The 57,671-nt window shown below is 42.0% G+C and carries 42 protein-coding genes and 1 pseudogene (2 of these 43 cut by a window edge); 28 read left to right on the plus strand and 15 right to left on the minus strand.

Translation table 11 applies throughout. The features are described from left to right. Positions 1-501, plus strand: partial view of an HD domain-containing phosphohydrolase gene (locus EXT48_RS20365; protein WP_130165569.1) — the 3' portion only. Its footprint begins 822 nt before the window's first position; 501 of the gene's 1,323 nt are visible here — the last part of the coding sequence; its start codon lies off the left edge, out of view; it ends in the stop codon at positions 499-501. 251 nt (positions 502-752) lie between these two features. On the opposite strand, the gene EXT48_RS20370 is transcribed toward EXT48_RS20365, so the two are convergent. After that, positions 753-3,791 carry an FAD-binding and (Fe-S)-binding domain-containing protein gene (locus tag EXT48_RS20370; protein WP_130165570.1) on the minus strand — a complete coding sequence of 1,013 codons (3,039 nt, stop codon included), beginning with the start codon at positions 3,789-3,791 and terminating at the stop codon, positions 753-755. A 139-nt stretch (positions 3,792-3,930) separates the two neighbouring features. Here EXT48_RS20370 and EXT48_RS20375 point away from each other — a divergent pair, with 139 nt between their 5' ends. Further along, complete coding sequence (locus EXT48_RS20375; RefSeq protein WP_130165571.1) at positions 3,931-4,137, plus strand: PGPGW domain-containing protein; 207 nt, start codon at positions 3,931-3,933, stop codon at positions 4,135-4,137. A gap of 39 nt (positions 4,138-4,176) precedes the next feature. Here EXT48_RS20375 and ppsA read toward each other — a convergent pair whose 3' ends face one another. Then, on the minus strand, positions 4,177-6,552 hold the full coding sequence (gene ppsA, locus EXT48_RS20380; RefSeq protein ID WP_130165572.1) for a phosphoenolpyruvate synthase: 2,376 nt from the start codon (positions 6,550-6,552) through the stop codon (positions 4,177-4,179). A gap of 143 nt (positions 6,553-6,695) precedes the next feature. Here ppsA and EXT48_RS20385 point away from each other — a divergent pair, with 143 nt between their 5' ends. Continuing rightward, positions 6,696-7,505, plus strand: a complete 810-nt coding sequence (locus EXT48_RS20385; RefSeq protein ID WP_010378654.1) for a pyruvate, water dikinase regulatory protein — start codon at positions 6,696-6,698, stop codon at positions 7,503-7,505. Between the two features lie 31 nt (positions 7,506-7,536). Here EXT48_RS20385 and EXT48_RS20390 read toward each other — a convergent pair whose 3' ends face one another. Beyond that, a complete protein-coding gene (locus EXT48_RS20390; RefSeq protein WP_130165573.1) occupies positions 7,537-8,892 on the minus strand; it encodes a class II 3-deoxy-7-phosphoheptulonate synthase in 1,356 nt (451 codons plus the stop codon). Positions 8,893-11,384: 2,492 nt separating this feature from the next. Here EXT48_RS20390 and EXT48_RS20395 point away from each other — a divergent pair. Beyond that, positions 11,385-12,251: a DNA replication terminus site-binding protein gene (locus tag EXT48_RS20395; RefSeq protein ID WP_130165574.1), complete on the plus strand. Its 867-nt coding sequence runs from the start codon at positions 11,385-11,387 to the stop codon at positions 12,249-12,251. Between the two features lie 801 nt (positions 12,252-13,052). Here the strand turns inward: EXT48_RS20395 and EXT48_RS20400 are convergent. Then, complete coding sequence (locus EXT48_RS20400) at positions 13,053-14,267, minus strand: hypothetical protein (protein WP_017216875.1); 1,215 nt, start codon at positions 14,265-14,267, stop codon at positions 13,053-13,055. Between the two features lie 702 nt (positions 14,268-14,969). On the opposite strand from EXT48_RS20400, the gene EXT48_RS20405 reads away from it, so the two are divergent. The 7 genes from EXT48_RS20405 (at position 14,970) to rmuC (ending at position 23,435) form a co-directional block, all read left to right on the plus strand. Continuing rightward, entirely contained in the window at positions 14,970-16,202 is a 1,233-nt protein-coding gene (locus tag EXT48_RS20405) for an AAA family ATPase (RefSeq protein WP_017216876.1), read from the plus strand. A gap of 13 nt (positions 16,203-16,215) precedes the next feature. Then, positions 16,216-17,178 (plus strand): ParB N-terminal domain-containing protein, encoded by a 963-nt coding sequence (locus EXT48_RS20410; protein ID WP_130165575.1) that lies wholly within the window; start codon positions 16,216-16,218, stop codon positions 17,176-17,178. A 170-nt stretch (positions 17,179-17,348) separates the two neighbouring features. After that, a complete protein-coding gene (locus tag EXT48_RS20415; RefSeq protein ID WP_130165576.1) occupies positions 17,349-20,441 on the plus strand; it encodes a DEAD/DEAH box helicase in 3,093 nt (1,030 codons plus the stop codon). A gap of 314 nt (positions 20,442-20,755) precedes the next feature. After that, complete coding sequence (locus tag EXT48_RS24055) at positions 20,756-20,977, plus strand: hypothetical protein (protein WP_130165577.1); 222 nt, start codon at positions 20,756-20,758, stop codon at positions 20,975-20,977. A gap of 18 nt (positions 20,978-20,995) precedes the next feature. Further along, complete coding sequence (locus EXT48_RS20430; protein ID WP_010376203.1) at positions 20,996-21,199, plus strand: hypothetical protein; 204 nt, start codon at positions 20,996-20,998, stop codon at positions 21,197-21,199. A gap of 5 nt (positions 21,200-21,204) precedes the next feature. Next, positions 21,205-21,891, plus strand: coding sequence for a response regulator (locus EXT48_RS20435; RefSeq protein WP_039495341.1), 687 nt, complete (start codon positions 21,205-21,207; stop codon positions 21,889-21,891). 62 nt (positions 21,892-21,953) lie between these two features. Then, the gene (rmuC, locus tag EXT48_RS20440) at positions 21,954-23,435 is read left to right on the plus strand and encodes a DNA recombination protein RmuC (protein WP_130165578.1); all 1,482 of its coding nucleotides are present in this window, start codon (positions 21,954-21,956) and stop codon (positions 23,433-23,435) included. Positions 23,436-23,508: 73 nt separating this feature from the next. Here rmuC and EXT48_RS20445 read toward each other — a convergent pair whose 3' ends face one another. After that, positions 23,509-23,994 (minus strand): hypothetical protein, encoded by a 486-nt coding sequence (locus EXT48_RS20445; protein WP_130165579.1) that lies wholly within the window; start codon positions 23,992-23,994, stop codon positions 23,509-23,511. A 358-nt stretch (positions 23,995-24,352) separates the two neighbouring features. Here EXT48_RS20445 and EXT48_RS20450 point away from each other — a divergent pair, with 358 nt between their 5' ends. Beyond that, complete coding sequence (locus EXT48_RS20450) at positions 24,353-26,896, plus strand: TonB-dependent siderophore receptor (protein WP_130165580.1); 2,544 nt, start codon at positions 24,353-24,355, stop codon at positions 26,894-26,896. An 88-nt stretch (positions 26,897-26,984) separates the two neighbouring features. On the opposite strand, the gene EXT48_RS20455 is transcribed toward EXT48_RS20450, so the two are convergent. Next, a complete protein-coding gene (locus EXT48_RS20455) occupies positions 26,985-29,033 on the minus strand; it encodes an ATP-binding protein (RefSeq protein WP_130165581.1) in 2,049 nt (682 codons plus the stop codon). A 488-nt stretch (positions 29,034-29,521) separates the two neighbouring features. After that, positions 29,522-31,126 (minus strand): isocitrate lyase, encoded by a 1,605-nt coding sequence (locus EXT48_RS20460; protein ID WP_130165582.1) that lies wholly within the window; start codon positions 31,124-31,126, stop codon positions 29,522-29,524. Positions 31,127-31,373: 247 nt separating this feature from the next. Here EXT48_RS20460 and EXT48_RS20465 point away from each other — a divergent pair, with 247 nt between their 5' ends. Next, positions 31,374-33,551, plus strand: coding sequence for a malate synthase G (locus tag EXT48_RS20465; protein WP_130165583.1), 2,178 nt, complete (start codon positions 31,374-31,376; stop codon positions 33,549-33,551). Positions 33,552-33,681: 130 nt separating this feature from the next. On the opposite strand, the gene EXT48_RS20470 is transcribed toward EXT48_RS20465, so the two are convergent. After that, positions 33,682-34,197 (minus strand): cysteine hydrolase family protein, encoded by a 516-nt coding sequence (locus EXT48_RS20470; RefSeq protein WP_130165584.1) that lies wholly within the window; start codon positions 34,195-34,197, stop codon positions 33,682-33,684. Between the two features lie 102 nt (positions 34,198-34,299). Between EXT48_RS20470 and EXT48_RS20475 the strand changes: the two genes are divergently transcribed. From EXT48_RS20475 to EXT48_RS20515, 9 genes are all read left to right on the plus strand, one after another. After that, complete coding sequence (locus tag EXT48_RS20475; RefSeq protein WP_039495349.1) at positions 34,300-35,211, plus strand: GlxA family transcriptional regulator; 912 nt, start codon at positions 34,300-34,302, stop codon at positions 35,209-35,211. Between the two features lie 304 nt (positions 35,212-35,515). Beyond that, positions 35,516-36,016: a hypothetical protein gene (locus tag EXT48_RS20480; RefSeq protein ID WP_039495350.1), complete on the plus strand. Its 501-nt coding sequence runs from the start codon at positions 35,516-35,518 to the stop codon at positions 36,014-36,016. Next, complete coding sequence (locus EXT48_RS20485; RefSeq protein WP_045988593.1) at positions 36,009-36,221, plus strand: helix-turn-helix transcriptional regulator; 213 nt, start codon at positions 36,009-36,011, stop codon at positions 36,219-36,221. The genes EXT48_RS20480 and EXT48_RS20485 overlap by 8 nt, the downstream gene beginning before the upstream one ends. Before the next feature lie 214 nt (positions 36,222-36,435). Further along, positions 36,436-37,287, plus strand: coding sequence for an ABC transporter substrate-binding protein (locus EXT48_RS20490; RefSeq protein ID WP_039495352.1), 852 nt, complete (start codon positions 36,436-36,438; stop codon positions 37,285-37,287). Between the two features lie 299 nt (positions 37,288-37,586). Next, positions 37,587-38,177 (plus strand): transcriptional regulator BetI, encoded by a 591-nt coding sequence (betI, locus tag EXT48_RS20495; protein WP_039495355.1) that lies wholly within the window; start codon positions 37,587-37,589, stop codon positions 38,175-38,177. A 1-nt stretch (position 38,178) separates the two neighbouring features. Continuing rightward, on the plus strand, positions 38,179-39,642 hold the full coding sequence (betB, locus tag EXT48_RS20500; RefSeq protein ID WP_039495358.1) for a betaine-aldehyde dehydrogenase: 1,464 nt from the start codon (positions 38,179-38,181) through the stop codon (positions 39,640-39,642). A gap of 9 nt (positions 39,643-39,651) precedes the next feature. Next, complete coding sequence (betA, locus tag EXT48_RS20505; RefSeq protein WP_205992127.1) at positions 39,652-41,319, plus strand: choline dehydrogenase; 1,668 nt, start codon at positions 39,652-39,654, stop codon at positions 41,317-41,319. Between the two features lie 151 nt (positions 41,320-41,470). Next, positions 41,471-42,688, plus strand: a complete 1,218-nt coding sequence (locus tag EXT48_RS20510) for a BCCT family transporter (protein ID WP_130165586.1) — start codon at positions 41,471-41,473, stop codon at positions 42,686-42,688. 12 nt (positions 42,689-42,700) lie between these two features. Further along, the gene (locus EXT48_RS20515; RefSeq protein WP_130165587.1) at positions 42,701-43,402 is read left to right on the plus strand and encodes a TorF family putative porin; all 702 of its coding nucleotides are present in this window, start codon (positions 42,701-42,703) and stop codon (positions 43,400-43,402) included. 216 nt (positions 43,403-43,618) lie between these two features. Here the strand turns inward: EXT48_RS20515 and EXT48_RS24105 are convergent. Continuing rightward, a pseudogene (locus EXT48_RS24105) lies at positions 43,619-44,542 on the minus strand (ISAs1 family transposase); the annotation flags it as partial. A 337-nt stretch (positions 44,543-44,879) separates the two neighbouring features. Here EXT48_RS24105 and EXT48_RS20535 point away from each other — a divergent pair. The 3 genes from EXT48_RS20535 (at position 44,880) to EXT48_RS20545 (ending at position 47,112) form a co-directional block, all read left to right on the plus strand. Continuing rightward, on the plus strand, positions 44,880-45,782 hold the full coding sequence (locus EXT48_RS20535; protein WP_130165591.1) for a hypothetical protein: 903 nt from the start codon (positions 44,880-44,882) through the stop codon (positions 45,780-45,782). A gap of 340 nt (positions 45,783-46,122) precedes the next feature. Continuing rightward, a complete protein-coding gene (locus EXT48_RS20540) occupies positions 46,123-46,506 on the plus strand; it encodes a VOC family protein (RefSeq protein WP_130165592.1) in 384 nt (127 codons plus the stop codon). Between the two features lie 297 nt (positions 46,507-46,803). Continuing rightward, positions 46,804-47,112 (plus strand): cupin domain-containing protein, encoded by a 309-nt coding sequence (locus EXT48_RS20545; protein WP_039495367.1) that lies wholly within the window; start codon positions 46,804-46,806, stop codon positions 47,110-47,112. Between the two features lie 272 nt (positions 47,113-47,384). Here EXT48_RS20545 and EXT48_RS20550 read toward each other — a convergent pair whose 3' ends face one another. Then, positions 47,385-48,320 carry a LysR family transcriptional regulator gene (locus EXT48_RS20550; protein WP_130165593.1) on the minus strand — a complete coding sequence of 312 codons (936 nt, stop codon included), beginning with the start codon at positions 48,318-48,320 and terminating at the stop codon, positions 47,385-47,387. Positions 48,321-48,442: 122 nt separating this feature from the next. Here EXT48_RS20550 and EXT48_RS20555 point away from each other — a divergent pair, with 122 nt between their 5' ends. The 3 genes from EXT48_RS20555 to EXT48_RS20565 are packed head-to-tail and all read left to right on the plus strand — an operon-like array spanning position 48,443 to position 52,358. Next, the gene (locus EXT48_RS20555; RefSeq protein WP_130165594.1) at positions 48,443-50,437 is read left to right on the plus strand and encodes a ligand-gated channel protein; all 1,995 of its coding nucleotides are present in this window, start codon (positions 48,443-48,445) and stop codon (positions 50,435-50,437) included. Then, positions 50,437-51,528, plus strand: a complete 1,092-nt coding sequence (locus EXT48_RS20560; RefSeq protein ID WP_130165595.1) for a PepSY-associated TM helix domain-containing protein — start codon at positions 50,437-50,439, stop codon at positions 51,526-51,528. The genes EXT48_RS20555 and EXT48_RS20560 overlap by 1 nt, the downstream gene beginning before the upstream one ends. Before the next feature lie 2 nt (positions 51,529-51,530). Then, positions 51,531-52,358, plus strand: a complete 828-nt coding sequence (locus tag EXT48_RS20565; RefSeq protein ID WP_130165596.1) for a DUF4198 domain-containing protein — start codon at positions 51,531-51,533, stop codon at positions 52,356-52,358. Between the two features lie 132 nt (positions 52,359-52,490). Here EXT48_RS20565 and EXT48_RS20570 read toward each other — a convergent pair whose 3' ends face one another. From EXT48_RS20570 to EXT48_RS20595, 5 genes are all read right to left on the minus strand, one after another. Beyond that, positions 52,491-54,020: an ATP-binding cassette domain-containing protein gene (locus tag EXT48_RS20570; RefSeq protein ID WP_130165597.1), complete on the minus strand. Its 1,530-nt coding sequence runs from the start codon at positions 54,018-54,020 to the stop codon at positions 52,491-52,493. Positions 54,021-54,600: 580 nt separating this feature from the next. Next, the gene (locus tag EXT48_RS20580; RefSeq protein WP_130165598.1) at positions 54,601-55,356 is read right to left on the minus strand and encodes a DUF3307 domain-containing protein; all 756 of its coding nucleotides are present in this window, start codon (positions 55,354-55,356) and stop codon (positions 54,601-54,603) included. Positions 55,357-55,394: 38 nt separating this feature from the next. Next, complete coding sequence (locus EXT48_RS20585; RefSeq protein WP_130165599.1) at positions 55,395-56,003, minus strand: hypothetical protein; 609 nt, start codon at positions 56,001-56,003, stop codon at positions 55,395-55,397. A 245-nt stretch (positions 56,004-56,248) separates the two neighbouring features. Next, entirely contained in the window at positions 56,249-57,127 is an 879-nt protein-coding gene (locus tag EXT48_RS20590) for a PD40 domain-containing protein (RefSeq protein ID WP_130165600.1), read from the minus strand. Then, positions 57,124-57,671 carry the 3' portion of an alpha/beta hydrolase gene (locus EXT48_RS20595; protein WP_130165601.1) on the minus strand. Its footprint extends 289 nt past the window's final position, so 548 of the gene's 837 nt are visible here — the last part of the coding sequence; its start codon lies beyond the right edge, outside the window; the stop codon is at positions 57,124-57,126. The genes EXT48_RS20590 and EXT48_RS20595 overlap by 4 nt, the downstream gene beginning before the upstream one ends.

Genomic DNA, 57,671 nt, shown 5'->3' on the forward strand with positions numbered 1-57,671 from the left:
ATTGCACAGCTTATGTTGATGCCAGCGCAGCACCTATCTGACGTATCCGAGGCGATTTATCATCAGTTTGAAAAATTTAATGGTCAAGGGATCCCTAAAGGTCTTAAAGGCAAAGAAATTCCTTTGGGCTCACAGATACTTGCGGTCGCCCGAGATTATTATGACAACTTATACAGCGCTAACGGTTCTGATAAAGAGAAAGCCGATTTAGCGCTAGATCTTATCCGAACCTATAGAGGAAATTTCTACTCCCCAGAAGTCGTTGATATTTTAGAGAAAGCTGTGAGTAACAACGAGCTAGGCCAAGAGCAAGTCGGTTCGGTTGATATATTGACAACTGAAAAACTCAAACCTGGCATGATATTAGGTTTAGCGCTTCACAGTAATCAAGGAATTTTATTGCTACCAAAAGGCCATATCTTTACTGATAAGTCGATAGATAAACTTAAGCAGCTGGAAACACAACGCCCAATCCCCTTTCGAATTATGGTCAAGCGATAATAATAACTTATCGACTTATCGAATACTCGTTTGCTGGTGTTGTGTAGATAATGGTAAATATAGCTTTTGAGTCTTAAATTGGATCAATGTTATTGAGCCGTCAAATTTTAGTGGCTCGAGAATAACGGACTTGTGTTCGCGCAGCACGAACGAAGAACACATCATACTAAAAAGTGAATTCACTCAGTTTGTCTTCAGCTAAAACTATTAATAAAAAAAGCCCAGTAAACTGGGCTCGTTTAACTACTATACTAATCTAGTAGATTATTAAGTGCTTGAAGCGGGTGTTTAGGTTTTTGTCCACTAAAGCGTTTAACCTGACACCGACAAGAGAAGCCAGTCACTAATATTTCATCTTGAGCTGCGTTATCAATATGATGCTGCCATGAGGATTCGTAGAGCGCTCTTGAGTTTTCTTGATTTTGGGCTTCGTGGCCATAAGTTCCCGCCATGCCACAACATCCCGTATTAACCGCTTCTATATTGGAGTTCAACTTATTAAAAATATCTTGCCAGACATTTTTAGATTCAGGCATCGCTGTTGTTTCTGTACAGTGACTTATTAATGTAAATTTTGATGGACTGATTGTCGCAGCCGTTGGGATATCGATTGTTGCAAGCCATTCATGCGCTAATTGTACCTTAAAGTCTCCCCTGCTTTCTTTGAGAATATCATTATATTCATCGCGATAGCACATCACCAAAGAGGCATCGAGCCCAACTAAAGGCCTGTTATATTCACTGATTGTATTTAAAAACTGTGCGGCAGTCTTCGCAGTCGATTTAAATTCCTTTAAAAAGCCTTTAACGTGTTGTGGCTTACCGTTTGGTTTGAATGGTAATACGAGTGGATAAAACCCAAGTTTTGATATAACTTGCACAAAGTCCGATACTAATTCTGCTTCATAGAAACTAGTAAAAGGATCTTGAACAACAAATACCACGCTTTTTTGTTCTTCATCGCTTAACTTTTCAAAACTGCGCTCTGAATAGAAATATTTGTTCGGGACTAACTTGCTAAGCTGCACCTTACTTAGCGCTGGCGAGTCAATATAGCCGATCAGCCGTTCAACGAAAAAGTTTGATATGCGATTACTTTGTAGAGCGTTAACTAAATTTGGAAACTTAGCCATGGTAGGCAGTGCTCGCTCTATATTCGCAACTAAGTAGTCTTTAAGTGGACGATTATAACGGCTGTAGTAAAAGTTTAAAAACTTAGCTCGAAACGTAGGAACATCCACTTTTATTGGGCATGCCGTTGTGCACGCTTTACAGGCTAAACATTCATCCATTGATGCTTTAACTTCATGGGAAAAGTCATATTCGTTTTTCTTTCGGGTATTGAGAAAGCGCTCCCACCAAGTAGTATCATTTTCATGATTGATTAATTGCTTTTCTGTAGCAATCAAATCGACCCCTTTATTGCTTTGAAGTCGTAACCACTCTTTAAATAATCCAGCGCGTCCTTTTGGAGAGTTTCTACGATCTTTGGTTACCTTATACGATGGGCACATTGGTGAGTTGTCATCATAGTTAAAGCAAAGTCCGTTACCATTACAATTGATTGGCGCTTCGTAGTTTACTTTTACTTCAGTTGGGATTGTACGATCAAACCAAGCTCTCTTCTGTGCATCGACCGACACTAATTGGTCACTTGAATCCAGTGGTGTACAAATTTTTCCAGGGTTTAAGCGGTTGTTTTTATCAAACAAACTTTTAATTTTACGAAGTTCATTAAATAGTTGCTCACCGAAAAACTCGGGTCCATATTCACTTCGGTAACCTTTTCCGTGCTCTCCCCACATTAGTCCGCGGTATTTTGCAGTTAACGCTACTACTTTATCGGAGATCACACGTAGTAATTTTTCCTGTTCGGGGTCGCACATATCAAGTGCTGGACGGACGTGTAAAACACCGGCGTCAACATGACCAAACATGCCATAATCTAATTGGTAACTATCAAGTAACGCTCTAAATTCAATGATAAAATCAGCAAGGTTTTCAGGTGGAACGGCTGTATCTTCAGCAAAAGCAAGTGGCTTTTTATTACCTTTTGCGTTACCCAATAAGCCAACTGATTTTTTACGCATTGCATAGATCTTAAGGATATCTGCTTTATCATTGGTAAGCTGATAACCAATTACACCCGCTTCTTTATTTGCAATAAGCTGATCTAATCGTTGACATAAACTATCGACTTTAGACGAAATTTCATCTTCGGATTCACCATTAAACTCAACCATGTTAAGACCTTGCATCTCAACACCTGGTACATCTTGAATTAAGTCCGATACTGAATGCCAAATGATGTCTTCTTTGGCAAGACCTAGAACTTTACTATCTACAGTTTCGACCGATGTAGCATTAGCGGACACCAAGAAAGGGCTGTTTCTAAGCGCTGATTCAAATGAGTCATATTTGATATTGATTAGGGTTTTATATGGCTGAATTGGCGTTAAATTAAGTTTTGCTTCGGTTACAACACCAAGCGAACCTTCAGAACCCGTAATAATTCGAGACAAATCAAAAGTAGTTAGTGAATCGTCGAATACATTTTCGAGGTCATAACCGGTTAAAAAGCGGTTTAGTCTTGGAAATTTTTCAAGTATAAGTGCTCGATTGCTTCGACAGATCTCGATGACATTTGCATAAATGTGAGAAGTCTTTGAGTTTTGCTCAGCTAGTAGCTCGGCTTTATCAATTGCTAACTTCGAGGTATTTAACTCTGTTCCATCCACTAAAAAGGTTTTAAGCCCAAGAACATGATCGCTTGTTTTGCCATAAACGAGTGAACCTTGGCCCGACGCATCAGTATTTACCATACCACCTATTGTTGCTCGGTTACTGGTGGAAAGATCTGGAGAAAAGAAATAGCCGTAAGGTCTTAGAAAGTCATTAAGCTGATCTTTGATCACACCCGCCTGAACTCGAACCCAGCCTTCTTGTTCATTGATCTCAAGAATTTCTCTCATGTGTCTCGATAGATCAATCACAATACCGGGTGTAAGTGATTGACCATTCGTACCAGTTCCCCCGCCTCTAGGGCCAAAAGTGAGAGACAAAAATGGGTCTTGTTGGGCGATTTCAAGTGCAAGTTGTACGTCTCGATTTGTTCTAGGAAATAATACTGCTTGAGGGATTTCCTGATAGATACTATTGTCGGTTGACGTAACAAGACGAGTAGCATAACTCGTATCAATGTCCCCACTAAAACCTGCATCAGTTAGTTTACTTTGATAGAGGTTGATAAGCTCGTTTGCAGAATCCTGCTGACTAATATTTGCGATCATGACGGTATATTTTACTTGCTTTGAATTAATTGTATCACGAAGGATTAATGATCAACTTGAGAATTTTATGGTTTGTTACAATTGGAAATAGTTTATTTTACCACACACCTTATACTCATATTGTATAGGAGGAAATAACATGAAAATTATTTACGACCTTGCTGGTATTGTGTTTTGTATTCTAGCATTGATCTTCTTTGTTGTGCCCGGTCCATCGGTTATCTTTTTACTTGCGGCCTTGGCGTGTTTCTCTATGAATCATGAAGGCGCAAAGAAGCACCTAAAAAATGTGCAGCGTTTATTTAAGCTTGGCTGCGAAAAGTTAGATAGGACATTTCAGAAATGAAATGAAATGGCCCCAATGTGTTGCATTGGGGCCATTAAATTATTTAGTAAACTTTTCAGCTAGATAAAGCCAAGTTTCAAGTACTGTATCTGGGTTAAGTGAAACAGAGTCAATCCCCTCTTCAACTAACCAAGCAGCAAAATCTTCATGATCCGATGGACCTTGACCACAAATACCTACATATTTTCCTTTCGCTTTAGCAGTTTGAATTGCCATTGAAAGTAGTTTCTTGATAGCTGGATTTCGCTCATCAAACAGATGCGCAATCAGACCAGAATCGCGGTCCAGACCAAGTGTTAACTGGGTAAGGTCATTTGAGCCTATCGAGAAGCCGTCGAAATATTCTAAAAACTCATCAGCAAGCAGGCAGTTTGATGGAAGTTCACACATCATAATGACTTTTAGACCATTCTCGCCACGTTTTAGACCATGAGCTTCAAGAATTTCAATAACTTGAGCTGCTTCTTCTAGGGTACGAACGAATGGGATCATGATTTCAACGTTGGTTAGATCCATCTCATTGCGAACACGTTTAATGGCTTCACACTCTAATGCAAAGCACTCTCTGAAGTCTTCAGAAATGTAACGAGATGCGCCGCGGAAACCAATCATTGGGTTTTCTTCTTCCGGCTCATACTGCTGGCCGCCAACCAAGTTTGCATACTCGTTTGACTTAAAGTCAGACATACGAACGATTACACGCTCTGGAGCAAATGCTGCACCTAGCGTAGAAATACCTTCAACTAGCTTGCTAATATAGAACTCTACTGGTGACTCATATCCTGCGATTAGCTCTTTAATTTCAGCTTGTAGCTCTGCATCTTGCTTATCAAAATGAAGTAGTGCTTTAGGGTGAATACCAATCATACGGTTGATGATAAATTCAAGACGCGCAAGACCGATACCTGCATGTGGTAACTTCGCAAAATCAAACGCGCGATCTGGGTTACCAACGTTCATCATTATCTTCATCGGAATAGCTGGCATTGCATCGATGCGAGAAGAAATAACATCGAATTCAAGTTCACCTTTGTAGATATAACCTGTATCGCCTTCAGCACATGAAACTGTTACCGTGTCGCCATTAGTGATCAAATCGGTTGCATTACCACATCCAACCACGGCTGGGATCCCCAGCTCACGTGCAATGATTGCAGCGTGACAAGTACGGCCGCCACGATTCGTTACGATAGCAGAGGCACGCTTCATGATAGGTTCCCAATCAGGATCCGTCATATCAGTAACAAGTACATCGCCTTGCTTTACCGAGTCCATTTGATCAATTGAAGACAGGACTTTAACTACGCCTGAGCCAATCTTATGACCGATTGCACGACCTTCAACAATAACTTCAGACTTTGATTTTAGTTGGAAGCGTTCCATTACGTTCGCATCTTCATTTGAACGGACGGTTTCTGGACGAGCTTGAACGATATAAAGCTTGCCGTCGTTACCATCTTTTGCCCATTCGATATCCATTGGACGACCGTAGTGCTTTTCGATAATAACAGCTTGCTTTGCTAATTCTTCTACTTCTGCGTCTGTAATCGAGAATTGGTTAGATAGTGCTGAGTCTACATCAACAATCTCAACTTGCTTGCCGTGAGACTCATCACTTGAGTAGATCATTTGGATTGCTTTTGAGCCAATATTTCTCTTAAGAACAGCAGGTTTTGCTTTTGCAAGCGTTTGCTTATGAACATAAAATTCATCTGGGTTTACTGCGCCCTGAACTACCATCTCGCCTAAACCATAGCTAGAAGTAACGAAGACAACGTCTTCAAAGCCTGATTCAGTGTCGATTGAGAACATAACACCAGACGACGCTTTGTCTGAACGCACCATACGCTGAATACCAGCAGAAAGCGCCACGCCTCTGTGATCATAGCCTTGGTGTACACGATAAGAAATTGCACGGTCATTGAATAGCGAAGCAAAAACATGCTTGATAGCGACCATTACGGCATCAATGCCACGAACATTTAGGAAAGTTTCTTGCTGGCCAGCGAAGGAGGCGTCTGGCATATCTTCTGCTGTTGCTGATGAACGAACAGCAAAGGAGACATCTTGGCTTGCGTCACCGTGTAACTGGCTATACGCCTCACGGATTGCTTTATCTAATTCTGGTTGGAATGGTGTATCGATAACCCATTGTCTAATCTGGGCGCCGACTTTGGCTAATTCGTTGACATCGTCAACATCGAGAGTATCTAGGATTGAGTGGATTTTTTCATTGAGGCCTGATTGCTCAAGAAATTCATTAAACGCATCAGCAGTTGTTGCGAATCCACCAGGTACTTGTACACCAGCGTTAGCAAGGTTAGATATCATTTCACCTAGAGAAGCGTTTTTACCACCAACTCGAGGTACATCTTGCATACCCAACTCTTGATACCAGAGAACGTAGTCTTGCACGGAACTGTCTCCAAAACAAATTGTATTAAATGTGAGAGATTAATTGACCTTTCCACTTGGTCAAGGGCATTCTACAACGGTAAGGCAGTCTTCGTAAACCGCGATGGCTTATTTTCAACAATTTCTGAATGAATAATAGCAAAATGAGAACAGCATTTTATATTTCCGATGGTACCGCTATCACCTCTGAAGTGTTTGGTCACGCAACGCTTTCAATGTTCCCTGTAGAATTTAATCACCAAACGATACCATTTGTAGAAACAGTAAAAAAAGCAAATGAAATCAAAAAATTAATAGACTCGGTTGCTGAGACTTCAGGTGAAAAACCATTGGTGTTTTTTACATTCGTTAATCCAGAATTGTCCGATATTATTTTATCGTCGCAAGGGGTTTGTTACGACTTTTTATCTTATGCGAGCGAAATAGTAAAAAGAGAGCTAAAAGTTCAGCCGGTGCCAAAAATGCACCGCACGCATAGCATTCACGAATCTTCTTATGATTTTAGAATAGATGCCGTTAACTACGCACTTGCAAATGATGACGGCGCAAATATTAAAGATTATGACGAGGCAGACATCATATTGGTTGGTGTCAGCCGCAGCGGTAAAACGCCGACAAGCTTATATTTAGCATTGCAATATGGGATAAAAGCCGCGAATTATCCGATGACAGAGGATGATTTAGAAAGTGGAAAACTACCCAAATGTCTAGATAAATACAAAGGTAAGCTCTTTGGCTTAACCATAGATCCCGAAAGACTAGCCGCAATAAGGCAAGAGAGAATGGCAAACTCCAAGTACGCATCAATCAGACAATGCCGTATTGAAGTCAAAGAAGTCGAGATGCTATTTAAAAAGAATAAAACGCCTTATCTGAACAGTACACGTTATTCCGTTGAGGAAATATCAGCAAAGATTATTTCTGAAACTGGGTTAAAGCGCCATAAATACTAAAAAGGCCGCAATGCGGCCCTTTGTTTGTTGTTTATACTGTTTTACGAGCGTCTTTTAGTAGATCAGCAACTAAAAATCCTAGCTCTAAAACTTGGTCTGCGTTTAGACGCGGATCACACTGGGTGCGGTAACGCTGAGATAAGTCTTCGTCTGATAGACCATAGGCACCACCAACACACTCAGTGACGTGTTGCCCTGTCATTTCTAAGTGCACACCACCAGGATAGCTATCCTCCGCTTTATGCACTGCGAAGAACTGACTGATTTCTCTTAGGATATTGTTAAAGCTACGTGTTTTATATCCAGTCGTCGCTTTTTCAGTGTTTCCGTGCATCGGATCCGAAGTCCAAATAACTTTGCGGCCTTCTTCTTGAATTCTGCGAACTAATTTAGGGAGTTTTTCCGGCAACACATCTGCACCCATGCGAGTGATAAGTGTTAGACGACCAGGAATATTATCAGGGTTAAGCGCATCGACAAGCTTAATTAACTCATCTTCTTGCATCCCTGGGCCAACTTTTACGCCAATTGGGTTTTTAATACCACGGAAAAATTCGATATGCGCGTGATCTAATTGACGCGTACGTTCACCAATCCAAACAAAGTGAGCAGAACAATCGTACCAATCCCCTGATAGGTGGTCTCGTCTAGTTAACGCTTCTTCATAACCTAACAATAACGCTTCGTGTGAGGTATAAAGCGGAGTTTCCTTCAGGCTTGGTGCTACTGTTGAATCGATGCCACAAACTTCCATAAACTCAAGCGCTTCTTGAATACGCTCTGCGAGCTGTTGAAACTTGTCTTTTAACGGATTCGCAGCTACGAAACTCATATTCCAGCGATTTACCTGATGCAGATCTGCAAGGCCACCCTGCGCAAACGCGCGAAGTAGGTTAAGTGTTGCTGCTGACTGATGATATGCTTTCATCAATCTATCAGGATCTGGGATACGCGCTTCTTCCGTAAACTCAAAACTATTAACGATATCACCACGGTATGAAGGTAAAGAAACACCATCAATAGTCTCAAAATCTGAAGAACGGGGCTTAGCATACTGCCCTGCCATTCGAGCAATTTTTACTACCGGGCATTTACCGCCATATGTTAATACGACAGCCATTTGCAAAAGTGTCTTGAACGTATCACGAATATTAGCTGCACTAAAATCTGAAAACGATTCTGCGCAATCACCACCTTGCAATATAAAAGCTTTACCTTCGCAAACATCTGATAGGCTTTTATACAAGCTTCGCGTCTCTTCTGCAAAAACGAGCGGAGGTGCTGAATTTAGTTCTTTTTCAACTGATTTTAATTTTTCTGAATTTGGGTATTCAGGTTGCTGCAAGATTGGTTTATCTCTCCAGCTATTTGGGCTCCAATTAGCCATTGTATTTTCCTCATTCCAATATGTGTTACCACCATTGAACAGTACCCCAAGCCCCCTTATTCATCAAGGAAAAACTTTAGTTTGTTTTTAGTGAAGAACACATCATACTATCAGCTATTTAAAACATGACACATTTGCTAAAATTTTTTAAGAGATTAATCGAAGTAACGCCTTTCTTAAGATATGAAGGTTTCATATACATTTTTCCAACGAACAAAAAACAAGCGAGCTTAAAGTAGGCGACTATCAGACTTTTATCATCTGATCTTTAAATCGCTATAATGAGTATCATCACGCATTTAGAGTGAATTGAAGACCCTGGAATCGATATCAAATATAATCTTGTCGACGTCTTGTTTTTCACTTTGAGTACCTTGATTAGTAGCGCTGACGAATGGAAGTCAATTCAGGAATTTGTGAGCAAGCGGGACCCCACCCTACCTCTTCAGAAAATCATCTTACAGAGCATTTATATACAAAGACGACCACTGACTTTAGCTTGATATTATGTTAAATTGATATTTGTTTAAGTTCAGACTAGTAAATTCTTCAAGTCAGCTATAAGTCATTGGGTAGTGACTCGTCGTATTTTATGAGTAGGAAGGAGGCAAGAAAAAATGAGTCTATAATGATTGCTATGAGTACTAATCACATGTGCTATATAGTTTTTGGAAGTATTAACACCTATAGGTACTTCCAACAGCCAACTCCTCCAATGAGAACTCAATGCTGAAAAATTGGAGAGATTTCTCTTCAGTGATCTGGGTTATTAAAATAAATTTTCCTGATTAAGCTATCTTATTGAAACGGCGAGACCTCGCCGAACAATCTATCACTCACTAGATAAAAATAAAGCTCTACTGTCAAAAAGGTGATATTGATTACGTAGAACTACTGAGTTTACTCTTGCCCCTCATTCTTTTCGTGATATCTAACACAACAGCTTTTATTCTTACAGATAATTACTTTGTCTAATATAATTAGGCATAAGGTTACTCGCTTAATAGCTATTTTCATTTCCAAAACTCTCGCTAGTTTCTGGCCAGTTAATTTCAGAGATATTTTTCCATGAACAGTTAGCTAATCTAGCTTTACTCGTTCGCAAACAAGCTGTTCAGACGCTTGAAAAGATCTCTGTCTACTTTGCTCTTTGACGATCAGACCATGAATTCAGGTGTAAAAACTATATGATATTTAAATAATAAAAGTACAGGAGCTGTGTCTTCTATCTATTCGTGTTTTTCCGTTATTTTAACTTCGCTACAAATTGAGTACGGCATTGATATGGGTATTTATTCCGGCGAAGTTTGAATAATAGTAAGTAATCACTGAAGTAGCTGGTTTAGTTATTATAAAGTTAGTATTAGCGTTGCAATTCCGAACTGAACATATGTATGTAGCAAAAGAAACTTGTACTATAACCATCTTCGTGTTTTAGTCAGGTATGGCTACAAAAGTGCGGATGTTACTCGAAGATTCATAGCCAAGAAAAAGAAGTGGTACGCTTGTTCTCTTTGAAAGTGCAAAATTAAACTCAGTGTTCTACTCTATAATTTAGTCAATCCCTTTGAAGGATCCCAAATGATGATTATTTCAAAGTGAGTACACACTTACTAACCATCTATAATCTTCCCTTTCCGGCCTAACTAGAATTTATTAAACCTTCATGCCTACGGAAAAGTGCTCGGTCGAAACAAAATAAGTGAACACTTACTATTGTTTTTCACGACTAAAATATTGAACAAGAAGAAGGCTCTGCCAGTATCAAAAGTTGACTTTAATTTATAAAAAAGAGTATTATCGCGAGGGGAAAGGAACACATCATACATATTTTTCATGAATATAAAATCAGCGTTGAATTTAAAAATTAATCAAAAAGCTGACAAGTAGCATTGTTATTCTGAGTGGTTACTAGCCACTGCTTTTTAGCCTGATAGTATCGCCCATTAGAAACTCCCTTCAAAATTGATAAAAATCTAATTTTATAGGAGAAATCTAAAAAAATTTGATATAATTTAGTCTATCTTAAAGGAACACATCATACAAAGTGAAGTCAGGCAATTTCAACTCCACAAAACTAATTAGCAATTTCATCAAGACGACATAGAATCACTTTCCTATTTTAAAATTTACTAGCAGATATTTTATTTTTCAAAAAACCTAGACGCTCCGAATAAAAGCTTAATAAGTGAAGATAAATATGAGCTAACAGAATATTTCTGATATAATTTATATACATCAATTGGAACACATCATACTTTTATAAGTAATAGGCATATACCTCATCACTAAAATATTCACGAATCATTGATCAGATATCTAACTTCTCAAACTGATATTCTAATAAGGTATCCAACTTAATTCAGCAAATGCAGGTCTAGTGCAAATGATGTTGTTAGTTTGTTCCATTAGGGACTAATAGTAAAATCGCTTAGCGAGATTTCATTCTTTTTGGTATAATATAAAAGAGATAACAAGAACACATCATACAAATGAATAAATTTAATATACGTTCAACTTTCGATATTCTTAACGAACATATTAATCAGCTATGCCATGAACTGACTGAAGCCGATATAAAAAAGGCAATATTTTATGAACTGCCTGATATCAAAAAACAAGATGAAGAAACCGCTCCAACAAATATAACTGTTAAAAAAATAGAAGGTGAAAAAGCACTCTCTAAATGTTTAGATGCTTATCGCGACCTCTACTTAAACGACCGAGAAAGCGGAAAGTTGTTGCAAAGGTTTCCTGGACTTTTGTTAGTTAATGACCCTAAAGAAGTTATCAAGTCTAGGGTGAATGCAGTGAATCTTGCCAAAGAAAATTTTAAAAATGCTATTTTGGAAATTTCTAACAATGATGCCAGATTCGAAGCTGTTCATAGTGCAGTTCCTAACTTAATGACTTTGGCAGCCTATCGAAAAATACATAGCGAATCCACAGCTCCCTATTCCGTTCGATTTACCTGGATGAAAAAACATGCAACCAGAGTTTTGAGTAAAGAACTTGCTATGGAGATGTTGAATCGCTCTTCACTTTATTCAAATCCGAGGATGATAGATCAGGAAAAGTGGCAACAGCTAGTAGAACAAGAAAAATATAGAGTTTCTAGTCTATCAGAAAATGCAAAGCTCAGAATTAGAAGGCCAACCAGAGTAACACCTGAGGTGAATGTGAGATATACAGCTCAAAATCGCTATCATGTAAGTGCCGCACTTCCATTTATACTCTTTAACCCGCATCCAGACACTAAATTTGGAGAGTTAAGTCATTTTACACAAAAAGATGATCATCCAAGAAAGCGAGAGTACAACTTTCTAGTCGATAGAATTTATTTAGAAAGATTTGAGTAATAATAAGGTAATTCATACGGAATCTAACGATAGTACGTAATTTAACATAATCTTGTTGAATTACTATAGTCCATGCAAGTGCTAACTGACTTGTCCTCATTATAGTATGATGTGTTCTATCTACTTTAAAACTTATACCAATTAACTTAATTAAGTGATCTCTTTTGAGGCGAAGAAAATCTTGTCGATAACACCATTACTGCGTCCAGTTATCGCCAAGGTACTTACATCCATGTAGGCAAGGCGGGAATTTTGCTATTTAGTTGTTCTAAATGAGAAATTTTTAACGCAGTTAGCATCAGATTTGCTCCTTCAAATTGAACAAGTATCAAGACTAATTGGTATTAAAAGACTATGATAAAATCGTTATCTTCACAGATTAAGTACTAAATTTCTTCAGGTTAAATTTTGATTTATCATTACGTGTTAAGCTCTGGAATAGCTTATCGACCACGGACTCGTATCTAGAAATCACTAATAAATTAACTACTATCGGATAACAAATTTTTTCTATTCGATTGTTCTAAATAGGAAGATTTGAATTATTGATATGCTTGTTCTCTCCCAAAGATTAAAAATTAATTTGATCCGCTGATGTAGTTTCAAGATTTATTGATGTCAGTATTTTTCACCGCAGAAAATTTTTAAGAAGGCTTTTAGCTCTTTAGACTGCTTCGTTTTGAAGAATTAGATAGTGATAAATTTCGGTTGGAAAGTATTCGCCGTTGGGATAGAAATTAGCTTTGATATCAAAGTTCTTTATTTTGGCTAGAAATACTATTCTAGCCAAAACAAGAAATCTTATTTTTTAACGATTTCTTCTAACGTATCTTCATCAATTACTTCAACATTTTCAACGATACGTTTTCCACCTTGAATTTCGATACGTTTATGGTGTTTATTGAGAGCCAATATCTCGTCACAGAATTGAGCAGATGGGTGCATTTCGTACACATAATCAACGATTTTTCCGGACTTTTCATCCTTAACATTTGAAATATTGTATTCGGATATCGCCCCTTTCTCGATCAAATCTTTCATTGTTGTGGTCATATCACGACGAAGTGCCTTCAATTTATTCTCTGTAATTTCATCATCAGAATAAATTGAGCCGTATTTTTCCATAATTGAAATTAGGCGAAAATGATAAGTTTTACCTGGAGCTGCGTAACGCCATAGATGATACAAACGTAGCATCATCCAACGAGATAAACCACGTTTTAACTCTTGAGCACTGTTGAAGTAATAACCTTTATACTCCAAGTTATCGATCATGTTATGAACAAATGCATTTAAACATGCAACACATTTTATGTTCCCGCCCTGTCCTTTTTTGCCACTAAAGTGTAGCGACGACAGAAAGTTCATGTTTGATTCGTAAAATGAATCATCAATACTTGGGTTTTTAGTATCTGTAGCCGTATATTTGAACGAAAGTTTAGAACCTTGAAGGGCTTCCAAAGATTCCTTAATTTGTGGATAAGGCATTGATTGACCAACAGCTTTTAATTCTTGAGCAAGCTCGTTCATCGAAAAAATAACTGCGTATTGAATACCGGACTTAAAATTTATTTTAACAATCTTGCCTTTAGAAGCTAGACGGATCAGCGCGCGCTCAACCTTTTCTTCTCGGTCAGATGGCCAAACTAAAAACTCTTCGTCATCACCATCTTTTTTAGTACTAACAACAGCAGGCGTAATTTTTATCTCACCTTCGTATAGAATACCATCTACTTTTTCAGATATTTTCCTCGTTACGATCGTTTTTTTAGGCGCTTCTTCTAACGGTAATTTTTTATGTCCCGAACGAACAAAGCGTCCCCATAAATCGTAATGATTAAAGGTGTTAGAATAAGCTCTTAACCCATGGGCAGCATTTTCTAAAGATACTCGAACATCTTTATTATCCGTAAACAACGCCAAACTTTCGTTATCGATTGCACTTTCTACACCATGGATCTGTCCACGAAGTGAATCGGGCAAATTGTCAACAGAGATGTTCACCTTCCGGCTCATTGTTTTACTTCCAAATTTTCATGACGTCTAATAACAACATATTCGACAGAAAAAGTTAATGATTAAAGTTAGTAAAAAAGTGATCCGAAGTAACTTTTTTTGTTAGGATCATTTTTTTACTAACTAGGGGCTATTTTCAGATCAAGCTTTTACTAACAGAGGTGAAATTAACGCTGAAAAACCTTTGTTTAAGGCCTGTTTAGCGGAATTACAACGACAAACCAGACGTCCTTGTGGAAAACTCTACCATTAATTAGTAAAGATCTGATCTATGCTAGGTAGAGATCAGATCTATACATACCTTAAAGCACTTGATCTTATACCATCTGTGCATAACTATTTGATCTTACTTAGTAAAAAATTGATCTCCACTATCATATCTGTGAACAACTCTGTGCATAAGTTGTTTATATATATCTTTTTGAAATAGTAGTTAGTAAAATTTCGATCTCGGAGTTATAAGAGATCTGATCTTAACCTAGTAAAAAGCAGATCTATAGAAATCAAAAAAAATTAAGTAAAACAGTTAGATAGGATATAATTTCTTTGCCTTAGCCTTTAATACCTATATATCTAACCATATCTAAACTTTCTTATTTATACCTAGATGTAAATCAAAATTACAAATGTCTTTGTTTTTTTGTGTTTACAGCAAAATATATGGACATTATAATAATCGTTATCAAATAAAGGATAATGTGTATGTCTATAAATAACAATGCGCTATCAACGTACCGGCTGTTGAAAGCTACAGCAGAAGTAGCAGAACAATCACTTGCTGGTCGTATTCAACATTATAGAGCTCATCTTAAAACTGAAGAAAAAGAGCTTAGAACTTACACGCAGAAAGCTGCAGCAGACCTACTTGGTGTAAATAATAGAACACTTAAAAGACGCCATGACCAAGGTGACTTTGATACCATCAATATAAAGAAAGGCGCAAACGGTCATTATGCATACACATTAGCAAATATCTTTGCGATGGCAGATGTTCTGGGGGTAAATGCTGATCAACGAAAGTCTAGCGATAAATTACAAGTCATTGTGATTAATAGTTTGAAAGGCGGTTGTGGTAAAACAACAAGTTTAGTGAATATCGCAGCAGCACTAGCTACAACTAATATTAAGCGCTATCGCATCGGGATCATTGATCTTGATCCACAGGGATCATCATCAAGCTTTTTTCCATCTAATGATCATGAACCGATCACTGTTGGCGATCTGATGAGAGATTGCATTGAATTAGATGAAGGTGAAACATGGAAAGATCTGGTCTCTAATTCATTCCAAGAAACCCACATTCCAAATATTCGCGTATTACCTTCTGGTATGGATGACTTTTACTTTGAGCACGAAACAGCAACAGAGTTAAAAGAAAGTTCAAGCTACGAAAAGACACGTCATTACCATAAGCTTAAAGAGAAGGTTATAGAGCCTGTACAAGACGAGTTTGATATTATCCTAGTAGATACCGCGCCTTCACTTAATTTTATGTTCTACAACGCATTGATGGCGTCTACGGCTATGTTAATACCTGTACACCCAGAGGCCGTAGACTTCGACGCTAATAATAAATACCTGAAGCGTCTTGGTGAGATATACCATACTGTTGCAGCTCTTGGTCATGAAGGCTGGGACTTTATGCAATTCTTGGTCACTAATTATGTTAAAGGCAACCATTCTCAGCGCGATATAGTTAAAGATGTACGTAGTGCTTTTGGCCGTCAAGTAATGAGTTACCCAATCAATCACAGCTCTGCAATTACAGCGAGCTCTTCATCGTTTAACACAATTTTTGACCAAAAGACTTCGGATAGTTTAGCAAGTCGTGAAGCATTGCTAAAAGCGCAAGAAAATATCAAAGATGTGGTTGATGAATTAGAGATGCTGATCCGTTCAAATTGGCCTTCAACACAATCCTCGCTAGCAGAATAAAAAGGTATTAATAATGGCTAGAAAACGTAAAAATGACACACGAATAGATCCTTTTGCTACTGCGGTTGAAGGTAGTAGCCTCGACGATCTTTTAGATCAGGCTAAAGTAGGCGATGTGGTTACTATGCCTGCGCCAAGCGATCCGACTAAAACTATAGTACTGACTTGTGAAGTAGTGCCGTTTAGCGAAATTGAGAGTAAAACCACAGTCTATGGGCAGAATCGCCGCGAGCAATCCTTATTAAGCGAAAAAGCGGTCGCAGATATATTACCTGCCATTAAAAAAGATAAGCGAAATCTCCACCCTGCCCTGTGCTGGCAACACAATGGCAAACTTCACGTTTTATCAGGCTCAAGACGCCGTAAAGCCTGTTTGCTGGCCGAAGCAGATTACGTGGTGTTGAGCTCGAAAGACTTTAGTGACGAAGATGCAAAAACATTAGCGGTATCTTCCGATCAATACATCGCCCCGAGCCTTTGGGAATTGGGTAAAGCCTATTTTGATACTAAGCATAACTTGATCGAACAAGGCCAAAAAGGATCATATCGAGAAATCGCTGCCGTGGAAGGTGTTTCTCACACAGCTATCGCAGACGCATTGAAAGCTTATGAAAGTATTCCGGTCGAAGTATTGCAGTTGTATCCAACGGCGAATCATTTAGGCCGTGAAGCGGCTAAAAAGCTCATCACTGCGAAACAAGAACAACCTGAGCAGTTTTCAGAGCAAATTGCTGCACTTAAAGCACAAGACTTTATGTCCGAAGAGATGTCAGATGAGAAACGTGCTGTTCAGATCACCAAATTCTTGACTACTTTCGGAAGTAGCGATTCACGCGTGGAGTCCATGCTAGAGAACGACTACATTCGAGTGCAAAGAAATCTTAAAAGCGGTGATGTTACCGTGAAAATAGATAATCGAGTATTGACTGATAAGCGTTTGGAACAATTGCAAAAGTTACTTAGCAGTTACAATTAAGGTTTGTTCAAAAATTGCCGCGTTGGTTGAATTATCAAGCAACTCGGCGCTTTTTCTAGTCAGTTGACCTCCAACCAGTCCTTTTTTAGCGAATTTCTCGCATTTCTCTCTTTAGCTCAAATCACTAATTTCATATACTGGCTTTTTATTTTAATTTTGACGTGCACTTAATGTCTTCGCAGTTATCTAAAGAGCAACTTTTCGCCTTATTTGAGGAAATCAAACAGGAACAGGCTAATCAATTTCCCTTGTCTGAACGTTTTCTTCGTCAGTACTTCAATTCAGCTTTACTTGCGAAAGCTAAGGAGTATTTGAAAGACGAACAAGTCTGCTACCTTCAACACAGCGAAAACTTTGCGCAAATCGACGCGCAGGTATTGGGAAATTACGGCAATACCTTCACTCAGCACATCAAAATAAACCAATCACAAGGTACCGTTTCGGTCGAAGCAAACTGCTCTTGTTCAAATAATCCTAAATGTCGGCACATTGCTGCGGTATTGCTCAAACTTAAAATCGAACATTCTGGCGGCTTTGGTGAGGCTTATTTGGTTAATGACTGGTTTAATGAACTCGGGCAGTTGCAGCAAGTCGATAAAGCAGACGCGGAAAACGTCTTACTCTTTGTGTTAGAGCCTCGAGCAAACGAAGTCCTTGTAAGCCCTAAGGTATCGCCAAATCGACCCGATGGTGTTTACCCCTTAGGCCGAGTGTTAACCGAGCAGCAGCTTAATAGTCAGGTCGCTCCTGCTGGATTATTAGAAAATGATTTTCGCTTATTTAGCTGGATCCGCTCGCAAAATACACCGGGTCATTTTGAGCTATTTGGCGCCTGGGGCTTTAATGCACTCACACAACTTGTACATACCCATCGCTGTTTTTATCGCAACCAGCGCCAACCTTTGGAGCTTGGGCACAAGCAAACGCTAGATTTTTACTGGCATCAAGAAGGCAATGAATACCAACTGAAAAGCCGCCTAGCGAATGTTGAACACTGGCGCTTGATTAAAACCGAACCTCCGGTGTATCTAGATACTGAAAACTTGGTCGTCGGCCGAATTGAGTCAGAGCTTACCGCGCAGGAAATCGCCCACCTTCATACCATGCCTACCATTACGGCTGAAAAGCTAGAGCAGGTAATGGCACGTTTCCAAGATATCTTTACGGATGATGTTATTGCGCCTCCTGCAGGGTTTTCGCAGTTAGCGAGTAAGCAATCTAATGTTGCTAAGCTTATAAAACTAGATAGGCCAAATAAAATTCGCTTTGCAATTGAGCCACTTGGAAAAGGCGCGACGAAAAAGCAGTTAGCAAGGCTGGAGCAGGTACTCACAGGTCTGGGCTTTGTCCATGAGGGCGACGAATTTTTATTACCAACTGAGGATGGCGTTGAAGTCCATTGGTTTAACCGGGAGATCAGGCCGCTTTTACAGGGTAAACGTTGGATTGTTGACGAGCTGCCAAGCAATGGCCTCGTTGTTACACCTAAAGTGCTGTTAAGCCTTAAACGAGATAAGCAACATCATGTGCTCGGAAAAGTGATGTTAGATGACAAGCCCGTTACGCTCAACTGGGATAAGCATCCGGTTCATGAGCTTAACAACCTCGCCCATGAATATCGCTACGTCGAAATCGGCGAGCAGTTCTATGCCATTAGCAAATCCATATTTGATGAATTGCTGGAGCTGAAATCTCGGTTTAGTTATTACCTTTCGAGCTCACAATTTAAATTTCCGTTGTCGTATGCCAAAAAGCTGTTTGAACTGACGCATATTCATGCCGACTCAGACGATCAAAAGCTACTTGAGTATCTCGCTGAGCTAGATAAACCGATAGAAAATCTTGACGTGATCCCAGCCAGTGAAGGACAGAGCTTTACCCTACGAGATTATCAAGTGCAAGGTGTTAACTGGCTTAAGTTTCTTAATCGTCATCAGTTAGGTGGCATTTTGGCCGATGATATGGGCCTTGGAAAAACGCTTCAGGTAATTGCTTACTTTATTTCTCAGCACAATACGCTGGTGACACAACCAAGTTTAATTGTCTGTCCGACGAGTTTAGTGGGGAACTGGCGTGACGAATTTAAACGTTTCGCACCGCATCTACCTCTCACTATTATTCATGGCTCCAATAGAGAGAAAGCACTCACTAACTTGTCAGGTGCTCGATTTATTCTAACGACGTATCCGCTACTTAAGCGCGATGTGGCGTATTATAAAGGGCTTGATTTTGATTCTATTGTGTTGGATGAGGCGCAATATATTAAAAACGAAAGCGCACAAATATCTAAATGCGTAAAGAGCCTATCCGCGCGTTTCAAACTTTGTTTAAGTGGCACACCGGTAGAGAACAATTTACTCGAGCTTAAATCGCTGCTCGATTTTGTTATGCCTGATGTGCTGGGGACTAAGCAGCAGTTTAAACAACACTTCCAGATCCCAATTGAAAAAGAACAAGATCGCCCTAGAGCTCGAGAACTCAGATCGCTGATCGCACCTTTTATTCTTCGTCGTACAAAAGCTGAGGTAGTGAAAGAGCTACCTAATAAGACAGAACTCATCAAAGAATTAGAGTTCTCTGATGAACAACATAAGCTATATCAGGGTGTTCAGCACCAAGTAGAAAGCAAATTGCTCAATCTATTTCAGGAGCAAGGCGTTGAAAGAAGCAAGCTGGCGTTCCTCGATGCCTTGTTAAAGTTACGTCAGATCTGCTGTCACCCACAATTGGTTGATAAATCTCTGACCGATCAACATGGCGCTAAATTTGAGTGGCTTGCACAACACCTGCCTGTGCTACTCAGTGAGGGCCGTAAGATAATTATCTTCAGCCAGTTCACCAGCGTGTTAGATCTCATTGCTGAGCAGTGCCAGCAGCAACAATTGAAATACACCATGCTGACAGGGCAGACAAGGCAACGGGATAAAGCCATTGAGGCGTTTACCCAAGGTAAATGCAATGTCTTTTTGATAAGCCTAAAAGCTGGGGGAACTGGTTTGAATTTGACTCAAGCTGATACGGTTATCCATTTCGACCCTTGGTGGAATCCTGCGGTAGAAAATCAAGCAACAGATCGCGCCTATCGTATCGGCCAAGATAAGCCGGTATTCGTGTACAAATTGATTATGGCGAATTCTATCGAAGAGAAAGTGTTTAAGATGCAGCGCGATAAACAAGCCCTTGTTGACGCCCTATTTGCTGAGTCTGGTGTCAATCTTGGTCAGTTTGATGAGTCGCAAATGCTAGCGCTTATAAAAAATTAAAAATAATTTGGAACTAATCATCAAAGGTGAAGGTCTATGATAGTGCTTGTTGTGACATTGTTGAAACAGTAGGCATATGTTGATTTTCCCCCTTTGTTACTGATTGTAATAAGCCAGCTTAATTAAGTTGGCTTTTCTTTTTTCTGGCTCTAGGGCCTGTTTATCTTTCAAGTTTATTTTTGCAGCAGTTTGACTGGTATTTATACAAGGCAGAGCCTGCGTAGCATAGTCATTCTATGTAAGTCTGGCGATAAAGACTTTGTGCTCCTGCAAAGTCACCTTACCCCACATCCTTGTGGGGCAACACAGAGAAAATGCCAATCAAGCGCTGCCCTTTGGGTTCACCTGAGTGTGCTTTGTTCATTGTTGCTCAACTTTTGCCTAGATTACTAGGCGGCAAGTCGAGCGTCGCGATCAAAACACACTCAGAAGAACAAAAATCAAACAGCAAAGGTCAACAGGCCCTAAAACATCTTTCACTCCATTTTTATTCCATAATCTCGCGCTTTAATAGCTACAACGGAGAAACGCCATAGACTAATTAGGATAACGTTATGCTTTGCTACGATGCGACAATTTCACACTTAAACTTTATTGAGACACAATCAGAATCAGACTATGATCTGCTTAATGAAGTGGCGAGTTCAGAAGACTTGTCTAGTATACTAACCATGTTACTGTTCGATGACACGCTTTCAGACAAGTTAAAGCGTCAAGTTAGACAACAATTGAAAAAGTTAAAAGCAAAGAGTAAATAAATCCTATGTCTACCCCATCAAGAATTTTGCTCGTCGAAGACGACCAAGATATTGCAGAGCAGGTGCTGTTGTTTTTTAGAGCATCCGGTTTTGAAATGTTTCATATTGCAGACGGTGCAGAAGTTGTACCTTGGGTAAAGTTAAACCAACCTGATGCAATCTTGATGGATATCATGTTGCCGAACCAAGATGGCGTAGAGTGTATGCGTCAAATTCGAGCGTTTTCTGAAGTACCTATTGTGATGCTGACTGCCAAAGTGGCAGAAGCAGACCGTTTAAAGGGCTTAGAAGTCGGCGCAGATGATTATGTATGTAAACCTTTTAGCGCCGCTGAATTAGTGATGCGCATGAAAGCGATCTTACGTCGTTGTGTAAATACCAATGCGTATCAAAAGCCTATCGAAGTAAATCGCGAAGAATTAACGGTTAAACTGAATGGCAGTACATTAGGCTTAACCAAAGTTGAGTTTGACGTCTTTGCGCTTTTATATGATGCACCAAACCGTGTCTTTTCAAGACAGCAAATTCTTGATTATATTCAACCGGATAACTTTGATATTTCGGATCGCGTAATCGACAGCCACATTAAAAATATCAGAAAGAAAATCAAAGGATTAGATTTATCTCCGAAAATTGTAGAGTCGGTATATGGCGCCGGGTATCGCTACAATGGTCAACAGATCACTGAATGACTAAGTGATTGAAATTTATATCTAAGGTATTATCAAAGTAGAAGAACCGATGAGATCTCAATATGCTTTGGTCAATGCTCTCCAATACGCCTGCATGGTTTAGTCTTGCGCTATTTGCAGGCGGTGCGGCTACCCTGCTCCCCGTTGTTTGGGTCATACGCAGCACTTTCAAAAATCAACTCAATACTCAACTCGCCTCCGAGCAAGCTCTTAGGTCGCAACTAAGCCAAGCCGAGCAACTCGCTGAGCAATTAAGAGCGCAGCAACTACAAAGTCATGGCCAACAGCAGCAATTGCAAGCGAGATTAGCTGAGCGTCAACGGCAAGCTGCTGAATATCAGCAGCTGTGGCAGCGAGAGCTAGATGCCAAGGAAGAAATTCAAGTGCATGCTCATGAGTTAGAAGTTGAAATGGCCAATCTACAAACCTTGCTGGAGCAAAAGCAACTAAGCTTTGAGCAACAGCTTGCGCAGCTTGAACAAGCGAAAGTCCAGCTTAAAGAAGAGTTTCACAATCTCGCGAATCAAATATTTGATGAGAAAAGCGAGCGCTTTAGTCACCAAAGTAAAGAAAAAATCCAGCAGTTGTTGCAGCCAGTACAAGGTGAGTTAAAGGGCTTTAGAGATAAAATGGAAGCCATTCATAGTGAAGAGCTGAAGCAACGGGCGTCATTGAAAACTGAATTGCTGCACTTACAAGCCAACAATAAAGCCATGACTGAGCAAGCAGATCGGTTGACCACTGCGTTACAAGGACAAAAGAAAGCACAAGGTAACTGGGGCGAACTCATGCTTGAAAATGTGCTAGATAGCGCTGGGCTACGTCCGGGGTACGACTATCAGCGAGAAGTAAACTTTAATACTGACGAAGGCAAGTTTCGCCCTGATGTCGTGGTTTACTTACCGCAATCTCGTCACTTGGTAATTGATGCTAAAACCTCATTGAATGCCTATACAAGGTATATTAATGCCACAACCGATAGTGAAGCGAATCAAGCCATAGTGGCACACACCGAAGCCATCACTGCACGGATCAAAGAGTTGGGTAGTAAATCTTATGAGCGCTTACCTGGTCTTAATTCCCCAGAGGTGGTCATTATGTTTATCCCTGTGGAATCCGCATTTGTTGAGGCGGTTAAGTATAAGCCAACGCTTTATCAGGACGCTTTACAAAACAATGTATTGGTGGCAACGCCAACAACGCTTTTAACCAGTCTTAATATCGTTAAACAGTTATGGCGTTTTGAGGAGCAAAGCAAGCATACCAGAGAGCTGGCGCTTCGAGCTGAGAAGTTTTATAACAAGCTCAATAGCTTCCTACATAGTATGGAAGGGGTGGGTAAACAGCTTGATAAAGCAAAAGAGAGCTACGAGCGAGCGTTTTCTCAGTTATATATGGGTAAAGGCAACTTAATTAAGCAAGCTTCTGAATTTAAAGAACTAGGCGTTGCCGTAGTCAAGGAGCTACCCGAAGAACTCGAAGAAAAAGCTAAACTTGAGCTCGAGCCGGTAAGTCAGCTTGGCAACCACGATAGCTCGAAATAACCCTTGAAATCCAAAAACAAAAAAGGCCCATTGGGCCTTTGAACGAAAGATAAAAGAATTTAACTTGAAATGATTAAGGTGCCTTGCATTTGGCATAGTCACTGTGGCGTGGCGTATCCGAATACAAGTGCATATAAAGCGCAAACTGGCTGACATCACGCCAAACATTGCTACTGGTCGGTGGGCATAGTGACTGCTCGATATAACCCTTAAGTGCCTGTCCCGTTAATGCAAGTTTAGTCGGGATACGGATAAACACATTGATGTCATCTTTACTGGTTTTTAAATGTGAGAACTGCCAGCTACCAACCATATACTGTTTGGTAAAGTAGCGGTTGATACGCATTTGGGATTCTTTACTAAGCTGCTGAGTGGGTGCCTCAGGCGTTTCGGTAACAAATGCCCATGCACTTACCAGTGAAATAATGGTGGCTAGTACAAAAGTCCAAATCACAGCAGGTGATAGTTTATTTTTTGGCTTTATTTGAAGTTGCTGCTGGCTCGCTCTAGATTCAACAATTTTCAACCATTCAGCATGTTTTAGCGTCCGTTGTGTCATTGGTACTCTCCGTTTCTGCATACTGGTATTTAAGCGTTTCAATGTGGAGTAAAGATGGAGTGGGCAAACATCAGACCAGTGCCCTTATGAGGTATAAGGTAGATCAAAAAATTCTTTATTATTGATGAAAGAATAATTCTAAAATCCGCGTCTTTTCTTATGATAGTGACCTAATTTTAGGCTGGTATTGAATTAGTAAGTACCAACATTTTGGTCATAAGTCGAATGGGTATCGTACCGCATTTTGTGTTATTTACTTGGGTACCTTATTCAGTCTTGATTTATCTTCATATTGACTAAATTAAGTAGTAATCGGTCTTTTACAGACTCTGCGTTCAACATATTCACGGGACAAACTATGCAATTTATTAATAACAAGCTGGAAAACGCTGTTCGCAAGCCAATCTCGTTGGCTGTCGGTGCCGCGCTTCTTTCAACTATTTCAATTCATGCGCAAGCCGAAAGTAACAACACTGAAGCCAAGGAAAGTGTTGAAGTCATCGAAATCACTGGTACGCGAAGAAGTCTTCGTAGTGTCGCCGAGAGCACGGTGCCGGTAGATGTGATTTCTTTAGAAGATATGCAAAGTACAGGTCAGCTGGAGCTAAGCCAAGTACTAACAACTCTAGTGCCTAGTTTTAACTTCCCAAATTCAACGCTGGCGGATGGTACGGATCACGCCCGTCCGGCAGTGCTTAGAGGTTTAGCACCGGATCACACCTTAGTGCTGGTAAATGGTAAACGTCGTCATGCCGGCGCATTATTGAATTTAAATGGTACCGTTGGTCGTGGTTCAACGGCGGTTGATTTAAATACCATTCCAGCTGCCGCGATTAAGCGTATAGAAGTACTGCGTGATGGCGCTGCTGCTCAATACGGCTCAGATGCCATTGCTGGCGTTATTAATATTGTGCTTAAAGATGCCGAAGAAGGTGGCAGTATTAGTGTGACCTATGGTGAGCACGATACACAGATGGCTGGTGTCCCTGACTTATTACAAACCCGTGCAAACGCTGCGGGCGATTTAGACTTTGTATTAGGAGATGACCGCAAGCGTAATGATGGTGGTACTACAACAATTGGTGCCAACGTTGGTTTTGCTTTAGGTAATGATGGTTTTATTAATCTGTCTGCCGAATATAGAGATAAAAAACCAACTAATCGTTCAGGCTTCGATCCAAGAGAGCAATATGCTCGTGATGAAAATGGTCAACTTGACTCAAGAGAGTTTTCATTCGATCGCTACAACCACCGTTTTGGTAAAGCCGAAGTGGAAGACTTTGCACTATTTTACAATGCGGGTTACAACCTAGATGCTGAAATCGAGCTTTATTCATTTGGTAGCTACTCGACACGTGAAGGTAACTCCGGTGGTTTCTATCGTCGCGCAAATGACAGCCGCAACTTAACTGCGGTATACCCAGATGGTTTCTTACCTCAAATCGTCAGCGATGTAGATGATTACTCTTTTGCGGTTGGTGTAAAAGGCACTCAAGGTGAGTGGGATTACGATATCAGTACAAACTATGGTGTGAATGACTTCGCTTTGGGGGTCGTAAATAGTTTGAATACTTCGATGGGGGTAACAAGCCCGACTGAGTTTAATAACGGCGCTTTAGTTTATTCACAGTGGCTTGTGAATGCTGATGCTAAAACGGCATTGGATTTGGGCTTACCGGATGACGTATTTTTCACGATTGGTGCAGAGTATCGCCGCGAAACCTATGAAATTGAAGTCGGTGAAGAAGCGTCTTACCTCACCGTGCTTGATGCAGAAGGCAATCCCGTTGCAGCTGGTGGTGCGCAGGTGCTCGCTGGTTTCTCACCAGCAAGTGCTGTCGATGAATCTCGTCATAATATCGCTTTATTCGCAGAGTTTGATACCTACTTAACGCAGGACTGGAATGTCGTCTTGGCGGGTCGTTTTGAAGATTACAGTGATTTTGGCAGCACTTTCACTAGTAAACTGGCATCGCGCTATGTAGTGTCGGATAACTTTTCACTACGTGGTGCAGTAAGCACAGGTTTTAGAGCGCCTTCATTGGCTCAAACGTCCTATAAATCAATTGCTACGGTATTTGAAAATGGCGTACCGAGTGAAGTTGGCCACTTCCCTGTTGATACGCCAGCTGCAAAAGCGCTGGGTGCTCGAGAGCTTGAACCGGAAGAGTCGGTCAATATGACGGCGGGCTTTGTCTACACACTAGATGCGTTCTCATTTACTGTGGATGCCTATCAAATTGACATCGACGATCGCATCGTCCTTTCTGAGAACTTGGGCGGTCCTGAGGTCATTAATATTTTGCAGCAAGCGGGTGAACTTAATACGCAAAGTGTAAGGTACTTCACTAATGCTATCGACTCGCGCACTCAAGGTGTGGATATCGTAGCAACGTACAGTTTTGATCTTGCCGACTACGGTAATCTGCGTTTAAGTGCCGCGGTAAACATCAATGACACTGAAGTGACGCATGTAAAAGCAAACCCTGCAGAGCTTGAAGCCCTTGGTGACAGCTATGAGTACTTTGCTCGTCGTGAAATTGCACGATTTGAAGATGGGACACCAAAAGACAAATGGAACCTAGCTGCAATTTGGCAATTTGGCGATTGGCAGACGACATTACGTGCCACACGCTATGGTGAAACGGTAGATTCTTCGAGCGCAGTAGAGGGCGATGAAGTATTAGACGCTAAATGGATCACTGATTTAGAAGTGGCTTATAACCTAGGTGACAACTGGAAGTTTGCTGTAGGCGCTAACAATCTATTTGATCAATTTCCACAAGATACTGTTAGTAATATTGGTTATACAACGTTTAACCAGATCTTTCCTTACTCAGCGTTCTCGGCATATAACACCGATGGTCGTTTTGTGTATGGCAATATCAGCTACCGATTCTAAGCTTGCTTAGAAAGACGAAAGGCCAAGCATCTGCTTGGCCTTTCGTACTTTACTTACTTAATATCAACTCGCATTTTATGCGGGTACTTTATGCGGGTACATCTATCGCATGAGGTAAGTTTATCTGAATACACAAACCGCCATACTTCCCAGACTTCACTGTGATTTTTCCATTCATCGCTTCAATTAAGCTCTTACAAATAGATAAACCAAGACCTGAGCCTCCTGTTGCACGACTTCTCGATGCCTCGACACGGTACAGGCGTTCAAACAGTTTGTTTTGCTCGGCCTCCGATACGCCTGGTGAGCTATCATCTACTTGTAGGAATAGTCCTTGTTTATTGACCACGGCTTTAAACCTTACCTTGCCGGGTTTATCTGTATATAAACATGCATTCTTAGCAAGATTATCGATAACCCTATCCAGCTTTGGTTTATCAATGTAAATACTCATATCATCGACGTGAATGTCGGCGATAAATTGCAGCTGATTACTAGTTACTAGTCTTTCAATATCGTACACATAGCTTTGGATAACCGTTTTCGCGCCATGCTGTTGGGGGTGTATCACAAGCGCGTCATGATCAGCTTGAGACAATTGATATACGTTCGAGATCAATTCATTTAGCTGATTTATCTTGTTGTTGATCTTGGCATATGCAATTGTGCTGTCATCAATAAGATTGTGTTCCATCGCTTCGATATGGAGTTTTAATACACTAAGTGGCGTACGTAACTCGTGGGAAATATCGGCCAGCATTTTATCTTTATGCTCAATATTCAATTGATACATTTTTGCTTTTAGCGCCGCATTTCTATGTTTGACGACAAAAAATCCGACTAGAAATAATCCAGCTAAAAAGGTCGAGATTGCAGTGATCACCCACATTTGTGTGGATAGCTTGGCATTTTGTAAGTTAATCTCGGTTATGGCTTGTGCAGAGCGTGCTTGCTCCAGTTGTTGAGATTGAATAAGCGCGTCAATACTGGCTTTATAGGTACTTACTTGTTTTTCGAGTAATGTTTCATGAAGTTGAGTCTGTAGCTCTGAAGTCGACTTCATAAATTGAAAAGCTTGGGCGTATTCATGATGTGCAGCAAGCGTTATCGCTTTAAGGCGATGATATTTTTCGAGCAGCACCTCTGCCGTTTCAATTTCGGTTAGGGCGTCCAGCTTGGTGAGTAGTGTTTTTGCTTTGTTTAATTCTTTGCGTTTTAGCCTAACTTCTAACTCCGTCAGGTAGGCGTAAAATTGTTGCAGCGTTGAACTGGTTTGAGTGGCATATTCAATGCCTGCAAGTGCATCCGCTAGGGCATTGTCTAAGTCTGCTTTGGCTATATGGATCAATGCGGAGTTGCGATATGCCCTAGCGAGTGAAACCCTAGCATTGAGTTCTTTTAGAAATTCAATGGCCTCTTTTGTTTGCGCTAATGCTTCGTCCGTTTTACCGTTCTTAAACTTCAGCTCTCCCAAGCGAAGGGCCGTGCCTGCGACATTACGTAATTCTTTTGAAGCTTTATCTGCAACGAGAGCTTGTTGGAAGAAATACTCTGCATTTTCCTCATCCCCCATACGCACAGAAATATCACCAAGATTGTAAAAATTAGCCCCTTGCTTTTCGTACTGATCAGTTCCTTTTAGTAATTCATAGGCTTTTAAATGATATTGCATAGATTGCGCAAGCAAATTTCTGTGGTCGGCAACAACACCTAGATTATTATAGGTTTGCGCCACTAAACTTGACTTGTTCATCGCTTCGGCTGAAGCGAGCGCTTTTAAGTAAAAAGACTCAGCCTGCTCAAGCTGGCTTAAGTTACGATAGTTAATGCCTATCTCTCTGTATAAATCATACTTGCGCGCTTCGGTAAGGAAAAACTGCTTTTCGATATAGCTAAGGGTAGATATTGATTTCTCATATAAGTCTTGCTTTCGATAAATCATGGCCTGCAAATAAATCGCTTGATATCGCGTTTCTTCTTCTTCACTGACGCTGGCCGTTTCAATTTTAACTAAGGCTTCGGTGTATTTGCCCGCCTTTTCTAAATCTTCTATTTCCTTGATAACTGTATTCCCGGCCTGGCAATGCATCGCTGTAAGCAGTGCTACTGCTTTTATTAAGTTCTTAATGGGGGTCATGTATCAACTTTAATGTACTGTAATCAGTTTTATAGTTTTACATGGAAAAGTGGGGTAAATATGGAAAGTGTAAAGGGGGTTTACAGCAGAATGAAGTGCTTATAAATCTGAGGTTAGTCATATTTTGATTTTTAGTCAAAATAAACCCAGAACAAAATTTTACTAAGTAAGTTAGTAAAAATGTGACCTGTCGCTGGTTTAGTTAGTAAAATTTTGGTTTGTGAAAGTGAAAAAAGTCACAAATGCGCTCTTTTTTGTCTGGATCTTAGATCTTTACTGTAAAGATCGGGATCGTTAGGTGTTGAGTTAATAAAATTCTGATCTCAAATAAGTCTAGGTTAGTAAAAATATGATCTGAATAACTGACGTTGGTAAATACGTGATCTCAGTTACCAGTGGCTAGTAAAAATCTGATCCACAATAGATAAAAGGGCCTGACGGCCCTTGCTGATTAGGGAACTATATAAGTCGTTATCTAAATCCAGTGTTTAGAACTGGTTCATGGTGTTGGCTTCACCACCTGCTTTGAGTGCGTTCTCACCAGAGAAATACTCTTTGTGCGTGTCACCGATATTAGAGCCTGCCAAGTCTTGGTGTTTAACTGATGCTTGTTCGCGACGGATTTCTTGTCGTTGCACATCGCGCACATAGGCAAGCATACCCGCGTCACCAAAATAGCCTTCAGCCAGAATATCAGTGCTGAGTGCTGCTGTATGATAAGTTGGCAGTGTAATAAGGTGATGGAAAATTCCCGCTTCTCTTGCCGAGTCTCGCTGGAAGTTTTGCACCAGTAGATCGGCTTCGGTTGCCAACTCGGTTGCGTCTAACTCTGGCGCCATCAATACTTTTGCATCCGCGCTTGGATTTGGGTATGCCGATAAGTCTTTACCTTGCTCCTGCCATTGCTGGTATACCTGTTCACGGAATTTTAATGTCCAGTTGAACGATGGCGAGTTGTTGTACACAAGCTTAGCGTTAGGCACCTGTTCGCGAACTCGGTTAACTAGCTCGGCAATTTGCTCGATATTTGGCTTTTCGGTTTCAATCCACAATAGATCTGCGCCTGATTGAAGACTGGTTACACAGTCTAGTACCACACGATCTTTTTCCGTGCCTGCTCTGAACTGGTATAGACCGTTGTCTAAGCGAACTGGCTTTTGCAGTTCGCCACCCAATTTAATTGCCATCTCACCTTCTTGTAAGTCAGCGGCCGAGGTAACTGGCGTGGTGTCTAAATAGCTGGTGTATTGGCTCGCAAGGTCGCCCTGCGCTTTTGATACTGGCACTTTTTGCGTCAAACTTGCACCCAATGAGTCAGTGCGTGCGACGATAACGCCATCTTCAACACCAAGCTCAAGGAAAGCATATCGTACAGCGTTAATCTTAGCTAAAAAGTCCTCATGGGGAACCGTTACTTTACCTGCTTGGTGGCCACACTGCTTTGCGTCCGATACTTGGTTTTCGATTTGAATTGCACAAGCACCCGCTTCAATCATTTGTTTAGCTAATAGGTAGGTTGCTTCTTCATTACCAAAACCGGCATCAATATCAGCAATGATAGGCACTACATGGGTTTCGAAGTTATCGATTTTGTTAAGGATTTTAGTTGTGTCTTGGCCTTTTGCTCTTGCAGCATCAAGATCTTTGTAAAGATGATCTAGCTCTCGTGCGTCGGCTTGCTTGAGGAAGGTGTAGATCTCTTCAATCAAAGCAGGAACCGCAGTTTTTTCATGCATACTTTGGTCAGGTAGTGGGCCAAACTCTGAGCGCAGAGCAGCAACCATCCAGCCACTTAGGTAGACGTAAGAGCGCTTTGTGGTTTTATTGTGACGCTTTACTGCCATCATCATTTGTTGCGCGGTAAAACCGTGCCAACAACCAAGCGATTGCGTGTATTGGCTGCTATCTGCGTCGTACGCTGCCATGTCTTCACGCATCACTTTTGCCGTGTATTTTGCAATGTCCAAACCGGTTTTAAAACGGTTTTGTAGGTGCATACGGCTGGCATACTCAGGACTGATAGACTGCCAAGTTTTTCCTTGGCTTTGGCATAGACTAGAGAAATGATCTAACTGAGTTTGATACTGAGACATAATTAGCTTCCTTTGAACGGGTACTATAAATCAAATTAAATTCTGGTTGTTTGTTACACGAAACCAACCGGTGTGAGAGTGGTTGGCTGCGGGCTTAATTAAACACTAGGCCGATAAACTAGATTTTTTAAATTTATAGTTATTATTACGAGTATATTTTTTGTGAATGGGAAAAGGGGTTCGTTTTTCCAAAAATTGTTTTATGTTTGACCTATCCCGTTCAAAAAATGTTAATCAAGGACTCTCCATGAGCAAGTATGTCACTCATTCAGGCTTCCAAATTGCGACTCCACTGGCGCAGTTTGTTGAGCAATCTTTACTTCCCGGTACGGGGATCGCGGTCAATCAATTTTGGCAAGGCGTAGTGGATATTTTTTCGGAACTTGGGAAGCAAAACCAAGCGTTACTCAACAAACGCGATACCCTGCAACAGCAAATTGACGATTACCACCTCTCTCATCCTGATTGGCAATCTGCAGAATATCGGACATTTCTTGAATCTATCGGTTATTTGCAGCCTGAGCCTGAAGATTTTGCCATCGAAACCGAACATGTAGAGCCTGAAATTGCGAGCGCAGCCGGTCCTCAGTTAGTGGTGCCTGTCAGTAACGCAAGGTTTGCGCTCAATGCGGCGAATGCGCGCTGGGGCTCTTTGTATGATGCGCTCTATGGAACGGATGTTCTTGGTGAAGAGGATGGTGCTGAGCGTACTCAAGCCTATAATCCGAACCGTGGGTTTAAAGTAATGGCTTATGCTAGGCAATTCCTCGATAAAGCACTGCCGTTGGCTGAAGGTTCTCACATAGAAAGTACGAACTACGCGATTCTAGACGGCAATTTGGTGATTACACTCAACGACAGCACCCAAGTTGCACTGCAAAAGCCTGATCAGCTAGTGGGTTATCAGGGGGAGGCACAAAATCCAAGCGCGGTATTGCTGCGTCATCATGATCTGTATATTGAGATCCAAATTGATCCACACCATCCGATAGGACAGGCAGACAAAGCTGGGATCAAAGATGTCGTCCTTGAGGCTGCACTTACGACAATCATGGATTGTGAAGACTCAGTTGCGGCGGTGGATGCACAAGACAAAGTATTGGTATATCAAAATTGGTTAGGCTTGATGAAAGGGAGCTTGAGTGAGACCTTCGAAAAGTCAGGTCAATCGCTGACTCGGACGCTAAATGCCGACCGAAGTTACGTAGATACACAAGGCCAGCGTATGACACTAAAAGGTCGCTCTATGATGTTCGTGCGCAATGTTGGCCACCTAATGACAACGCCAGCGATACTGGATGCAGAAGGAAACGAGCAGTTCGAAGGGATTTTAGATGCCATCATGACAAGCACGGCTGCGCTGCATGATTTACAAGGTAATAGTCCGTTTAAAAACTCGACGGCAGCAAGTATCAATATCGTGAAGCCAAAGATGCACGGGCCTGAAGAAGTCGCTTTCACTGATACCCTATTTAGCCGAGTTGAAGCGCTGCTCTCGCTACCCAAAAATACCATTAAAATGGGGATTATGGATGAAGAACGCCGTACTTCGGTAAACTTAAAAGCGTGTATTGCTGCTGCTAAGCAGCGTGTAGTATTTATCAATACTGGCTTTTTGGATAGAACGGGCGATGAAATTCATACCTCAATGCTGGCGGGCCCAGTATTGCCCAAAGTGGCAATTAAAGGACAATCTTGGATAGCGGCCTATGAAGATCAAAACGTGGATATTGGCCTTAAAACCGGTTTTAGGAAAAAGGCACAAATAGGCAAAGGAATGTGGCCAATGCCAGATAAAATGGCGCTGATGATGGAGCAAAAGCAAGGCCATCCTGAGTCCGGTGCTAATACTGCATGGGTGCCCTCTCCTACCGCAGCAACGCTCCATGCGATGCACTATCACTATGTGGATGTGTTTGCACGCCAACTTGAGATAAAAACACGTCAGCAAGCATCGCTCGATAACTTACTCACGCCCCCGTTGATGTTAGAAAACGATTTGTCTGCGGAGGATATTCAAGCCGAATTAGACAATAATGCGCAGGGCATTTTGGGCTACGTGGTGCGCTGGATAGACCAAGGCGTAGGCTGCTCAAAAGTGCCTGATATCAATCACGTTGGATTAATGGAAGACAGAGCAACGCTTAGGATCTCAAGCCAGCATATCGCTAACTGGTTATATCATGGCATTTGTAGCGAAGAACAAGTAGAAAAAACCTTTAGACGCATGGCCGCTGTTGTAGATGGTCAAAACGAAGGTGACAGCCTCTACCAACCAATGCTCAATGACCACAAACCGCTTAGTGAAAACCTCGCCTATAAAGCGGCGTTATCTTTGGTATTTGAAGGCCGAGTACAACCCAATGGTTACACCGAGCCGCTACTTCACGCGTATCGACAAGCCTATAAGCAGCAGGCTAATTAGCACCTTTTCATTTCGATGTCACTCAAATCAAGGCTGGTCAATCCAGCCTTTTTGGTTTTTCTGCTTGTGTCGAGGTAAACCTCGACCTACGTTGGATTTGTAGGTCGTGATTTATCACGACGAGCATGGGTTACATTTGCGACACGGCAATCAAAGGTACTCGTGTTGAAACACCGTTGAGTGCAATTTTGTGGATCATTTCATCTATGGTAGTGCAGCAATCACTGAGAATGTAGACATTGTACTGCTCCGCCGATTTCGATAGCGCGGTATGGGTTACACAGTTTTGCGTCATCATGCCGCAGATATATAAAGTGTCGATATCTTTAGATTGGAGCAAATCGTTTAAGGAGGTTTGCTCAAAGCTGTCGGCATAGGACTTTACGATATGGTGGCCGTTTTCTCGCGCTTGGCGTAGGCCATTATGAAGATCTACACCGCTTGTGTCGGCATTGAAAAATGATGCTTTTCCTTGCTCTGGATTAGCTATGTGCTGGACATAAATGACTTCCATATTTTGCTCTGCTGCTTTTTTGATAGCTGAATTGATGTTTGCTAGTGTATTTTTGGTATTCCATAGCGGGAAAAGCCCTCCAGGAAAGTAGTCATTTTGAATGTCGATCACCAATAGTGCGCTGTTGTTCATTTTTTTACCTCGTTAGTTAATTTGCAGAGGTATTGTGCTGGAGTTGTAATTTTGACTGGAGTGTCTAAAATGACATTTTTGAGTTCAAATTCGACAACGTAGATGAAACCAATCAAAGTGGCGATTTGTCACTATCCTTATGCGATGAAGTCGGCTGTGTATGGTCTAGAAGAGCTGTTTTTTCTAGCAGATAGAATTTGTATCGAAGAGTCACAGGATACCCGCTTTACAACACATGTTGTCACCTTCAGTGGTGCTGTAAAGGGGGATTACAATATTGTGTTATTGCCGCCGAGTGTTAGTTCTGATTATTACCTCAAACCTGAACCTCAATTACTTGCTTGGTTAACCGAGCAGCACCAACAAGGTGCAGTTATCGCCTCTGCCTGTGCGGGGGCTTTTATACTTGCGGCCTCGGGGCTAAGTCATCAGCGCTTACTTACCACGCATTGGGGGTTAACTGAGGCATTTAAACGGCACTTTCCTAACCAGCCTATCGATACGCGGAAAATTTTAATTGATCACAATGATATTATGTCGGCTGGCGGCATGATGTCATGGCTTGATCTTGGATTAGAGTTAGTCAAAAAATATAGCGGTCACTTAGTCATGCGCAAGTTAGGCAAAACGCTTGTCGTAGATACGGCTCAGCGGGAGCAGAGCTACTATCATCAATTTCAGCCAAACTTTCAACATGGTGACGATGCTGTGCTGCGCGCCCAGCAATACATTAACACCCATTATGGTCGCAATATTTCAATTACAGAACTGGCTGATATCGCTCTACTTACGCAAAGAACCTTACAGCGACGTTTTGCTAAGGTGCTCGGACTCAACCCAAATCAATATCTGCAACGGTTTCGGGTGCAGAAAATGTGTGATTTATTAGAAAGCACGAGCAAGCCATTTGATTGGATTGCGCACCAGGTAGGGTACGAGGATACGACAGCCTGCCGTAAGGTGTTTAATAAGTGTATGGGCTTAACACCAAGCGAGTTTCGAAAACGTTTCTAGTGAACCTGAATCCGGGATAACAACTTGTTCTCTAGCAGCTGTTATCCCTTACTACTGCGTTAAATTTGCTTGCAATAGGCCAGCTATTGACGCACAAATTTGCCTTGTATTAAGAAATAACTTCTGGCTAGAGTGATATTACACTTTTGAGCTTAGGTATTTTAGTTTAATAACTAACTTCTTATCCCGAGTTCAGGTTAGTTATTTAAACTTGACTTAAAGTAAAAAATGTTTGACTTGTGGTTGAGCAAAGTTTACGCTTTTAATGTAAAGAATACTTAACCTTGAGTAAAGTGAGGGTAACATGGAAAGCAACAATAAGATTAAAGCGTTTTTAGACTCGTTGAGTTTCCGTGACTTAACGATTGCGATAGAGTTTTTGGTAACAGGTTATATCTTGTATTTTTATTTAGGCGAAATAACAGCGGCTACAGAGCAGTTACGTCAAGATCCGAGTTGGGTATCAGGATTGTTGCTCAAGGTGATTGTTATTTCTATCGTGACATCTATTGCAGGTCAGCTGCTACTGAGCTTTGTTAGTGATAAAGATATGGATAAGCCGTTAGATGAACGTGAAAAATTGATTGCGCTATCTGGGTGCAAACCTGCCTACTGGGTGCTTCAGGTTGGTGTGTGTATCTCTATTTTCCAGTATTCTGCCGAAGCGCAAAATTGGTCGCAAGCGCTTCTTTTTGAACTACCATTTGCACCACTTCATATTTTAGTGATTGCATTTTTGCTGGCTGAATTGGTCGGTTATGGAACTCAGCTCGTCAAAGCTCGTTTGGGAGCTGTGTATGGCTGATTTACCAATAAAAAACAAAATCAGAATGCTGCGTTTTATGAGCGGTGAAATGACACAAAAAGAGCTTGCTGAGCGAGTGGGTGTTACGAGACAAACGATTATGGCGATCGAGGCTGCAAAATACTCACCTTCGCTCGAAGTAGCATTCAAGATAGCACATGTATTTAATGTCTCTATTGAAGAAGTATTCGAATATCAGCCATAAAGTGCCAAAACAAGCGTGATGTAAAGGGGGTTTACGTCACGCTTTTTTGTTTCTGTGAGCACCGATACGTTTTTTGACTTAAATAGTTTAATAATTAGGCATTGTAATCTAGGCTTTAGGTAAATATATTGTTACTACTAAAGATAGTGCCTATGCAATGAACAGAGTCGTCATGTTATAAGGCCGATTGTCATAGACTTGCTCACGAGGTGTCATGGTTAAGCAGTACATATCAGTGAATAACTTGATTGGCACGATTATTTTGGTGTGGGGCTTGGTAATTCCCCCTGCCAGTGCAAGTGAATGCAGTAAAACGGTGAATATCGGCGTTGTTGCCGATTGGCCGCCATTAACTGTATTTGATGAGCTTGGACCTTGGGGCCTAGACGTAGACATTGCCGAAATGGTGTTCCAGCATGTTGCCGTGTGTACCACCTATATTCGCCTCCCTTCCAGCGCTCGCACTTTTGAAGAGATGTCAAAAGGAGTGATAGATGTCGCGGTAATGGTTAGCTACACTAAAGATAGAGAAGCATACGGAGATTTCTCTCTGCCCTACCGTTTTGAACGTATGCGATTATTCTCGTTATCACCTCCCACAGCGCTTGGCGATCTCGCGTCATTACTAAAGCAATCGAAAACCATAGGGTTAAGCATCGGATCTTACTATGGAGAGGAACTTAATAAGCTTAAACAAGATCCCCGCTATAAAGATCAATTTGTGAGTATTGCCAGTGCGCAGCGGCGGGTTGAAATGCTAATGAAAGCGCGCGTTGATTTTATTGTGGATGATATGATCACGGGGAACTATTTTATCAAAGAGCGAGGACTTGACGCTGCACAGGCCTGGCCTTATGTGGTACATGATAACCAAGTACACTTTTTGCTGCGTAAAAATGTTTTTAGTGCGAGGCTGAAAAGCAAAATTGATGAGGCGATCTTAGCGCTTAAACCTAAGATTGAATTGTTAGTGGCGAGTTATCAGTCAAACGCGTCTTTTGGGGTTTCAACTGTCTCAAATAGGTTTCCTAGTTATCAACCGTTACCGCTTTCAAATCTTAACTAGCAAGGATGTTTAGTCTTATTCAATTCCATCATTTGATTCGGTTTTGGTTGTTTTACAGTCAAACCAAACTTAATCAAATTGTCACATCAAAACGGTAAATTATCGCAAATACCTGCAAAATCTCAGATTTTTTTAAATTTCTTAAGATTTTTTGTAATCCTTTAAAACCCCTTAGCTATCATGGGATTAACCTAGGTACAAACGTCAAAAATTTGGCTTTTTACAAAAAGTCAACCTTGAAGTCTCATCTTTATCACCCTAAGATTTATTTTAATTGAACGGTCAATTAATAAAAAGCTATGCCAAAAGTCGGAATGGAACCTGTTCGTCGTCAGCAGCTAATTGACGCCACTTTAGAGTCAGTTGCCGAGTTAGGATTACAAGCAACCACGATTAATAGTATCAGTAAAAGAGCCGGTCTCTCATCAGGGATCATCAGCCACTATTTTGGTGGTAAACAAGGCTTGATTGAAGCAACCGTGCGCTATCTATTAAACAACTTGAAATACAGTTTGTTGGACAAGACCTACGGAGGTTGTGGTGCCGAGCAGCGACTCATGTATATCGTAGAAGCTAACTTTGCCATGGTGCAGCAGCAGTCAAATACGACGCGCACTTGGTTGAGTTTCTGGGCGCAGTCCATGCACGATGACGAGCTACACCGACTACAGCGTGTTAACAGTTGCCGTCTGCAGAGTAACCTAGCGACTTCGTTTGCTGCTTTTATGCCGCGAGCACAGGCAAAAGAAGCGGCTGAGCTTGCCGCCGGTATGATTGACGGACTCTGGTTAAGAGCTGTGCTAAGCAAAGCTGACCATCATGCGTTTCATCACAGTGAAACGCTCGCAAAACGCTACATTCAATCACTTATTAAGCAGTTTGGAGGATAATGTGACAGTCCCTGTATATCAAAATTTTATTCATGGCCAGTTCTTGGCAAACCACTCAGGCGAAAAGTTTGCAGTAAAAAATCCAGCAACGGATGAAGTGATCTATGAGGTAGAGGTTGCTGACAGTCATGTTCAGCAAGCTGCGATTGAAAGTGCTAAAGCGGGCTTTGCATTATGGTCAGCGATGGCGCCAATTGAGCGTAGTCGTGTTTTACATAAAGCGGTATCTCTGTTGCGCGAGCGCAATAATGAGCTTGCTAAGATTGAAGTGTTAGATACAGGTAAACCTTGGCAAGAGGCTGAATGTGTAGACATTCAAACTGGCGCTGATGTGATTGAATATTTTGCAGGGTTGGCTCCCGCTCAAGTTGGCACTCAGCAGCCAGTGGGAGGGGACTTTTTCTATACTCGTAAAGAGCCCTTGGGGATTTGTGCAGGCATTGGCGCGTGGAATTATCCACTGCAAATTGCGTGTTGGAAATCAGGCCCTGCACTTGCCGCTGGTAACGCCCTCATTTTCAAGCCATCGGAAGAAACACCACTAGGCGCGATTAAGCTGGCCGAAATCTTTATTGAAGCCGGTGTCCCTGCGGGCGTATTCAATGTGGTGCAAGGTGCCGCTGAGGTGGGCCAATGGCTTACTACCAGCCCTGATATTGAAAAAGTATCGTTCACCGGTGAAGTGGGTACTGGCAAAAAAGTAATGCAAAGTGCGGCAAGCAATTTAAAAGAAGTGACGATGGAGCTAGGCGGCAAATCACCGCTTATCGTTTTTGAAGATGCTGATATCTCTCAAGCGATAAGTGCCGCGATGTTGGGCAACTTCTACACCCAAGGTGAAGTGTGTACCAACTGCACACGCGTATTTGTTCAGCGTAAGGTTTACGACGCCTTTTTAGCTGAGTTAAAGCAGCGTACCGAACAAAATATCATCGCGGGCGATCCGCTCGATCCAAACGTAAATCTTGGCGCTCTAATCTCAAAGCAGCATCACACACTGGTGATGGATTACATTGCAAAAGGCAAAGCTGAAGGCGCAACCGTACTGACCGGTGGTGAGGCACTTAGTCCTGAAACGGCACCAAACGGCTACTTTGTCGCACCGACCGTATTTATCGACTGTCATGATGATATGACCATAGTGAAAGAAGAGATCTTTGGTCCAGTGATGTCGGTATTGGTATTCGATGACGAGGAAGAAGTCATTCAACGTGCAAACAACACCCACTTAGGTTTGGCTGCAGGTGTATTTAGTAAAGATATTCAACGTGCACACCGTGTCATCCACCAGCTAGAAGCTGGTATTTGTTGGATCAATAGTTATGGCAACTCACCCGCCGAAATGCCCGTTGGAGGCTATAAGCAGTCGGGCATTGGCCGCGAAAATGGTATCGAGACGCTAGATCAATATACTCAGACTAAGTCCGTGTATGTTGGTATGAGCGATATTGAAAGTCCATTTTAATCGAGGAGTATGATGACTGATTTTGATTATATTATTGTAGGTGCAGGTTCTGCAGGCTGTGTGCTTGCAAACCGCCTATCGGAAAATCCAGCGCACAAAGTACTATTACTCGAAACTGGCGGTAGTGATAAGAGTATTTTTATTCAGATGCCAACCGCGCTATCTATTCCAATGAATACCGATAAATATGCTTGGCAGTTCCATACCGAGCCCGAGCCGCACTTAGACAATCGCGTTATGCATTGTCCTCGCGGCAAGGTACTTGGTGGTTCATCGTCAATCAATGGCATGGTGTACGTTCGAGGTCATGCTAAAGACTTTGACGAGTGGCAAGACAGTGGTGCACAAGGTTGGGATTATCAGTCTTGTTTGCCTTACTTCAAGCGCGCTGAATCTTGGTATTTAGGAGGCGACGAGTACCGTGGTGAGCAAGGTCCGCTTGGCACCAATAATGGTAATGAAATGGCAAACCCGCTCTATCGTGCGTTTATTAGCGCTGGTGAGCAAGCGGGTTATGCGTTTACTAAAGACTATAACGGTGAGCAGCAAGAAGGCTTTGGGCCGATGCATATGACCGTAAAAGGTGGTAAACGTTGCTCGTCTAGCCGAGCCTATTTAGACCCCATTAAACATCGCAGTAACCTCACCATAGTCACGGGTGCCTTGGTACAAAAAGTACTGTTAGATGGCAAAACCGCTACAGGCGTTGAATACAGTGTGAAAGGAAACCTGAAAAAAGCGAATGCAGCGAAGGAAGTGATCCTAAGTGCAGGTTCAATTGGTTCACCACATTTATTACAGTTATCTGGCATTGGCGATAAAGAAGCGTTGACTGCCGCAGGCGTTGAAGTAAAACACCATTTACCCGGAGTGGGCAAAAACCTTCAAGATCACTTGGAGTTTTATTTCCAATATAAGTGTAAGCAGCCTATCACCTTAAACGGCAAGCTGGGGTTAATTTCTAAAGGTTTGATCGGTGCAAGATGGTTGCTTGATAAATCAGGTCTTGGCGCGACCAATCACTTTGAATCTTGTGCCTTTATTCGTTCGAAAGCAGGCGTTGAGTGGCCAGATCTTCAGTACCACTTTTTACCTGCGGCCATTCGCTACGATGGTAAAAGTGCCTTTGATGGTCACGGGTTCCAAGTTCATGTCGGCCACAATAAACCAAAGAGCCGTGGTGAAGTAACGATTAAATCAGCAGAACCAACGGTGGCGCCTAAAATACAGTTTAATTACCTAGCTGAACAAGAAGACATCGAAGGGTTTAGAGCATGTGTGCGACGCACGCGTGAAATCATTGAGCAGAGTGCGTTTGATGATTTTCGGGAGAGCGAGATCCAACCTGGTGAGCGAGTGCAAACCGATGAAGAAATCGATGCCTTTGTGCGTCAAGCGGTAGAAAGTGCTTATCACCCTTCTTGTTCATGCAAAATGGGTGAGGATGAAATGGCGGTTGTTGATTCACAAACCCGTGTGCACGGTGTAAAGGGGCTACGCGTTGTGGATTCATCTATCTTCCCAACCATTCCAAACGGCAACCTCAATGCGCCGACTATTATGGTCGCGGAAAAAGCAGCGGATATGATTTTAGGCAATTCGCCACTTGCCGCTGAGGGAGCAAACGTTGCTATGACACAAAACTGGCAACAGGTTCAACGTAGTTCGGAGATCTAGTTTCGCCACTCGTATGGGAAAGTTCGTGCCCCATATGAGACCTGCAGTGGCAAGCAGTGCAAATCGTTTGCACTGCATTAATGCGGGAATAATGTAAATAAAAACAACGGAGAAAAAATGAGTTACTTCTATCAATTTTGGGAGGGTGACAATGACAGTATGGCTTAGTGCAGGCATCATTTTCACCCTATTGGCAATTGCCTTTATTTTATTGAAGTGGGGGAATTTACAGTGCGTTGGTGTTACACCGGTTAAAACGTTCACTTTTATTGCAATCTTATTTACTTCAGGCCTAGATGTTGGCCTGATCATGTTTCCGCTTACGGAGTTTGCGGGTTACGCAGACATAAAAGCAAGCCCAGAGTATGCATTTACTAATCCGCTGGCCATAGAGTTTGGCTTTTGGGGATTTTTAATCTGGGGGTTCTACTTTCTTACGTGCTTTTATTTCTGCGTAATAGAGCCCAAAGTGAAATTCTTTGAAATTCCTTGGGTTAAATTCATTAACAACCTAGTTATTATCGGTACTTGTGCATTTACCGCATTCTTATTGTTGTCTAACTTGCCTTGGTATTTACCAAGTTTAGGTGACGGTGAGTCGGTTATTCCTAGTTTCTATCTAATTGTGTTTGCGGCGATTGCTTTTGCGGTGTATTCAAGCACTAGTCTTAAGTACGTGCGTATTCTAAGTATCACGACGACTTGGGTCTTTATCGGTTTAATTGCCTTTATGTGGGCGTCAGCGTTTGTCTTTGGTGACAGTGCAATGTCGAGCTATACCAATAACTTGACGCTGATCGGCGGTTACTTTGCCAATTTAGATCAGTTTGTGTTACCACTGAATGACTATCACGAGTTCTATCTGTTTTGGTGGTTTGCGTGGAGCATCATGATTGGACAGTTCACATCGCGTTTTGTCGGTGGTTTGAAAACCTATCAAGTGCTAGCGGCGATGCTGGTTTTCCCGTCTATTCCAATCGCAGCGTGGTTTAGTGTGCTTTATCACTACCATGAGGCTGGGATCCCTACTGCGGGTATTAAAAACTTTGCAATGGTCTTTGTTGGCGTGGTGTTCGTGATTAACTCACTCGACTCTTTGATCCGCCTGTATACAGATAACCTTAACCTTACGGTTAGCCGTTTAGGAAAAAGAAACTATATTTTATTTAATATCGTGGCGTTATCACTGCTTACGCTGTTATTTAAACTAAACTTTTTACAGATCCAATGGGTTGGTGCGTTAGTTATAGGCTTGTTCTTCTCATGTTTTGGTTACATTGCTTATAGCAAATACAAAACCGTGAGCAAGATTGATAGCTCGCCAAAAGACAACCTTATCGACTTTAGAAAAATTGAATCAGTAAACTAGGGATACAACTACATGACAACTTTAAAGAAAACACTTTGTGCACTCCCACTTGTACTCGCGTCTAACTATGCGGCAGCAGACTGGTCTGCAACGCTTACAGGTGCATCTGACTATACCTTTAACGGTGTGAGTCAAACGCAAAATGATCCAGCTCTACAAGGCAGCATCGATAAAGCCTTTGCTAATGGCGTGTATGCTGGGAGCTGGGCGTCTAACGTCGATTTTGGTGATGACACGGATCTAGAGTGGGACTTTTATGTTGGCCGCTTTATCGAGCTGAACCAAAGTTGGAGCCTTGACTATGGTATTGCTTACTATTCTTATCATGGTGGTGACAACTCAAGCGATGGTAACTACCCAGAGATCTATACTAAGTTTGGTTACGCGAGTGAGTTTGGCCAAACTGAGTTTAATTTTTGGTATAGCTGGGACTATTTCGGAACCGAAGCGGGTCACACTATTGCGATGGTAGCACATACTTTTGAAATTGCAGAAGGTCATGCACTGCGAGCAAGCTTTGATATCTCCAATTCATTGGATGGTGATAAATATACGTGGGATGGTAACGATAAATCTTACAATCACTATCGCCTTGCTTACCAAACTGCATTTAAAGGGTTTGATATTGAAGTGGCGGCTGAAAACACGAGCTTAGATTGGGATACGGCTGATGAGCGTATCGTACTTTCTGTGTCGAGAACATTTGATTTGTAACTGCTAAGGTAAAAGAGCCACCTTCTAAAGAAGGTGGCTTTGCATTAGCCCCCTGAAAAAGGCGTTGTTCCTGTAGTTTTAACTACGCTTGCTCTTGCACCCAGGGCAAGAGCAAGAAAAAATTACTTGCTATTCAATACCTTTTCTAGATAGCACTCGGTTTTAGCTGTTTTGCGCGCAAACCTTTGTTAAAGGATGTCTCTTTCTTCAATAAATTCAGTGCAATATGCCTTACACCAGCAAACACTTCTGCTGCACCTTTTCGATGTATATGGCAGCCACCTTCATTCATTGCCACATCTAAACACCAATGAAGACTGTTCTCAATATGCCAATGCGCACGTGTGGTTTCGGCTAATCTCTGTGTACTCAAGTTTACTGAGCTGATTAAATACCGGTATGTTAATTCTCCTTGCTTTTGATTAACTCTTTGCGGTACGACACTATTATGCCTACGTTACGTAGAAGCGGCCAACTATGACTCGCCGGGAGTTGAGCCAAATCATGGCAGACAACAGCCGCTCTGAACTCTTCTCGACTTCGTTGGTAATGAGGCTATTTGGTGTGTTACTTCTGGTTGTAAGAGCCGTTTCACTCGTTCAAATAAGCTGCCCTGATTGGCTTTTAGTACCATCAAATAATCCGCTTCTTTTTCTATAATTTTCTTTGCTATTTCCTTTTGACAGCTCATTGCATCAATGGTCACTATGCAAGCTTTTAGCTCTAGTAACTCAGGGATAGCTGTGATTTCATTGGACTTTGAGTCGGTCTTACATTGATCTAACGTCACGCCATTTTCACAGGAAAATGGCGTGACAATGTGGATAGCATCTTTCTATCTGGCTGTTTAAATGAACCTTTTAGCTTTTTTCCATCAATGGCAACAACACTGCCGTCTGTTAGCTCACTAGAGCTTTGCATCCATTGAGAGAAACAGGCTTGAAACTGGGCCATATCGATGCCGCTTATTACCCGTGCAGTCCTTTCGTGTCGCGGCACGCCGTTATCTAACACTATAAATTTACGTAACCAAGTTAATTCGTCGTGGGCAAAACCTTCAATTTCCTCCCAATCTCGAGAACCTGCGATTACGGCACTGGTTGTTAGAAACTGAATATCGAATATTGGATGTTGCACTTGGCCTTGTTGGCGGGATCATCAATGGAAGAAAAGTGAAAGCAGTATAAGATCATAAATTTATGTCAAGGTAAAGTTCATGATCTTGCCCTGCCGCATACTGAAATAGGTGGTTTAGGGTCGAAAATAAAACTGCGCAGCTTATATTAATAGTCTAAGCTTCTTAAAATTAATATTCTCATATACTTACCAAGTTTTTATGGGATATATAATGCTAATTATTGCAATTTTTATTTTTTCTAATAAAGGTGTTGGTGTTTCCTTTATTTTTATTGGGTTTTGTGCTTTATTTTAGTTGCTAAATTAGTTTTAGCGTTCATAAATTTAAAGGACTTTTATTATGAAATGTTTTTATTATACAGTGTATATTTTAACTTTTTTATTTTCTGGTTATGTTTTTGCTACCGGAGCTATTTTTTGTAATGATTGTACAGATGCTCAACTTTCTAATGAGATGAAGAAGTATAGTCCTGATGATACTGGTATATATTATTATTATGGTATCGATCTAGTTAATGCTTCCGTTGCGGAGTACAGTGTAGAGGTTGTTGATTTAAATCTACAAGCGTATTCAGGTGAGTCTTTAATTGGAAAGATTGTTCAGAGGCACTCAGCTGCTCCTGCACATGTTAGAAATGCCGTCACTGCGGCGTCCAATGAAGTTGTTGCGAGAATTAACACTGGTTATACAATACCCAGAGGAGTGTTGGTGAGGCAGACTGGTAGCTTCAGATCTCAAGCGACTCAAATTGAGTATGATGGGAGTGCGAGTGGGTTTGTCGATAAATTTTGGTATGCTGATGCTGTAAATGACTACTTGGCTACTGAACATCCATTTACTTTCTATGGGAGCAGCTTTATCTCGACAGTAGGTGGAGTGATTAATGGAGCTTTGGCAGGAATCGAAATAAAAATTGTTTTTCCTGATAACAGCAGTGCTGTTTTAGTTGCTCCTAAAGTTTCTAGTCATGCGTTAAGGTTTTCATATAAAGAAGGAAGTGCGAAAGATGTAGATGGAATGCCTTTTTTGCGAGAACCTTCTGACTACGATAACAGAGAATTCCGTCATACTACTCAGGAAGCGTATCGTGATTTTGTTGAACGCATTCAAAGTCAAGGAGTAATATACATTGCTCCAGTTAATGGAGGGGGAGGTGGAAGTGGTTGTCGCAGAATTGCTACTACCGTGTGTGAAAGAAGGGTTGATGAATCAGTTTGTTGGAGTAGTATCGGCTGCTACTAATACCAAAAACTAGGGAATTAGAGAGGATTTTATGTTGGAATTGCTAAGAGATGGAACTATCACACCATTGCAGTTCACCATGGTATTGCATTTTTCACTACTGCTGCTAAATATATATTTGGCGAAGAAGAAAAACTTATATGCGCATTGGAAGGTCGTTGCATGCGCTGTTATACCGGCTGTTAATGTTGTAGCGCTTATCTATCTTGTATTTGTAAGGCGGAAGGAAGTCATACAGCACAATTAATACTGTAGGTTTTGATGCCTCGCTACTTAACTATATTTGGGGGAGCACATTAAACTGTGTGACCCCTCAATTTTATATATAAGTAAAAAACTTATGGATCTTAACCAAGTTACCCTGCCCGTTGATAATATGGATGCAGCTTGTCAATTCTATCGAACGCTAGGCTTTACTCAAATTGTTGATACACCTCACTATGCTCGATTTGAATGCCCTGAAGGTAATGCAACCTTCTCCTTGTCGTTAGAAACGCCTCCCATCAATAATGGTGCGGTTATTTACTTCGAGCATGAACAGTTAGATAAGTGGGTTTCTGAGCTTGAGGCCCGGGGGATCATATTTGAGCAACTGCCGACAGAGCAGCGCTATCTGTGGCGAGAAGCCATATTGTTTGACCCCGCAGGGAACAAGATCAAATTGTACTGGGCTGGTGAAAATCGACTGGATCCTCCTTGGCGTGTGGAACTTAAAGGATTTTAGTAAATTCATTCTTGTTTATTTAATGTTAAAATTTGTTTTACAAACATTGTTAAATTGTGTAACTTTAATGGTGACTGTACAACTGGGTAAGAAGTCTGAGTGGAGTCGCTTAAGTTAGGGGATTTTTCACCAATCGCCTGATGGATTGTTTTGAAAGATTGAGAACGACGTATTGAACATTTCTACAGATCAAGTTGTACCATTCTCCCAATTTGCCGTTACCAGATAAACGGATGTGCTGTTGCGGCAAATTATTTCTCTATCCTTGACTAATTGCTAGGCCCAAGTTTCAAACTTATGAACTTTCTAAAAGATATTCCAGCTGATGTAACCGAAGAAATTTTTGAAACGGTGCTGTCTCATCCAAATATTCGTATTGAACGGATAGTATCAAACGGTCATACCTCTCCAAGCTCTGGATATTACGACCAAGACGAAAACGAATGGGTACTGGTATTAAAGGGCTGTGGTGAGTTGACTTTTGATGATGGTAAAATAGTAACCTTAAAGGCGGGTGACAGTCTTAATATTCCCGCACATCAAAAGCATAAAGTAAGTTATACAGACACTTCTGAGCCAACTATATGGCTCGCCATTTTTTATTAACTAACCTGAGGTTTGGATAAGGAATGTTCCAACTCATTGTTTCTAAAAAATAACTTAGTTTTTTCCTTGTCTAGCCAGAGAGTTTTAGGGAAAACACCGCTTCCGCGTCCTGCTCTCGCTAAGGTACCTACATCCTGTAGGCAAGGCGAATTTACGCACCAATAGCTGGCTATTGGAAGTGAATTCAACGCAGTTAGCGCTAAAACTAGCTGCTAGAAAGGCATTAATTATCCGCAGCTCAGGTTAACTACCAAAGTTCAGCTGAGCGAAGCTTAGATAAAACTAAAGTCGCCAACAAACACTTGGTTGTCGTTGGAAACTTGGGTAAACCACTCTTTTAGGCTTTCAATGGCAGCGGTTGTTTTTGCCGCAACGGTATCGCGATGCGGCGTCACGGCGTAAACGCTATATTTTTGTAATGACCACTCTGAACATAGCCGTTTTAGCCTCCCTGATGAAAGGTGGTGCCTAATTTCTGGTTCAGGTAATACCCCATAGCCAATGCCATCTAGGGTGAGCTGAATACAAGCCTGCATATTATTCACCATAAAGCGCGCTGCCGGCAGCGCTATTCGCTGATGGGTTTGTTGGTGGCTCAAATGGTAAGGGTTTTGTTTACTACTCGAATGACCAATCAAGGCGTGAGGCGCTAAGCTGTCTGGGTGCGATATATTGAGTTGTGCCAGTGGATGATGGCAACTGACACAGGGGATTAGTTGCCAGTCAGCAAGGTGACGGGCAATCAGGTTTGAGTCCTGTAAAGGGCCTATACAGATAGCTAAGTCAACTCCCTCAGTAATGATGTCAATGGGTTCGTCTGTTAAGATCAAATCGACTTTTATTTGTGGAAACTGCTCACTCAAGTAGCGCAGTGGTTTACTGAGTAGCCCTCCTCCAAACCCGATGGGGGCAGAAATCTTCAATATACCAGAAGGCGTATGTTGTAATAACTCGAGTTCATGCTCCGCTTGCTTCGCAGTTTGCAGTATTTGTATCGCGGATTTGTAATAGATAGAGCCCGCTTCTGTGAGCGTGAGGTTACGAGTATTTCGATTAAATAAACTTAGGCCTATGTCTTGCTCTAATTTGCTGATCTGCTGGCTGACGGCCGAGGTGGTCATATGCAATAAGTCAGCGGCTTTACTCATACTGCCAGCTTCTACTGTTTTTGCGAACACTTGAAGTCCGCGAGTCAATTTCTGATTCATTGTTAAGACCTGCTTAAAATACCTTTAAGAAAAACCGCATTGCTCCAAAATACGCAATCATCATACCATTACAAATGAAAATAATTGTTATTTATCTTGTATTCTATCATGGAGGTTTCTCGATGTTGATGGCCTGTCGTAGTTTGGCGCCACTCTCTTTAGCTGTTGCAGCTGCCCTGCCTTTTTCCTCACTTGCACAAAGTGATGCAAAATCAGAAATAAAAGAAGAGGTGGAAGTGATCGTCGTATCCGCTTCTGGATTTGAGCAACTGCTAAAAAATGCGCCGGCGTCTGTTAGCGTTATCAATCAAGAAGCGCTACAGCAGCGCTTTTATCGAGACCTTACCGATGCCATGACAGATGTTCCCGGAGTTGTAGTAACTGGAGGCGGAGACAGGGAAGATATTAGCCTTCGCGGCATGGGCAGTCAGTACACGCTTATCTTAGTCGACGGGCAAAGACAAAGTTCGCGTGAGACTCGGCCAAATAGTGACGGCCCTGGTGTTGAAGGTGCATGGACGCCTCCTGTTGCTGCCATCGAACGTATCGAAGTTGTGCGCGGGCCTATGTCTTCGCTGTATGGCTCTGATGCAATTGGTGGTGTAATTAACATTATTACTAAAAAAACGCCTGACGAGTGGCATGGAGAAGTCAGAGTTGACGCAACCAGCCAAGAAAACAGTCGCTCAGGTGATATTTATCAGGCTAATTTCTTTGCCGCAGGCTCGCTAATCAAAGATACCTTAGGGGTACAAATTTACGGCCAAACTACGCACAGAGACGAAGACGAAATAGTGTCTGGCTTTAGAGGTCGCGATGCCGACACGCTGAAGGTAAAACTGGCCTATACACCATCAGATGAACACGAATGGTTATTGGATTATGGTATTGCTTCACAAACGCTTGATGCCACGCTAGGTAAAACGGTAGCAATGCTTGCGCCAGGTGAGCCGTGTGGCCGCAGAGGCTGTCCTGAGTCCACCACAACCGAATATGATAGTGAGTCAATCTCTTTGACGCATAACGGTTACTGGTCATTTGGTAGCTCTCGTAGTTACGTAAAACATGAAGAGTTTGACAATAAATCCCGTGAGATGACGGTCAAAAACGTAGATTTCCAGTCTCTTTGGACGTTACCGCTTGGCGAGTCTCATACTAGCTCAATCGGTGTTGCTTATCTCAATGAAGACTTGACCGACAAAACCAGTAACCGCATTAGTGATTTGCAGCAAGTCGACAACGATCAGTGGTCGGTATTTGCTGAGGATGAGTGGCGCATCGTTGAGCCATTTGCCCTGACTATGGGCCTACGCTACGACAAAGACGGTAACTTTGGCGGCCATGTTAGCCCGCGCTTATACGGTGTTTATACTGCATCAGATGCGGTGACCGTTAAAGGTGGGATCTCAACCGGCTTTAGAGCGCCGAACTTGCGTCAAAGCACGGCGGCGTGGGGCCAAGTGAGTCGTGGTGGTAATATTTATGGTAATCCAGACTTAAGCCCTGAAACCTCAATTAATTACGAGGTAGGCGTATACTTCGAGCTTGCTAAAGGGATCAGCACCTCAGCAACGGTATTCTATAACGAGTTTGACGATAAAATTTCACGGGTTTCATGCCCACTAACTCAATGTACGGACGGCCCTAACGAGTTTGGCTCGTTGCCGACAACTTATGTCAACGTTGATGAAGCCGTAACCCAAGGGGGTGAAATTAGCTTCTCGGGTCAATTGACTGAAAAACTGAAGCTTAGCGCAAACTATACCTACACAGATTCGGAGCAAAAAACCGGAGTATATGCTGGTAGTCCATTAAACCAGTTACCTAAACATTTGTTCCAAACGTCGCTTAATTATCAGTATTCGGATGAGCTAAACACGTGGTTACGTTTCCATTATCGTGGTGAAGAAAGCCAGCCTGTAACAGGGCCTTCGCAAAGTAGCTTAGTCGCACCTTCGTATAACCTAACTGATTTAGGTGCAAATTATCAGTTGAACGAAGCAATTAAGCTTGGATTTGGGATTTACAACCTCTTCGATGAAGAAATTACTGAAGCAGAATACGGCTACTTTGAAGATGGTCGTCGCTATTGGGCTTCATTGGCGTGGACCTTTTAATGACACGAGCTCGCTCAGCGGCTAAGTCGTCGAATCGGCGATTTAAAAAGCTGTTTGATTGGCGCACTTGGCATTGGATGAGTTCTGCCGTGTGTTTGGTGGGAATGCTGCTATTTGCCGTGACTGGGATCACCTTAAATCACGCAAGCCAGATAGAAGCTGAGCCGACTACATATGCTAAAGAAGCGGTGCTGCCAAGTGCTCTGTTGACCCAGCTTAACGCGGCGGCAGAGCAGGCAGCGCTGCCACACAGCTTTCAATCTTGGTATCAGTCACACACAGGCGCGGCGTTACCTGCACTACAGCAAGTGCAGTGGAGCGAGTACGAATTGTATGTTGCGCTACCGAGAGCTGGTGGCGATGGCTGGTTTAGCATCGCCCTTGATAGCGGTGAGTTTTATCAAGAGATCACGGATCGTGGTTGGGTATCATACCTTAACGATCTTCACAAAGGACGTAATACAGGATTTGCATGGCGTATGTTTATTGATGTGTTTTCAGTAGCTTGTGTAGTGTTTTCACTCACAGGGTTATGGCTTTTATACAAGCATTCTCGAGGAAGAAAGTCGACCTGGCCGCTCATCGCAGCAGGCTTTGTATTACCTGTTTTAGTGCTGATGGTACCCGCGCACGCTAAAGCTGATGAGGTTGAAATCACGATCCCGCGTTTAAACGTTGCGGAATATCATCCTCCTTATGTCGCAGTATGGCTGGCAGACAGCAAACAAAAGCGAGTTGCCGATATTGCCGTTTGGTATGACGTTAATATGGCGGATAAAGAAGGTGAAAAGTGGCTAAAAGACTTACGTCTTTGGTGGCGTAGAAGCGGTCGTAGCCTATCCATGCCTGTAGATGGCGTGACTGGTGCGACAAGGCGCCCAGGTACGGCAAAGATTGATTTAACCCCTTGGCGCGATGAATTTAAAGCCTTACCTGCGGGTGAATACACGCTGTTTGTGGAGGCTGCTCGTGAGCTTGGAGGTCGTGAAGTATTGAAACTGCCAGTGACCTTACCTATCACTGCGCCTGTCACTGTGATTGCAGAAGGTAAATCTGAACTCGCTACAACAATTTTAACAATGGAGCCTTAATCGTGAAAATTTCAACGTTAGTTTCTGGTGTCTTAGTTGCCTTAGCCGCATATAGCCCGTTAAGTGAAGCACACCGAGTATGGATAAAGCCAAGTACCACTGTGGTATCTGGTGACAGCGAATGGATCACGTTTGATGCTGCCATCGCCAATGGGATCTTTAACCCAGATCATTATGCTTATCCACTAGAACGTTTATCTGCACTGTCCCCTTCTGGTAGCAAGGTCGAGCTTAAGAACGCCGCAAAACTTAAGTATCGTAGTGTGTTTGACATTGAGCTCAATCAGCAAGGCACTTACAAAGTGTTTAACCAAAGTCGCTCGTTGGTGGCGCGCTGGACTGATGAAAACGGTGAAAAGCATTACTGGCCAGGACGCGGAAAAATTGGCTCAGTAGAAGCCTTTAACAAAGAAGTGCCAAAAACGGCAAAAGATTTAAGTGTGACCGACGTTGCAAGACGATTAGAGGTATTTGTAACTTTGGGCGCACCAAATAACACTGCGCTTAAGCCAACCGGCAAAGGGCTAGAACTAAACCCGGTTACTCACCCTAATGATTTGTACACCGGTGAACCAATTACCTTGCAGTATACGATGGATGGTGAACCTGCCAAGGGTGCAGAAGTGATAGTGGTACGTCAGGATGAAAAGTACCGTGACAACAGTCAACCAAACAAATATACAACGAATGCCAAAGGTGAAGTGACGCTAACGCTATCTGAGCCAGGCATGTATTGGTTTGAAGTGGAATATGAAGACGACAAAGCACAAGCACCCGCCACAAAACGTGCCGGCAGCTATGTCACGACCCTCGAGGTATTACCGCTTTAACCCATCGTCCCCATGTGGTTTGAGACGTGCAATCGTCTCAGCCCATTTAATTTAGTGGTCATAACAGAGACGCCACTAAGTGCCCAAAGGGGGAGGCGTTCCTTCCTCCCCCTTTTCTTCCTTCTATGACTATTAATCACGCAGCGGTAGAACTTTTATGTTGGTAAGCTGACTGCAAAAATACTCATTGTGAGAGACCAGTATAAATCCACAAGGAAGCTGATTAAGCATGGCAGCAAGTTCTTCTTGTGCTTCAAGGTCGAGGTGATTATCAGGCTCGTCAAGCAGTAAAAAGCCTTGCATTTGCACGGCCAGCACGATGGCCGCTTTCATTCTCTCGCCACCACTGAGACTCGTGATAGGTCCTGAAATCTTATCTAGACTCAGACCAACGCTTGCAAAGCTGGTGATGATATTATGATGTGGCGTGTCAAGTGAGCGCTCGGCAATATCTAAAACGCTATGGCCCTGTTCAAGCCAAGCGCAATGCTGATCTAAGTAAATACATGTTGTTGGGCGCTGGATTTCTCCGCGCCTTAACTCTAGCTTACCTGCAAGGGTTTTAAGCAAGGTCGATTTTCCGATGCCATTTTCTCCAATTACCCTGAGCTTTTGTGTTGTATCCGCAAAAAGGTTCAGTGTCTTTTCCGGTCCAAAGCACAGTTCGGCTTCACATAAGCGGATCTTTTCTTTTGCTCGAAAAGTTGAGTTAAAATGAAACTGCTGTTTGTCTTCTCGATAGTAAACTGCATTTTTCTTAACCCTATCTTGAGCTTGCTGAATTTTATGGGTTTGTCCGGCATGACGCTTACTCCCTCTGTCTGACTTAAAGTCAGTAACCAGTTTACTTTGGCTACCAGCACGCACTTGTGCTTTTCCTTTACTGGCTTGCCGTTGATGTTGCAGATCCGCTGCTATTATGGCTTGTTTAAGTGCTTTTTGTGCCGCGCGATTTGCCAAGTGTTGTTGTTTTTGTCGAGCTTGAGTTTGAAGTAGCGTTTCTCTATAGGCGTCAAATCCATGTGAGTGATGAGTTAGCTCCCCCTGTTTTATGTGCAGTATATGGTCGGCTGCGTCCAATAAAATAGGATCGTGTGTGATGGCAACCACACCATGTTTGTGGTGCTTTAGCTGCTCGGCTAGCCAGTGTTTATTGTTGCTGTCCATGTGATTGCTCGGCTCATCCAGTAATAGGATTGCAGGCTGAGATTGCAGTATCTCAATATAAACTCGCATTCGCTCTCCTGGACTAAGCCTTGTAAAGGGGGTTTCCAAAGTGAGTGCTAGCGGTGCAAGTGTTGCTTGCCAAGTTGATTCTAACTGCCAATCATCTGAGATTAAGTCAAAGTCGTGCTCAGAGGCTACCCCCTGATGGGCTCGCTGCAGTGCTACTAGCTTCTCTTCAAGTCCGAGTAGTTCAGAAACGGTGGTAAAGCGGTTAGTCGCATCTTGTGGGAGATAAAAGCATTTCCCATGACTTTGGCGCTCGCCCGAAGTTAGAGGCTGTTCACCGGATAGGGCTTTGAGTAAGTGTGATTTTCCTGCCCCATTTGGGCCTGTTATCGCAATAAATTGTCGCTCTATTGTTAAGTCGACATCGCAAAATAAACATTGACCATTTGCAAGCGTCAAGCTTGCTTGCTTTACCTGTATCCAAGGCATAATTACTGCTCCTAGTCGCAGCAGTGCAAAAGGCTAAAGGCTAAAGGCTAAAGGCACAAAGACTCGTAAAAGCCATAAACAGTAAAATAGAAAATGAGAGTCTATAGATTACTCTGAGAAGCCTCAACGATAACCATAAGCCTTGCACTGGAAATTAATAATAAGTTCGTCAGTTACAAAGGGCTTAGTTATTCATTGTGATGGCAACTCCTAATGAGGAAATAAAACGAATAGAGGCAAATAATTAGCGATAGATCGTGCCTACGTGTATTTTGCAGGCACAAGGGCCTGTTGATCTTTGCTGTTTGACTTTTGTTCTCCTGAGTGTGTTTTGGTCGCGACGCTCGACTTGCCGCCTAGTAATCTAGGCAAAAGTTGAGCAACAATGAACAAAGCGCACTCAGGTGAACCCAAAGGGCAGCGCTTGATTAGCATTTCTACTGTGTTATCGCCTGACTCACATAGAATAACTATGCTACGCAGGCTCTGCCTTGTATAAATACCAATCAAACTGCTGCAAAAACAAACTTGAAAGATACACAGGCCCTAGATTAAATGTCAAGGCGCGGAATTGATTAAATTACAATTGAATGGGCATAAATGGTTTGATTAAGGCGCCGACCACAAGGGCCAACAACACACTGACAAGCGTGCCCAACATCACGTATTCGGTGAGCTTTCTATCTTGGCTTTGGGTTAGATCGCCAAAGCGAAATACCGATTTAGCGGCGAGAATAAAGCCGATAGCAGCCCAGCTATCCAGTAACACGCAGCTCAGTAGTAATACACGTTCAAGTTGACCAATTAAACTTCCTGCTTGCGGCAGGCTATCAAGAGCTGAATTATTGAGTTGCCAACGCTCAAGCAGCATGCTGGTGAATATCGATGCAGGATGCAATACCATTAAATACCCCACAACCAGTATTAGCAGCTGGACATTGGCAAAAGGCTTGGCAAAGGTACTGAGGGCAATCTCAGGCTCTGCAATTTGCCAAGTGACGGCCACTAATATAGTGATATGTGCACATTGGTCTAGCACAAAAGGAATAACGCCTTTGCTAGAATAGGATTTAGCTAAGTCGATACAATAGTGGCTAATACCTACCGCTAGCGCAAAGAGCAGCGCATCCCACTGTACTCCCCAAAACAAAGTCGACTGCCAAAGTAGGATGATTGCAAGTGCAGCCCCGCCATGCGCGACACTATGCCACAACAACTTGATGGACTTATAGTGATGGGTATTTCTGTCATGCACCCAGCTCATGGGTTGGAGGTAAAAGTCAGTGATTGTGTGGCCTATTACTAACCACAATAACAATACTTGCCATTCGTTCATTAAGTCCACCTCGTGATATGTAAGTGTTGAGCATTCGACTATTGGTGCGAGCGTGCAATTGCTAAAAATTGATTTAATAAAGTGTAGTGTGCGCTATTGAGTAATTTAGTCACGTTCACCCGACTGGAGTTGAGTTGTTTTGCAATATCGGCATGGCTCAACTTAGGGTGTGAAATATGAATAAAAGCGGCCTCTGCTTGTTTTTGGGTTAAGTTCGAAAGTAATAAATCCACGAATGCAAGGTTTAATGCAAAGTGGGCATTGCTGTCATTGTTATACTTGAGTCTTGCTTGTCCAATTGCGTCCAACCCTCGGCCTGCAAGTACCAGCGCAGCACCTGTTGCGGTTGATAAATCTGCTGCTGTGATATTAACTTCACCGATCGCGAGGCTGAGTCTGGCATCGCTATGTCGGCTAATTAAAAACAACCGTAGCTGTAATGCTACATTGAACAGTTTCGTAGCATCTGGCAAAACAAGCTGAAAACCGTCGCCGCGGTAAAAACTATAATAGCCCTGCTCCGCAGTCGCGATTTCAGCTAAGTAATCCTTTAACTCGCTTTGCAGCCTTGTAAGTTGTAGTTGTGACAGCGATTGTGAGCCGACAATGTCTGCTGTGATCACCGCACCTTGAGGTATTGATGTCATAAAGGTAACTTAATTTGGTTACATTTAAGTAAGTAACTAATATTGGTTACATTTATTTTGGTCTGAAGCTGGATAAAAAGCAAGCAGTCGGTAAGGTTTGTTCGCTTTGGCAGTATTTTACCAAAGCGAACGCAGGTATGGAGGCAGACAAAGCTTCCGTATATGTGAGAAATAGGCATTTATCACATACGCTAAGGATTACATTATTGAAATATTTAAGGTTTTGTTTTTATTGATTTTTGTTTCTAATCATCATCAATGATTTTAGCGTCCACCCAATAGATGTCGACGTTGTTATTTGCTTTATCAACAGCACGGTTGAACAGCAGGTATTTGCCATCTGAGGTGACCGTTGCATAAGCATCCCACTTATCTGAATTAACGTTTTCCCCCATATTTATTGCAGGTCCCCATATTCCATCAGGTTGCTTAAAGCTGATATACAGATCGGAGTCACCAAAACCATCCTCACGTTCACTATCCCAAATTAAATAGCTTTCGTCTGGCGCTATGAAAGGGTGTGCTGATTTTTTCCCTGAGTTAATTTCACTGCTCAAGAGTACTGGCTCTTGGCGCATACCATCTTTTACTGTTGAAATTCTAACCGTATTTATTTGCTTGTAATTATCAAATACATAGGTTCCAGTTGCTGAAGCGGACAATCGCATTATCCCCCATTCAGGGCGGTCAAACATGACTCCCAAGCTGGTAAGTTCAGACCAATCATCACCTGCTCTGTCTTTGTATTTTTTTGCCATGTGCATGCGTTTACCATCTGGTGAAAAGCTTACCTCTCCGGCACGAGGAAACTCAGTGTATTTCACCCACTTATTATTGATTAGTCGAAAACCAATGACAGTTGGACGAAATCCAGTTTTATTTTCGGTGGTGTATACACCACGGTCTAAGGTGAAATAGAACTCTTTCATGTTTGGAGCAAATACGCCTTCTAGCTCCCATCCCGACTTAGAGATAATTCCAGGTGCGAAAGGTTCTGCTTTTAATCCAGGAGGTTTTTGTCCCATTAAAGGACCTTCCAGTATCGGGAATTCGTCTTGTGCCGAAGCCCGATGACTGAGAGAAGCAACAATCGTTAGTAAAAGAAACATCGGTGCTAATTTCATTGTTGACTACTCCCATAAATAGATTTTAACCAATTGATACTACGGATTACGGTTTCAGGGAAAGCGGTTTGATGTGTGCCATCGGGCATTGTCTTGTGCAGTGATAAGCTGTCACTTTGCGTGCTTTTTAGATAGTCGATAAATGCGTCGATTTGCGGTGCTAACTTATGTTCGTCTGTACCAACAGAGATAAACACTTTCCCTTTGAGTGGTTGTTTGGAGCTAGAGAGTGTTTTTAGCGCATCCAGTTGTCTAACAGATGGACTGCCTAACATATAGTTGTCAAAGGTATTTGCCTGGGTGAGCAGTATATAGGCGCCAAATAGTCCACCGAGAGAATAGCCAAAATAACTGCGACTATTGGACTTTACCGAGTAATTGCTTTCAACATACTTAATAACTTGATTACGAATAAAGGCCGCGTGGGCATTGGCTTGGCCAAATTGGTACTTGTGCTGTTGTTCACTGTTTTTTGACTTTGTAAAAGAATAATCAGCGTAACGGCTAACAAAAGGGCCTTCTTCTTGAAGCTGTGTGGTGTTGA

The sequence above is a fragment of the Pseudoalteromonas sp. CO348 genome, from assembly GCF_004208845.1.
Lineage (GTDB): Bacteria > Pseudomonadota > Gammaproteobacteria > Enterobacterales > Alteromonadaceae > Pseudoalteromonas > Pseudoalteromonas maricaloris.

Bases quoted from the DNA above. Each gene is read 5' to 3' on its own strand.
- EXT48_RS20450 (WP_130165580.1), top strand. From the start codon at position 24,353: ATGCAATTTATTAATAACAAGCTGGAAAACGCTGTTCGCAAGCCAATC.
- EXT48_RS20455 (WP_130165581.1), bottom strand. From the start codon at position 29,033: ATGACCCCCATTAAGAACTTAATAAAAGCAGTAGCACTGCTTACAGCG.
- EXT48_RS20460 (WP_130165582.1), bottom strand. From the start codon at position 31,126: ATGTCTCAGTATCAAACTCAGTTAGATCATTTCTCTAGTCTATGCCAA.
- EXT48_RS20470 (WP_130165584.1), bottom strand. From the start codon at position 34,197: ATGAACAACAGCGCACTATTGGTGATCGACATTCAAAATGACTACTTT.
- EXT48_RS20465 (WP_130165583.1), top strand. From the start codon at position 31,374: ATGAGCAAGTATGTCACTCATTCAGGCTTCCAAATTGCGACTCCACTG.
- EXT48_RS20485 (WP_045988593.1), top strand. From the start codon at position 36,009: ATGGCTGATTTACCAATAAAAAACAAAATCAGAATGCTGCGTTTTATG.
- EXT48_RS20545 (WP_039495367.1), top strand. From the start codon at position 46,804: ATGAACTTTCTAAAAGATATTCCAGCTGATGTAACCGAAGAAATTTTT.
- EXT48_RS20390 (WP_130165573.1), bottom strand. From the start codon at position 8,892: ATGGCTAATTGGAGCCCAAATAGCTGGAGAGATAAACCAATCTTGCAG.
- EXT48_RS20590 (WP_130165600.1), bottom strand. From the start codon at position 57,127: ATGAAATTAGCACCGATGTTTCTTTTACTAACGATTGTTGCTTCTCTC.
- EXT48_RS20580 (WP_130165598.1), bottom strand. From the start codon at position 55,356: ATGAACGAATGGCAAGTATTGTTATTGTGGTTAGTAATAGGCCACACA.
- EXT48_RS20410 (WP_130165575.1), top strand. From the start codon at position 16,216: ATGGCTAGAAAACGTAAAAATGACACACGAATAGATCCTTTTGCTACT.
- EXT48_RS20415 (WP_130165576.1), top strand. From the start codon at position 17,349: ATGTCTTCGCAGTTATCTAAAGAGCAACTTTTCGCCTTATTTGAGGAA.
- EXT48_RS20510 (WP_130165586.1), top strand. From the start codon at position 41,471: ATGACAGTATGGCTTAGTGCAGGCATCATTTTCACCCTATTGGCAATT.
- EXT48_RS20490 (WP_039495352.1), top strand. From the start codon at position 36,436: ATGGTTAAGCAGTACATATCAGTGAATAACTTGATTGGCACGATTATT.
- EXT48_RS20480 (WP_039495350.1), top strand. From the start codon at position 35,516: ATGGAAAGCAACAATAAGATTAAAGCGTTTTTAGACTCGTTGAGTTTC.
- EXT48_RS20395 (WP_130165574.1), top strand. From the start codon at position 11,385: ATGAATAAATTTAATATACGTTCAACTTTCGATATTCTTAACGAACAT.
- EXT48_RS24055 (WP_130165577.1), top strand. From the start codon at position 20,756: ATGCCAATCAAGCGCTGCCCTTTGGGTTCACCTGAGTGTGCTTTGTTC.
- EXT48_RS20405 (WP_017216876.1), top strand. From the start codon at position 14,970: ATGTCTATAAATAACAATGCGCTATCAACGTACCGGCTGTTGAAAGCT.
- EXT48_RS20560 (WP_130165595.1), top strand. From the start codon at position 50,437: ATGACACGAGCTCGCTCAGCGGCTAAGTCGTCGAATCGGCGATTTAAA.
- EXT48_RS20555 (WP_130165594.1), top strand. From the start codon at position 48,443: ATGTTGATGGCCTGTCGTAGTTTGGCGCCACTCTCTTTAGCTGTTGCA.
- EXT48_RS20370 (WP_130165570.1), bottom strand. From the start codon at position 3,791: ATGATCGCAAATATTAGTCAGCAGGATTCTGCAAACGAGCTTATCAAC.
- EXT48_RS20540 (WP_130165592.1), top strand. From the start codon at position 46,123: ATGGATCTTAACCAAGTTACCCTGCCCGTTGATAATATGGATGCAGCT.
- EXT48_RS20515 (WP_130165587.1), top strand. From the start codon at position 42,701: ATGACAACTTTAAAGAAAACACTTTGTGCACTCCCACTTGTACTCGCG.
- EXT48_RS20475 (WP_039495349.1), top strand. From the start codon at position 34,300: ATGAAACCAATCAAAGTGGCGATTTGTCACTATCCTTATGCGATGAAG.
- EXT48_RS20435 (WP_039495341.1), top strand. From the start codon at position 21,205: ATGTCTACCCCATCAAGAATTTTGCTCGTCGAAGACGACCAAGATATT.
- EXT48_RS20550 (WP_130165593.1), bottom strand. From the start codon at position 48,320: ATGAATCAGAAATTGACTCGCGGACTTCAAGTGTTCGCAAAAACAGTA.
- EXT48_RS20570 (WP_130165597.1), bottom strand. From the start codon at position 54,020: ATGCCTTGGATACAGGTAAAGCAAGCAAGCTTGACGCTTGCAAATGGT.
- EXT48_RS20430 (WP_010376203.1), top strand. From the start codon at position 20,996: ATGCTTTGCTACGATGCGACAATTTCACACTTAAACTTTATTGAGACA.
- EXT48_RS20585 (WP_130165599.1), bottom strand. From the start codon at position 56,003: ATGACATCAATACCTCAAGGTGCGGTGATCACAGCAGACATTGTCGGC.
- EXT48_RS20445 (WP_130165579.1), bottom strand. From the start codon at position 23,994: ATGACACAACGGACGCTAAAACATGCTGAATGGTTGAAAATTGTTGAA.
- EXT48_RS20385 (WP_010378654.1), top strand. From the start codon at position 6,696: ATGAGAACAGCATTTTATATTTCCGATGGTACCGCTATCACCTCTGAA.
- rmuC (WP_130165578.1), top strand. From the start codon at position 21,954: ATGCTTTGGTCAATGCTCTCCAATACGCCTGCATGGTTTAGTCTTGCG.
- betA (WP_205992127.1), top strand. From the start codon at position 39,652: ATGATGACTGATTTTGATTATATTATTGTAGGTGCAGGTTCTGCAGGC.
- EXT48_RS20375 (WP_130165571.1), top strand. From the start codon at position 3,931: ATGAAAATTATTTACGACCTTGCTGGTATTGTGTTTTGTATTCTAGCA.
- EXT48_RS20535 (WP_130165591.1), top strand. From the start codon at position 44,880: ATGAAATGTTTTTATTATACAGTGTATATTTTAACTTTTTTATTTTCT.
- EXT48_RS20400 (WP_017216875.1), bottom strand. From the start codon at position 14,267: ATGAGCCGGAAGGTGAACATCTCTGTTGACAATTTGCCCGATTCACTT.
- betI (WP_039495355.1), top strand. From the start codon at position 37,587: ATGCCAAAAGTCGGAATGGAACCTGTTCGTCGTCAGCAGCTAATTGAC.